The organism is Embleya sp. NPDC055664, assembly GCF_053618075.1.
This window is the reverse complement of the sequence record NZ_JBSHGZ010000028.1, coordinates 1-54,572: the sequence shown is the minus strand read 5'-3', so window position 1 is coordinate 54,572 and position 54,572 is coordinate 1. Positions and strand designations below refer to the sequence as shown.

58 protein-coding genes (1 of these 58 running past the window's edge) are annotated in these 54,572 nt (G+C 72.1%); 22 read left to right on the top strand and 36 right to left on the bottom strand.

Translation table 11 applies throughout. The features are described 5' to 3' along the window. From ACWGR4_RS34005 to ACWGR4_RS33965, 9 genes are all read right to left on the bottom strand, one after another. Positions 1-180: the 5' portion of a S26 family signal peptidase gene (locus tag ACWGR4_RS34005; RefSeq protein WP_452132297.1), read on the bottom strand. 492 nt of this gene lie to the left of the window's left edge; only the first 180 of its 672 coding nucleotides appear in the window; it begins with the start codon at positions 178-180; the stop codon falls past the left edge of the window. Then, positions 177-1,997 (bottom strand): ABC transporter ATP-binding protein, encoded by a 1,821-nt coding sequence (locus ACWGR4_RS34000; RefSeq protein WP_452132296.1) that lies wholly within the window; start codon positions 1,995-1,997, stop codon positions 177-179. Before ACWGR4_RS34000 ends, ACWGR4_RS34005 begins: the two co-directional genes overlap by 4 nt. Continuing rightward, positions 1,994-2,518: a peroxiredoxin family protein gene (locus ACWGR4_RS33995; RefSeq protein WP_452132295.1), complete on the bottom strand. Its 525-nt coding sequence runs from the start codon at positions 2,516-2,518 to the stop codon at positions 1,994-1,996. Before ACWGR4_RS33995 ends, ACWGR4_RS34000 begins: the two co-directional genes overlap by 4 nt. Continuing rightward, positions 2,518-3,036, bottom strand: a complete 519-nt coding sequence (locus ACWGR4_RS33990) for a MauE/DoxX family redox-associated membrane protein (RefSeq protein WP_452132294.1) — start codon at positions 3,034-3,036, stop codon at positions 2,518-2,520. The genes ACWGR4_RS33995 and ACWGR4_RS33990 overlap by 1 nt, the downstream gene beginning before the upstream one ends. A gap of 308 nt (positions 3,037-3,344) precedes the next feature. Then, positions 3,345-3,506 (bottom strand): hypothetical protein, encoded by a 162-nt coding sequence (locus ACWGR4_RS33985; protein ID WP_380003951.1) that lies wholly within the window; start codon positions 3,504-3,506, stop codon positions 3,345-3,347. Positions 3,507-3,708: 202 nt separating this feature from the next. Then, positions 3,709-4,446, bottom strand: coding sequence for a class F sortase (locus ACWGR4_RS33980; protein ID WP_452134291.1), 738 nt, complete (start codon positions 4,444-4,446; stop codon positions 3,709-3,711). A 3-nt stretch (positions 4,447-4,449) separates the two neighbouring features. Next, the gene (locus ACWGR4_RS33975) at positions 4,450-4,920 is read right to left on the bottom strand and encodes a hypothetical protein (protein WP_452131834.1); all 471 of its coding nucleotides are present in this window, start codon (positions 4,918-4,920) and stop codon (positions 4,450-4,452) included. Positions 4,921-5,081: 161 nt separating this feature from the next. Further along, complete coding sequence (locus ACWGR4_RS33970; protein WP_452131833.1) at positions 5,082-6,848, bottom strand: SpoIIE family protein phosphatase; 1,767 nt, start codon at positions 6,846-6,848, stop codon at positions 5,082-5,084. Between the two features lie 43 nt (positions 6,849-6,891). Continuing rightward, entirely contained in the window at positions 6,892-7,911 is a 1,020-nt protein-coding gene (locus ACWGR4_RS33965; RefSeq protein WP_452131832.1) for an ACP S-malonyltransferase, read from the bottom strand. A gap of 428 nt (positions 7,912-8,339) precedes the next feature. On the opposite strand from ACWGR4_RS33965, the gene ACWGR4_RS33960 reads away from it, so the two are divergent. Together ACWGR4_RS33960 and ACWGR4_RS33955 are read left to right on the top strand one after the other, a co-directional pair. Beyond that, the gene (locus tag ACWGR4_RS33960) at positions 8,340-8,486 is read left to right on the top strand and encodes a hypothetical protein (protein WP_452131831.1); all 147 of its coding nucleotides are present in this window, start codon (positions 8,340-8,342) and stop codon (positions 8,484-8,486) included. A 43-nt stretch (positions 8,487-8,529) separates the two neighbouring features. After that, positions 8,530-9,438 carry a Gfo/Idh/MocA family protein gene (locus ACWGR4_RS33955; RefSeq protein WP_452131830.1) on the top strand — a complete coding sequence of 303 codons (909 nt, stop codon included), beginning with the start codon at positions 8,530-8,532 and terminating at the stop codon, positions 9,436-9,438. A gap of 18 nt (positions 9,439-9,456) precedes the next feature. Here ACWGR4_RS33955 and ACWGR4_RS33950 read toward each other — a convergent pair whose 3' ends face one another. Both ACWGR4_RS33950 and ACWGR4_RS33945 read right to left on the bottom strand, forming a co-directional pair. Continuing rightward, the gene (locus ACWGR4_RS33950; RefSeq protein ID WP_452131829.1) at positions 9,457-9,891 is read right to left on the bottom strand and encodes an ankyrin repeat domain-containing protein; all 435 of its coding nucleotides are present in this window, start codon (positions 9,889-9,891) and stop codon (positions 9,457-9,459) included. Between the two features lie 64 nt (positions 9,892-9,955). Continuing rightward, a complete protein-coding gene (locus tag ACWGR4_RS33945) occupies positions 9,956-10,387 on the bottom strand; it encodes a hypothetical protein (protein WP_452131828.1) in 432 nt (143 codons plus the stop codon). A gap of 210 nt (positions 10,388-10,597) precedes the next feature. Here ACWGR4_RS33945 and ACWGR4_RS33940 point away from each other — a divergent pair, with 210 nt between their 5' ends. Then, on the top strand, positions 10,598-11,488 hold the full coding sequence (locus ACWGR4_RS33940) for a SecDF P1 head subdomain-containing protein (RefSeq protein ID WP_452131827.1): 891 nt from the start codon (positions 10,598-10,600) through the stop codon (positions 11,486-11,488). Here the strand turns inward: ACWGR4_RS33940 and ACWGR4_RS33935 are convergent. Beyond that, positions 11,457-12,029, bottom strand: a complete 573-nt coding sequence (locus ACWGR4_RS33935; protein ID WP_452131826.1) for a MarR family winged helix-turn-helix transcriptional regulator — start codon at positions 12,027-12,029, stop codon at positions 11,457-11,459. The genes ACWGR4_RS33940 and ACWGR4_RS33935 overlap by 32 nt on opposite strands. Positions 12,030-12,102: 73 nt before the next feature. Here ACWGR4_RS33935 and pip point away from each other — a divergent pair, with 73 nt between their 5' ends. Continuing rightward, on the top strand, positions 12,103-13,059 hold the full coding sequence (pip, locus tag ACWGR4_RS33930; RefSeq protein WP_452131825.1) for a prolyl aminopeptidase: 957 nt from the start codon (positions 12,103-12,105) through the stop codon (positions 13,057-13,059). 67 nt (positions 13,060-13,126) lie between these two features. Further along, a complete protein-coding gene (locus ACWGR4_RS33925; RefSeq protein ID WP_452131824.1) occupies positions 13,127-13,615 on the top strand; it encodes an N-acetyltransferase family protein in 489 nt (162 codons plus the stop codon). Here the strand turns inward: ACWGR4_RS33925 and ACWGR4_RS33920 are convergent. Further along, positions 13,596-14,600, bottom strand: a complete 1,005-nt coding sequence (locus ACWGR4_RS33920; protein WP_452131823.1) for an acetylxylan esterase — start codon at positions 14,598-14,600, stop codon at positions 13,596-13,598. The genes ACWGR4_RS33925 and ACWGR4_RS33920 overlap by 20 nt on opposite strands. Before the next feature lie 319 nt (positions 14,601-14,919). On the opposite strand from ACWGR4_RS33920, the gene ACWGR4_RS33915 reads away from it, so the two are divergent. From ACWGR4_RS33915 to ACWGR4_RS33905, 3 genes are all read left to right on the top strand, one after another. Next, the gene (locus ACWGR4_RS33915) at positions 14,920-15,726 is read left to right on the top strand and encodes a hypothetical protein (RefSeq protein ID WP_452131822.1); all 807 of its coding nucleotides are present in this window, start codon (positions 14,920-14,922) and stop codon (positions 15,724-15,726) included. 28 nt (positions 15,727-15,754) lie between these two features. Then, the gene (locus tag ACWGR4_RS33910) at positions 15,755-16,510 is read left to right on the top strand and encodes a class I SAM-dependent methyltransferase (RefSeq protein ID WP_452131821.1); all 756 of its coding nucleotides are present in this window, start codon (positions 15,755-15,757) and stop codon (positions 16,508-16,510) included. Positions 16,511-16,621: 111 nt separating this feature from the next. Continuing rightward, positions 16,622-17,170: a GNAT family N-acetyltransferase gene (locus ACWGR4_RS33905; protein ID WP_452131820.1), complete on the top strand. Its 549-nt coding sequence runs from the start codon at positions 16,622-16,624 to the stop codon at positions 17,168-17,170. Here ACWGR4_RS33905 and ACWGR4_RS33900 read toward each other — a convergent pair. The 3 genes from ACWGR4_RS33900 to ACWGR4_RS33890 all read right to left on the bottom strand — a co-directional run bounded on the left by ACWGR4_RS33900 (position 17,157) and on the right by ACWGR4_RS33890 (position 24,082). Continuing rightward, positions 17,157-18,182: a helix-turn-helix domain-containing protein gene (locus ACWGR4_RS33900; RefSeq protein WP_452131819.1), complete on the bottom strand. Its 1,026-nt coding sequence runs from the start codon at positions 18,180-18,182 to the stop codon at positions 17,157-17,159. The genes ACWGR4_RS33905 and ACWGR4_RS33900 overlap by 14 nt on opposite strands. 206 nt (positions 18,183-18,388) lie before the next feature. Beyond that, the gene (locus tag ACWGR4_RS33895; RefSeq protein ID WP_452131818.1) at positions 18,389-18,898 is read right to left on the bottom strand and encodes a DinB family protein; all 510 of its coding nucleotides are present in this window, start codon (positions 18,896-18,898) and stop codon (positions 18,389-18,391) included. Positions 18,899-18,946: 48 nt separating this feature from the next. Then, positions 18,947-24,082, bottom strand: a complete 5,136-nt coding sequence (locus ACWGR4_RS33890; protein WP_452131817.1) for a caspase, EACC1-associated type — start codon at positions 24,080-24,082, stop codon at positions 18,947-18,949. A 195-nt stretch (positions 24,083-24,277) separates the two neighbouring features. Here ACWGR4_RS33890 and ACWGR4_RS33885 point away from each other — a divergent pair, with 195 nt between their 5' ends. From ACWGR4_RS33885 to ACWGR4_RS33875, 3 genes are all read left to right on the top strand, one after another. Beyond that, on the top strand, positions 24,278-24,595 hold the full coding sequence (locus ACWGR4_RS33885; protein WP_452131816.1) for a hypothetical protein: 318 nt from the start codon (positions 24,278-24,280) through the stop codon (positions 24,593-24,595). Positions 24,596-24,887: 292 nt separating this feature from the next. Beyond that, positions 24,888-25,493: an HIT family protein gene (locus ACWGR4_RS33880; protein WP_452131815.1), complete on the top strand. Its 606-nt coding sequence runs from the start codon at positions 24,888-24,890 to the stop codon at positions 25,491-25,493. A gap of 126 nt (positions 25,494-25,619) precedes the next feature. Beyond that, positions 25,620-26,639: an aminoglycoside phosphotransferase family protein gene (locus tag ACWGR4_RS33875; protein WP_452131814.1), complete on the top strand. Its 1,020-nt coding sequence runs from the start codon at positions 25,620-25,622 to the stop codon at positions 26,637-26,639. Positions 26,640-26,731: 92 nt separating this feature from the next. On the opposite strand, the gene ACWGR4_RS33870 is transcribed toward ACWGR4_RS33875, so the two are convergent. Further along, on the bottom strand, positions 26,732-27,049 hold the full coding sequence (locus ACWGR4_RS33870) for a hypothetical protein (protein ID WP_452131813.1): 318 nt from the start codon (positions 27,047-27,049) through the stop codon (positions 26,732-26,734). Positions 27,050-27,292: 243 nt separating this feature from the next. Between ACWGR4_RS33870 and ACWGR4_RS33865 the strand changes: the two genes are divergently transcribed. Then, a complete protein-coding gene (locus ACWGR4_RS33865) occupies positions 27,293-27,967 on the top strand; it encodes a TetR/AcrR family transcriptional regulator (protein WP_380003927.1) in 675 nt (224 codons plus the stop codon). A 122-nt stretch (positions 27,968-28,089) separates the two neighbouring features. After that, positions 28,090-28,950, top strand: coding sequence for an alpha/beta fold hydrolase (locus ACWGR4_RS33860; protein WP_380003926.1), 861 nt, complete (start codon positions 28,090-28,092; stop codon positions 28,948-28,950). 28 nt (positions 28,951-28,978) lie between these two features. Here the strand turns inward: ACWGR4_RS33860 and ACWGR4_RS33855 are convergent, their stop codons facing one another. Further along, complete coding sequence (locus tag ACWGR4_RS33855) at positions 28,979-29,989, bottom strand: helix-turn-helix domain-containing protein (protein ID WP_452131835.1); 1,011 nt, start codon at positions 29,987-29,989, stop codon at positions 28,979-28,981. Between the two features lie 117 nt (positions 29,990-30,106). Between ACWGR4_RS33855 and ACWGR4_RS33850 the strand changes: the two genes are divergently transcribed. After that, positions 30,107-31,027: an NADP-dependent oxidoreductase gene (locus tag ACWGR4_RS33850; protein ID WP_380003924.1), complete on the top strand. Its 921-nt coding sequence runs from the start codon at positions 30,107-30,109 to the stop codon at positions 31,025-31,027. A gap of 205 nt (positions 31,028-31,232) precedes the next feature. Here the strand turns inward: ACWGR4_RS33850 and ACWGR4_RS33845 are convergent, their stop codons facing one another. Next, entirely contained in the window at positions 31,233-31,922 is a 690-nt protein-coding gene (locus ACWGR4_RS33845; RefSeq protein ID WP_452131812.1) for a hypothetical protein, read from the bottom strand. A gap of 124 nt (positions 31,923-32,046) precedes the next feature. On the opposite strand from ACWGR4_RS33845, the gene ACWGR4_RS33840 reads away from it, so the two are divergent. Together ACWGR4_RS33840 and ACWGR4_RS33835 are read left to right on the top strand one after the other, a co-directional pair. After that, a complete protein-coding gene (locus ACWGR4_RS33840) occupies positions 32,047-32,622 on the top strand; it encodes a TetR/AcrR family transcriptional regulator (protein ID WP_380003922.1) in 576 nt (191 codons plus the stop codon). Between the two features lie 182 nt (positions 32,623-32,804). Beyond that, positions 32,805-33,245 carry an NUDIX domain-containing protein gene (locus ACWGR4_RS33835; RefSeq protein WP_380003921.1) on the top strand — a complete coding sequence of 147 codons (441 nt, stop codon included), beginning with the start codon at positions 32,805-32,807 and terminating at the stop codon, positions 33,243-33,245. A 21-nt stretch (positions 33,246-33,266) separates the two neighbouring features. Here the strand turns inward: ACWGR4_RS33835 and ACWGR4_RS33830 are convergent, their stop codons facing one another. After that, positions 33,267-33,965, bottom strand: coding sequence for a response regulator (locus ACWGR4_RS33830; RefSeq protein WP_380003920.1), 699 nt, complete (start codon positions 33,963-33,965; stop codon positions 33,267-33,269). Beyond that, on the bottom strand, positions 33,962-35,116 hold the full coding sequence (locus ACWGR4_RS33825) for a sensor histidine kinase (protein ID WP_452131811.1): 1,155 nt from the start codon (positions 35,114-35,116) through the stop codon (positions 33,962-33,964). The genes ACWGR4_RS33830 and ACWGR4_RS33825 overlap by 4 nt, the downstream gene beginning before the upstream one ends. Before the next feature lie 209 nt (positions 35,117-35,325). On the opposite strand from ACWGR4_RS33825, the gene ACWGR4_RS33820 reads away from it, so the two are divergent. Further along, positions 35,326-37,872, top strand: coding sequence for an ABC transporter permease (locus ACWGR4_RS33820; RefSeq protein WP_452134290.1), 2,547 nt, complete (start codon positions 35,326-35,328; stop codon positions 37,870-37,872). Here the strand turns inward: ACWGR4_RS33820 and ACWGR4_RS33815 are convergent. Further along, positions 37,869-38,549 (bottom strand): response regulator, encoded by a 681-nt coding sequence (locus ACWGR4_RS33815; protein WP_452133482.1) that lies wholly within the window; start codon positions 38,547-38,549, stop codon positions 37,869-37,871. The two genes, ACWGR4_RS33820 and ACWGR4_RS33815, sit on opposite strands and share 4 nt — an antisense overlap. Next, positions 38,546-39,778 (bottom strand): sensor histidine kinase, encoded by a 1,233-nt coding sequence (locus tag ACWGR4_RS33810; RefSeq protein ID WP_452133481.1) that lies wholly within the window; start codon positions 39,776-39,778, stop codon positions 38,546-38,548. Before ACWGR4_RS33810 ends, ACWGR4_RS33815 begins: the two co-directional genes overlap by 4 nt. Positions 39,779-39,976: 198 nt before the next feature. On the opposite strand from ACWGR4_RS33810, the gene ACWGR4_RS33805 reads away from it, so the two are divergent. Together ACWGR4_RS33805 and ACWGR4_RS33800 are read left to right on the top strand one after the other, a co-directional pair. Continuing rightward, positions 39,977-40,906, top strand: a complete 930-nt coding sequence (locus ACWGR4_RS33805; protein WP_452133480.1) for an ABC transporter ATP-binding protein — start codon at positions 39,977-39,979, stop codon at positions 40,904-40,906. Further along, positions 40,903-41,685 carry an ABC transporter permease subunit gene (locus tag ACWGR4_RS33800; protein WP_380003913.1) on the top strand — a complete coding sequence of 261 codons (783 nt, stop codon included), beginning with the start codon at positions 40,903-40,905 and terminating at the stop codon, positions 41,683-41,685. Before ACWGR4_RS33805 ends, ACWGR4_RS33800 begins: the two co-directional genes overlap by 4 nt. Positions 41,686-42,025: 340 nt before the next feature. Here ACWGR4_RS33800 and ACWGR4_RS33795 read toward each other — a convergent pair whose 3' ends face one another. The 12 genes from ACWGR4_RS33795 to ACWGR4_RS33740 form a co-directional block, all read right to left on the bottom strand. Beyond that, the gene (locus ACWGR4_RS33795; RefSeq protein WP_452133479.1) at positions 42,026-42,811 is read right to left on the bottom strand and encodes an ABC transporter permease; all 786 of its coding nucleotides are present in this window, start codon (positions 42,809-42,811) and stop codon (positions 42,026-42,028) included. Next, the gene (locus ACWGR4_RS33790) at positions 42,808-43,806 is read right to left on the bottom strand and encodes an ATP-binding cassette domain-containing protein (protein WP_452133478.1); all 999 of its coding nucleotides are present in this window, start codon (positions 43,804-43,806) and stop codon (positions 42,808-42,810) included. The genes ACWGR4_RS33795 and ACWGR4_RS33790 overlap by 4 nt, the downstream gene beginning before the upstream one ends. A 34-nt stretch (positions 43,807-43,840) precedes the next feature. Continuing rightward, a complete protein-coding gene (locus ACWGR4_RS33785) occupies positions 43,841-44,677 on the bottom strand; it encodes a DUF4097 family beta strand repeat-containing protein (protein ID WP_452133477.1) in 837 nt (278 codons plus the stop codon). Positions 44,678-44,767: 90 nt separating this feature from the next. After that, complete coding sequence (locus ACWGR4_RS33780; RefSeq protein ID WP_452133476.1) at positions 44,768-45,319, bottom strand: hypothetical protein; 552 nt, start codon at positions 45,317-45,319, stop codon at positions 44,768-44,770. Positions 45,320-45,487: 168 nt separating this feature from the next. Beyond that, entirely contained in the window at positions 45,488-45,700 is a 213-nt protein-coding gene (locus ACWGR4_RS33775) for a ferredoxin (RefSeq protein WP_452133475.1), read from the bottom strand. Further along, on the bottom strand, positions 45,679-46,629 hold the full coding sequence (locus ACWGR4_RS33770; protein WP_452133474.1) for a pyridoxamine 5'-phosphate oxidase family protein: 951 nt from the start codon (positions 46,627-46,629) through the stop codon (positions 45,679-45,681). Before ACWGR4_RS33770 ends, ACWGR4_RS33775 begins: the two co-directional genes overlap by 22 nt. A gap of 70 nt (positions 46,630-46,699) precedes the next feature. Next, positions 46,700-47,155, bottom strand: a complete 456-nt coding sequence (locus ACWGR4_RS33765; RefSeq protein ID WP_452133473.1) for a VOC family protein — start codon at positions 47,153-47,155, stop codon at positions 46,700-46,702. A gap of 171 nt (positions 47,156-47,326) precedes the next feature. Further along, on the bottom strand, positions 47,327-48,022 hold the full coding sequence (locus tag ACWGR4_RS33760) for a hypothetical protein (RefSeq protein WP_452133472.1): 696 nt from the start codon (positions 48,020-48,022) through the stop codon (positions 47,327-47,329). 86 nt (positions 48,023-48,108) lie between these two features. Next, a complete protein-coding gene (locus ACWGR4_RS33755) occupies positions 48,109-48,885 on the bottom strand; it encodes a hypothetical protein (protein ID WP_380003904.1) in 777 nt (258 codons plus the stop codon). A 207-nt stretch (positions 48,886-49,092) separates the two neighbouring features. After that, positions 49,093-49,611, bottom strand: coding sequence for a GNAT family N-acetyltransferase (locus ACWGR4_RS33750; protein WP_380003903.1), 519 nt, complete (start codon positions 49,609-49,611; stop codon positions 49,093-49,095). A 12-nt stretch (positions 49,612-49,623) separates the two neighbouring features. Continuing rightward, positions 49,624-50,229, bottom strand: coding sequence for a helix-turn-helix domain-containing protein (locus tag ACWGR4_RS33745; RefSeq protein WP_452133471.1), 606 nt, complete (start codon positions 50,227-50,229; stop codon positions 49,624-49,626). Positions 50,230-50,309: 80 nt separating this feature from the next. Next, on the bottom strand, positions 50,310-51,821 hold the full coding sequence (locus tag ACWGR4_RS33740; RefSeq protein WP_452133470.1) for a YibE/F family protein: 1,512 nt from the start codon (positions 51,819-51,821) through the stop codon (positions 50,310-50,312). Between the two features lie 262 nt (positions 51,822-52,083). Here ACWGR4_RS33740 and ACWGR4_RS33735 point away from each other — a divergent pair, with 262 nt between their 5' ends. The 3 genes from ACWGR4_RS33735 (at position 52,084) to ACWGR4_RS33725 (ending at position 53,696) form a co-directional block, all read left to right on the top strand. Further along, positions 52,084-52,524: an Lrp/AsnC family transcriptional regulator gene (locus ACWGR4_RS33735; protein ID WP_126636947.1), complete on the top strand. Its 441-nt coding sequence runs from the start codon at positions 52,084-52,086 to the stop codon at positions 52,522-52,524. A 60-nt stretch (positions 52,525-52,584) separates the two neighbouring features. Next, positions 52,585-52,938, top strand: a complete 354-nt coding sequence (locus tag ACWGR4_RS33730; protein ID WP_452133469.1) for a DUF6204 family protein — start codon at positions 52,585-52,587, stop codon at positions 52,936-52,938. Positions 52,939-53,168: 230 nt separating this feature from the next. Beyond that, a complete protein-coding gene (locus ACWGR4_RS33725; RefSeq protein WP_452133468.1) occupies positions 53,169-53,696 on the top strand; it encodes a DUF1062 domain-containing protein in 528 nt (175 codons plus the stop codon). A gap of 236 nt (positions 53,697-53,932) precedes the next feature. On the opposite strand, the gene ACWGR4_RS33720 is transcribed toward ACWGR4_RS33725, so the two are convergent. Then, positions 53,933-54,490, bottom strand: coding sequence for a 2'-5' RNA ligase family protein (locus ACWGR4_RS33720; protein ID WP_380003543.1), 558 nt, complete (start codon positions 54,488-54,490; stop codon positions 53,933-53,935). Positions 54,491-54,572: the final 82 nt, after the last annotated feature.

Here is a 54,572-nt window from a genome sequence, read left to right as displayed (position 1 = left end):
GACCCGGACACCACGACGCACCAGGAGCCGATCGCCCGGGGCGAGCGTGGGCTCCATGCTGGGCCCCTCGACCGTGGCCACCAGATAGTGCCGCCGCACCCACAACAGCGCCGCCCCGCCCAGCGCCCCGATCGCCGTCCCGGCCGCCACGACCGTACGTCCGTGCACCCGTGCGCTCACTTCGCCTCCTGATATCCCGCGGCCTGGAGCCGGAAGAGTTTCGCGTAGTACCCCTCGCGGTCGAGCAACTCCTCGTGCGAGCCCTGTTCGGCGATCCGGCCGGCCGCCAGCACCACGATCACGTCGGCGTCGCGCACCGCGCCGAGCCGGTGCGAGATGAGCAGGCTGGTGCGACCCTCGCGGTACTCGCGCATCCGGGTGTGCACCTCGTGCTCGGCCTGCGGATCCAGCCCCGAACTGGGCTCGTCCAGGATCATCAGATCCCGCCCGACGCGCACGAACGCCCGGGCCAGGGCCAGCCGTTGCCACTGACCACCGGAGAGCACCACACCGGTGTCCGGGTTCTCCTTGTCCGCCTCGCTGAAGAACATCCGGGTCAGCAGCGTGTCGTAGCCACGCGGCAGGGCGGCCAACTTCTCGTGGATGCCCGCCCGTTGCGCGGCGGCCACGATCCGGTCCCGGTCCTCCGAGTGCGCCGGGTCGCCGAGCGCGATGTTCTCCGCCGCGCTCATGTCGTAGTTCATGTGGTCCTGGAACACCGCGCTGATCCGCTCGCGCAGCGCGGCGGGCGGGATCTCGCGCAGGTCCACGCCGTCCCAGGTGATTCGGCCCCGGGTCGGGTCGTACATCCGGCACATCAGCTTGACCAGCGTGCTCTTGCCCGCGCCGTTGAGCCCGACCAGGGCCACCGCGCGGCCGTGCGAAAGGCTCAGGTCGACCCCGTTCAGCACCCAGGGGTGGTCCTCGCTGTAGCGGAACCAGACGTCGTGGAACTCGATGCCCGTCCCGGGCGCGGGTACCACCGTCGGTGCGGCGGTCGCCGAGACCAGGTCGGGTTCGGCCCGGGACACCGCGACGTAGTGGGTCAGGCCGAGCAGTTGCCCGTAGGTGGCGGCGATCGAGGCGACCAGGGTGTTCAGCGCGTTTTGGATACCGGTCAGCGCGGCGACGAACATCACCACGTCGCCGACGGTGAGCCTGCCGTCGTGGGCCGCCGTCACCGCCCACCACAGGCCGCCGCCGGCCACCGCGGCGCCGAGTGCGCCCAGCGCCGCCTGGGTGACGAACTCGCGCAGATCCATGCGCCGTTCGGCCTCGTTGGCGCGCCGCCGTTCGCCCATCATCCGGGCCCGCAGCATCGGCCCGATCCCGAACAGCCGGATCTCGGTGGCCGCCTGAACACCCGTCAACAGCCCGCCGTAGAAGAACTCCCGGCGGTGCACCTGCTCGTTGTCCCACACCATCGCGGCCCGCATGCGGGACAACCGCAGCTCGGCGATCAGCACCGGCACAGCCGCGACCAGCACCAGGGCGGTCATGGTGGGGCTGAGGATCAACAACGAGCCGATGAAGCCGACCAGGGTCAGCGTGCCCTGCAGGGTGCTGCCCGCGCCGTCGACGAGGCCGCCGACGTTGGTGGTGCCCTGCTTGGCCAGCCGCAGCCGGTCCAGGAACGCCGGGTCCTCGAACCGGCGCAGCCCCACCTGGCGTTCGGCCGCGCCGAAGAGTCGATCGGTGGCCAGCACACCGGTGGCCCGGCCGACTTGGGCGTGCAGATAGCGGCCGAGGCCGGGCAGTACGGTCGCGGCGAGCCCGATGAACGCGAGCGCGAGCGCGGGCGTGGTGATCGAATCGTGCGGGTCGGCCAGCCGGTCGAGCACCAGCTTGGTCGACCACGCGGTGGCGATCGGCAGACCCGCCAGGCCGATCGTGACCGCCAGCGACCCGATCGCCTGACCGGGCGCGGCACGCAGGATCAGCGCCAGCCCCACCCGCGCGGCGCCGGCCGCCTCGCGGGTGGATATCCGTCCGCTCACGCGGGGGCTTCGCTGAACAGGTCCGCCATTCGCCCGCCACTGGCCACCACGCGCCGATCCCGCCCGAGCAGGTACACCGAGGGTGTCCAACTGTTGTGGAAGGCCGCCTGCACGGCGCCGTCGTAGTCCTCCCGGATCACCCGAGCCACCGGGGCGAGGATCGCCGCCAACTCCGGGTCGTCGCCCGCGATCACCGCGATCACCCGCTCCCGCCCCATGACCCGGGCCTGTTCGGCGAACCGCGGCGCGAGGGTGTGGCAGGGTTCGCACTGCGCGGAGAAGAACCCGACCATGCCGTAGACATCGGAGTCGGAGACCTGCTCACCCTCGGTGGTGGTCGCGGTGAACACCTCCGGCTGCGCGCCGAGCGGCAGCCCGTGCTCGGGTGGGTCCGAAGGCGCGTGGCCGCCGTGCGCCGGACGCGAGGGTTCGCGCAGGCGCCGGATCACGCCCAGGGTGAGCAGCAGATTGGCCGCGGTGATCAGGGCGAGCAGGACCACGGCGGCGACCAGGTAGGGCATCAGGCAGTCCTCGCGAACAGGTCGACGATGTCGTCGAGGGTGATGATCAGGAGTGCGCCGACCAGGCCCGCCACGCCCGCGATCAGGCCGCCGGCGAGCGGCGGGGAGTCGGCGGCGCCCAGCATGGCGGCTGCGGCGCCGGCGCAGGCGGCGGCGAGCAGGACCGCGTTGCGGGCCAGGTGACGCGCGCCCAGCGGGGCGTCGGAGGCGCCGAAGCAGCGGCACGAGGAGCGCCGGCCGCGCCGCAGCGCGCCGGCGATCGCGACGGTGAAGGCGAGCAGCAGCACCGCCGCGACCGTGAACCCGAGTGCGCCCAGGGGCGGGACCGCGACCAGGATCGGCACCGCCGTCTCGGCGGCCACCACGAGGACCGCGATCGGCCGGGCCCGCCCGATCGGCATCGGCACCAATCGCGGCACCGACGCGACGAAGCCGGCGAAATCCCGGAACTTCGAGACCGCCGAGACGACGAATACCAGGCCGACCAGACACGCGCAGCCCACATATACGTACCCCATGGGCACCCCCTTTTATGGCGCACGGAAACAGCGCGCGCGAAATCATCGCGGCCCGCCGTCGAGTCGGGTGGGCTCGTTCGTCCTTCCGTGCCGGAAGCGGTGGTCGAGAGATCCGCGGGACGTCGACCTCGTGGGTCGGGTGTCCCGAAATTGACGGCAGTAATCCCGCTGTACGTTATTGCGGGACGAAGTAATTGCGCCGGGGAAAGCTGTTGTCGTGAGAGCGATGGAGAGCGATTTCGTGGGGTCGCCGCGGGCGGGGAGGGTTGGGGGCCTGCCCCGCCCGCGACGGGGTCATCGGTGGATCGTCAGCATCCCTTGGCGATCAGCGTGGTCTGGCAGCCCTCGTTGAGGCAGCAGACGCGCAGGTAGTAGTACCCGTTCTGGCAGTAGTAGCGGGTCGAACAACCGGCTTCCACGGTGACCTTTTGGGTCATGCGGTTGAGCAGGCGGTCGGCGAGACGCATCATGACGTCTCCTCTCCCGGCCGGGTAGGGCCGTTTGGATTGGGTGATCGGATTATTTCCAGTTCCCCTTTTTATTGGCAAGACCCAAAATTGCGCCGGCCGATGATCGACATCGCCCGGTGTGGCCGTCGGCCAATTCCCGCCAGGTAATGGCAGGTTCGTTTACCCGCACACGGACATATGGATACGACTGGATACGACGCTCTTACGGGACGAGGTGGGCGAAAGCGACGACATTGCCGGAGTAGTGATTCTTCTTGCTGTACGCACCACCACAGGTGATCAGCCGCAATTCCGGCCGGGCCGCGTCGCCGAACACCCGCGCGGTGGGGAACGCGTCCTTGGCGAACGCCTCGACCCCGTCCACCTCGAACGCCGCGACGCTGCCGTCCTCACGATCGATCTCGATCCGGGACCCGCGCGGGAGCGCGCCGAGCGGATAGAAGACCGCCGGGCCGGCCGCGGTGTCCACGTGGCCGGCGATCGACGCGGTGCCCTTCTGCCCGGGCGTGACGCCGCCCTGGTACCAGCCGGCCAGGTTGCGCTCGCCCTGCGCGGGTACGTCGATGCCGCCGTCCTTGTCCAGACCGACCCGGGCCAGCGGCGCCGAGATGCCCAGCGCCGGGATCCGGATCCGGGTCGGCAACGACGCGCGCATCGGCGCCGCCTCCGGCGCGGGCGCGGGCACCTCGGCGCCGCCCACCGGCCCCGCGCTCGCGCCCACCGGCCCCGGAGCCGACCCGGGGATCGGCCCGGGGACCGGCACGGCCGCCGCGGCGGGCGGGCGCGGCGGCGGCCGGTCGGCGTCGAACCCGGCGTACAACAGACCGGAGCCGCAGATCGCCAGCGCGCCGGTGGCCGCCGCCCAGACCAGGCGACGGCCACTGCGTCGGTGCTGCCGATCCGCGGCGCCCTCGGGTGCCTCGGGTACGGAACGAGCCATCGGTCAGGCGGGGTTCGCGGCCCGACGGCGCAGCGCGACGAAGCCGGTGCCGGCCGCGCCCGCGAGCACCAGACCACCCACCGCCAGCAGCGCCGGGTCCGCGCCCTGGGTGCCGCCGAAGCCGGCCGTGGACGGCGCGGTCGGCGCGCCGCCCATCACGTGCAGGCTGCCGATCAGCTCCTGACCCTCACCGCAGACCACCTTGACCTCGTAGTCGCCGGTGGCCACGTCCTTGATGGTCGCCTGACCCTTGACCTCGTCGCCGGAACGGGTGAGAGTGACCGAGGACGTGAACGCCTCCGAGGTCGCGGTCGCGGTGTTCGCGGTGCAGTGCTTGTCGTCCGACAACAACACGGTGTCGCCGGGGCGACCGGAATCGGCCTGCATCGGCGTGGCGGCGAATGCCGCGCCTGCGGAACCGCATACGGTGAGACCGACGATCGTGCCGACGACGGCGAGACGGGCACAGCGCATTTCGTCCTCCAATGGGCAGCCGGAACCCGAACCCGACAGACCGGGCTCAAGGGGGAGTTCCGCTACAAGGAACGTAAAAAGCCGCCGAATCGCCCGCCACCGCTCGCCGCCGAACGGTGGACCACGCGGAGCGTGGGGGTGGAACGCGCCCGGCGGGGGGTTTACCGCTCCCGCACCGAGCCGCCCTCCGACAACCGGGCCGCCACCACCGCGATGTCGTCCTCCACGGGCGGCACCACCAGCCGGTCCAGGAGCGTGTCCACCAGCGACTCCAACGGCGCGTCCGACGCCAGCCGCACCGAGGCCAGGCGGGCCAGCGACGCGTCGATGTCCTCGTCCCGACGCTCCACCAGGCCGTCGGTGTACAGGATCAGCACCCCACCGGCCACGTCCGGCCGGATGTACGACGCATAACCCCCGCACCCGGTGCCCAGCGGCGGACCGGTCGGCAGGCGCAACAACCGGCTCGCCCCGTCCGGCGCGATCAACAGCGGCGGCAGATGTCCGGCGTTGGCGAACGTGGAGATGCCCGCGTGCGGGTCGATCAGGACCAGCAGACACGTGGCCACCCGATCCAACTCCACCTCCTGGCTCATCCGATCGGCCTGGGCCAGGATCTCCTCCGGCGCCAAGCCGCCGGCCGCCAACACCCGCAGCAGCGCCCGATAGTGGCTCATGTCCACCGCCGCCTGCACGCCGTGCCCCATCACGTCGCCGACCGCGAGCAGCGTGCGCCCGTGCGGCAGCGCGATCGCGTCGAACCAGTCCCCGCCCACCTCCGCGCTGCGCCCGGCGGGCAGATACCGGGTGGCCAGTTCCACGTCCGGGTGCGGCACCTTGGGCCGGGACAACAACGCGCGCTGCAGGGCCAGCGCGACACCGTGCTCGCGCGAGTAGCGCCGCGCGTTGTCCACACACGTCGCCGCCCGGTACGCGAGGTCGCGGGCCATCTCCACGTCGTCCTCGGTGAACGGCGGCGAGGAGCCGGCCCGGATCAGGCTGAGGGAGCCGATGATCTCGCCGCGTGCGATCAACGGCACGATCAGCGCCGAGTGCAGGCCCGCCTCGCGGTACACCGCCACCCGCGACGCGTCCGGCGCGGTGGTCCGCAACCGGTCGTCGGGCGGCCGGTTGTCCACCACGGTGGCGCCGGTGCGCACCACGCGCGCCACGTCGGCGCCCGGCTGATAGTCGATGTGCTCGCCGGGCCGGCCCAGTACGGCGCCGAGCCGGCGCAGCTCAGGGATCGACGTCCACGCGGCCCGGCGCAGCCGCACGGTGTCCGGCGCCGGGCGCGAGCGACCGCTGTCCTGGTCCGGGTCGGCGGGCTCCAAAAGTTCCACACCCACCACGTCCGCGAGCACCGGCACCAGCAGCTCGGCCAGTTCGCGGCACGTGGTGTCGGTGTCCAGGGTGGTGCCGATCTCCAGCGCGGCCCGATCGAGCAGCGCGAGCCGCCGGTGCGCCTGATCCAGCGCCAGTTGGGTGCGCCGCGACCGGGTGGTCTCCATCAGGATCCCGACCACGCCGAACACCCCGCCCTCGTCGTCGAGGCGGTGATACGCGGCATGCCACCAGCGCTTTTGCGGCAGGCCGCGCACCGTGGTGATGCCGCTGATCGTGGTCTCGCGCGCGACCCCGTCGGCCAGTACCGCGCGCAGCAGGTCCTCGGGCACCTCCAGGCCGGGAAACCCCTCGGCGATGGAGCGCCCCACCTGCTCGCTCGCGGGCCGACCGTCGATCGCGGACATCGCCGGATTGACGTACACGTGCCGCAACCGCGGGTCCAGGATGCCGATCGGCGCCTTGGTCTCGGCCAGGACCCGGTGGAACAGCCGCAGCCGGGCGCGCACCGACAACCGCGAGTCGGCGCCGAGCAGTCCGCCCACGTCGAACTCGTCGTCCGCCGGGTCGACATCCCTGTGCAAGCCGCTCCCTCCTCGCCACCGCCACCGCCGCCGTCACCCGCGCTCAGCCCGCGGACACCCCCGACGGACCCGCGAGCGCGGCCGGGTCGAGAGGCGACAACCCGTACGCGCGCAGCGTGCCCGCGACGGCGGCGAAATCGGCGCCGGCCGCCACCGGCACCGCGGTACGCACCCGCGGATCGGCGGCCCGCGCGAACGCCCCCAGCACGTCCCGGGCCCCGGTCTCCACGAACAGCTCGATCCCCCGCTCCCGCAACGTGGTCACCGCGTTGCGATAGCGCACCGGGTGCCGCAACTGTCCGACCACGCCGTCGCGCAACTCCCGCTCGTCGGCGTAGTCGCGCCCCAGCAGCGGCGACAACACCGGATAGCGCGGAGGGTGGAACTCGACATCGGTACCGAGGCGACGCCACTCGGTCGCCGCCGACTCGCGCAACCGGTTGTGGAACAGGGTGCGCACGGTCAGCGGCTTCGAGGCCACCGCCCGCCGCTCGGCCAGCGCGGCGAACGTCGCCAACGACTCGTCCGGCCCGGAGACGACCGTGTGCTTCGCCGAGTTGTCACAGGCCAGATCGAGCCCCGGCAACTGCGCCGAACACAGCAGCTCCAGGGTGTGCCCCGGGGCCAGCCGCAGGGTGAGCAGCCCACCCGGATCACAGGTGTACAGCGTGCACGCCGCGGCCCGCGCCAGGTACAACCGCGCTCCGTCGCCCGCGGTGAACACCCCGGCCGCGGCCAGCGCCGCCATCTCGCCCAGGCTGTGCCCGAGCAGCACGTCGGGATGCACCCCGAAGTCGCCCTCCAACAACCGGAACGCGGCCAGTGCCCCCGCGTAGATGGCCAGATGCAGGGCCAGCTCGTGCCGATCCATCAACTCGTGCGCGTCCGGCGCGTGCGGATCGACGAGCAGGCGCGACGCCGGCAGGGTGGCCCGGTCGCCCACCGCGTCGTCGACCTCGTCCAGGGTGTCGCGGACGGCGGGGCGATCCTGGAGCCGGCGCAACGCGCCCGGCACATAGGAGCCAACACCGGGCATGACGATCGCGGTACGTGGCACGCTCACGGAGACTCTCCCTTGGCTCGGTGGTCTCTGGCACCAGGAGACGACTCGCGGGACTCGCGGCGACGGCTGCGCCGCGCGGCTCGCGGATCGCCCCCGCTCATGGCGGAAGCCCGGGCGCGCGGGTCGGGCGCGGTCCGGGTCGGGCGGGTGGGGACGGGGCCGTGGGCGGCGGGTCGGGAATGGAAGACGGCCCAGGGTTCCAGGAGAGTCGAGCCGGCCCATGCCCGCAACCGCGCCCCACGCCGCGACCACCCCCGGGCCGGGCCGCACACACGCCGGCCGACCGGGCCCGAGCCGGCCTCGGGCGGCCGGCGTCGGCCGTTCGGCCGTATGCCATCCGGGTGGACCCGACCGTGAGCCGGTCGCCGATTCGGGTGGAGAGCGCCGCCCGCCCGTCGCCCACGCGCACCCGGATCGTTGGGCCGAACGTGAACACCCCCAGCCGGGCACTCGCCGCCGGCCTCGTCGCCGCCGCCGAATCGTCGGGCCTGCGCGCGGAACGCGAGCCGGAGCCGGCGAGCGTGGATCCGGGAGCCGTGCGCGGCGAGGGCACCCCTATGCTGACCACGCCATGACCCGGGCATCCGGCCCGGCGGCGCACTTACGCTAGGGGTTCGGATGAGGGTCGGCGTCATCGGTTTGGGCGACATCGCGGAAAAGGCCTACCTGCCCGTCCTGTCGACGCTGCCGGACCTCGATCTGCGGCTGCACACCCGTACGCCCGAGACGCTGCGCCGGATCGCCGCCGCGTACCGCGTGCCCGCCGAGCACTGCCACGCCGACCTCGACGGGCTGCTCGCCGAGGGGCTGGACGCGGCCTTCGTCCACGCCGCCACCTCCGCGCACCCGGCGCTGGTGACCCGGTTGCTGGAGGCGGGCGTGCCCACGTTCGTCGACAAGCCGCTGGCGTACACCCTGGCCGACAGCGCACGCCTGCTGGAGTTGTCCCGCGAGCGCGGCGTCGGCCTGATGGTCGGCTTCAACCGTCGCCATGTGCCGGCCTACGCGGCGAGCCGGGACTTGCCGCGCGATCTGATCGTGGTGCGGCGCAACCGGGTCGACACCGCGCGCGAGGTGCGCACGGTCGTCTTCGACGACCTGATCCACGTGGTCGACACGCTGCGCTTTCTCGCGCCGGGCACGATCGAGCACGTCGACGTGCGGGCGCGGGTGGTGGACGGGCTGGCGCAACACTTCGTCCTGCACCTGTCCGGCGCGGGGTTCAGCGCGATCGGCACGCTCAACCTCCGCAGCGGATCGAACGAGGAGATCCTGGAGGTCTCCGGCCGGGACACGATGCGCGAGGTGTACAACCTGGCCGACGTCATCGACCACGACCGCGGCCTGCCGACGGCCCGGCGGCGCGGCGACTGGACGCCGATCGCCCGGCAACGCGGCATCGAGCAGCTCGTGCTGTCCTTCACGGAGGCGGTCCGCACCGGCGTCTTCCCCGACCTCGACGATGTGCTGCGCACCCACGAGATGTGCGAACTGGTGGTCACCGAGGTGGAGAAGCACAACGCCTGAGCCCGCCGTCCTCGCCCATCACCCCGTCGCGCTGTGATCCGCTCGGGCGATCGCCGCCCGCAACACGGCCGCCGTGTCCGTGTGGGAGCCGATCTCGGCCCAATGCAGCGGGGTGTGTCCGGTGCCGTGGTCCTCGCGCAGGCGGGGGTCCGCGCCGTGGGCGAGGAGTTCGCGGACGGTCTCGGTGTGCCCCCAACAGGCCGCCGCGCACAACGGGGTGCCCTCGGTGCCGTGTCCGCTCTCGGTATCGGGCGCGGCGCCGGCCCGGAGCAGGAGCGCCACCACGTCCGCGGCGCCGTGCACCGAGGCGGCGTACAGGGGTGTGGTGCCGTGCCGGTCGGCCCGTCCCGGATCGGCGCCCGCCCGCAACGCGGCGGCGGTTGCCGCGAGCCGGCCCAGTCCGGCGGCGGCCACCAGCAGTGTCGACAGTCGTTTGCGCTCGCGATTGTTCACGCCGGCGAGGGTAGCGGGGCAACCACTACCGAGGGCGACCATTTCCGGGTCGCCGGGGTCGGTGCTAGGCGCGGTGTCGGGCGGCGGCCCTGGTGCTCTCTTCCACCCACGCGACCTCGTAGTCGCGATCGAGGCGGTTCTGCTCGTGCTCGGAGAGGTGGTCCAGGGCGGGGCGCAGGTCGCGTTGTTCGTGCAGGAGGAGGCCGTCCATCGCGGACGCCGCGTCCTGCGCCTCGTCGTGGAAACCCGGGCCCTCCGGGCCGATTCGCGCGGCCGAGTCGAGGAACGCCTCGATCCGGCGACCCTGCGCGATCGCGGCGTCGATGTACCCGGCGCGTTGCTCGTCGGCGTTGCGGACCGCCGGGTACAACACCCGCTCCTTGGTCGCGAGGGTCGCCCGGATCGCGGCGTCGGCCTCGGCGAAGAGCGCGACGGTGCTCTGCGGGGTGGCCCGCCACCGGCGGATCAGCTCACGGAGGTTGCGGTTGTCCAGCACGGTTGTCTCCTCGCACGTCGACTCGGCCGCACCCGTCCGCCCCGGGCGGACCGGGCGGACCGGGCGGACCGGCGGGCATCACATCCGGGACAGGTGCCCTTTTCGGTCGGGATCATCCCTGGATCGGCCGGCCGCGGGGTCTCCCGGGCGCGGGTCCGTGGCCGGCGGGGGCGTTTCCGACCGGCTCGGCGAGCCGGCATGGTGTGGTGGGTGACTCAGCCAACGCGTAATCGCCGTGCTGCCCGGTCCCTCGTCGCCACCGTCGCCGTCGCCGCCGTGCTGGGGGTGGCCGGGTGCTCGTCGGACGACCCGGTGAAGTTCAAGGACGGCGACCACACCAAGCCGGTGGACGAGGCATCCGGCCGGGACTTTGCCGAGGCCCGGCTGGTTCCGGAACGTGCCCTGGACGAGCGGCAATTGGCCGCGTCGGCGGAGACCGTCCGCAAACGGGCGAGCGCGGGGCGGCTGCCGGTGAAGTCGGTGACCGTGCGGGACGGTGCGCTGGTGGTGCGGGTCGTGGTGAAGCCGTCCGGGGACGACACCCGGCAGCGACTCGCGGCGATCGTGCACACCGGACAGTTGAGCGTGCGCGCCGTGACGGACGTGACGCCGTACCCGACCGCGAGCGGCGGGCCGGGCGGTACGGCGGCGCCCTCGGGCGGGCCGGAGTGCGGCGATCCGGCGGTGCCGCGCGTGGACGATCCCGCCGCGCCGCTCGTGGCGTGCGACGACAAGGCGACGGAGAAGTTCACGTTGGCGCCCGCCGTGATCACCGGGACCGATGTGGCGAAGGCGGAGGCCAAGGCGTCGCTCCAGGGCTCGGGCGGTTGGGAGATACAGCTCGACTGGACGCAGAAGGGCCAGGCCGCCTTCACCACGCTCACCGCCGATGCGGCCGGGCGCGACGTGCCCGCCAATCGGGTCGCGATCGTGTGGGACGGTCGGGTGCTGGTCGCGCCGACGGTGCGATCCGCGATCCCGGGGGCCGCGGTGATCTCCGGCACCTACACCGAGGCGGATGCCCGGCAACTGGCCGGGACCATCGGCTCGGGCATGTTGCCGGCGGGGTTCAGGGTCGAGTCGTTCGAGCCGGGGCGCTGAGGGGTCCGGTTTCCCGGGCGAGTGGACGTGGCTGCTCCTCGCGCGCGGCCATGGCGTCGGCGATCCGGTCCCGCATCGGGTGGCGGTCCAGGGCGGTCAGTGCCTCGTCGATCAACCGGCTGAGGGGGTAAGGGAGTTCCGCCTCCAGAGCGCGGGCCGCGGCGGTGGTGGCGGTCCATTCGGCGTCCAGGACGGGCAGCAGGCGTTCGGCCTCGGGGGTGGCGGTGACGATGCGTTGGCGGGCGTCGGCGCCGGGGGAGAGGGTGACCAGACCGGCCTTGGCCATGTGCGCCACGGTCTGGCTCGCGGCCGAGTGGGTGACGCCGATTGCGGCGGCCAGGTCGCGGATCGAGGCGGGCCCGTGCGCGGTCAGGACCCGGACGACGGGCGTGTAGCGCGGGCGGAATCCGGCCAGGCCGAGGTCGGCGTAGGCCGCGCCGACACCCGCGTCGAGGACGTCGAGCAGGTGCCGCAGCCTGGTCCCGAGCAGTTCCGGGCCGGGGGTCGATCCGACGGGCGGCGTCGGGGGTGGCGGGGTCATGGCGGTAAATATAACAGCGCTGTTGTATTAGGGTCGGCCTCTACCCGCCTGCCTCTTCGACCGAGGGAACACCGTGACCGTTCGATATCCGCCGATCGAGCCCTACGAGCACGGGATGCTCGATGTCGGGGACGGCAACCGCGTCTACTGGGAGAGCTGCGGCGACCCCGCCGGGAAGCCCGCGCTCGTCGTGCACGGCGGTCCGGGGTCGGGCTGTTCGACGGGGGTACGGCAACTGTTCGACCCGAGTCGCTACCGCGTCGTGCTCTTCGACCAGCGCGGGTGCGGGCGCAGCACGCCGCACGCGAGCGATCCGGACACCGACATGCGGCACAACACCACCGAGCATCTGCTCGCCGACATCGAGCGGCTGCGCGAACACCTGGGCGTGGAACGCTGGTTGTTGTACGGCGGCTCGTGGGGGTCGACGCTGATCCTGGCGTACGCGCAGCGCCATCCCGAGCGGGTGTCCGAGATCGTCATCCCGGCCGTCACCACCACCCGTCGGGTCGAGATCGACTGGCTGTATCGCGGGGTCGGGCGTTTCCTGCCCGCCGAGTGGGAGCGTTTTCGGGACGTGGTGCCCGAGGCCGAGCGCGACGACCCGGTCGCGGCCTATGCCCGCCTTGTGGAGAACCCGGATCCGGCGGTGCGCGAGCACGCGGTGCGGCAGTGGTGCGCGTGGGAGGACGCGGTGGTCGGGGGCGAACCGAACGGCCGGCCCGGCGCGTACGGCGGCCGGCCGCCGGCGGCCCGCACGGCGCTGGTCCGGATCGCCGCGCACTACTTCTCGCACGGCGCGTGGTTGCCCGAAGGTGTCCTGATCCGCGAGGCCGGCCGCCTCGCCGGCATCCCGGGCGTACTGATTCACGGCCGCCTCGACCTGAGCAGCCCGCTCGACACCGCCTGGCACCTGTCCCGAGCCTGGCCGGATGCCACGCTGGAGGTCATCGACGACGCCGGCCACCTGGGCAGCGACACAATGCGCGCCACGATCCTGTCCGCCCTCGACCGCTTCGCCACGACCTGACCTCCGCGCGAGCCGGCCACCGCGAAAGGCGGTGGCGGGTCCGCGGTGGGATCGGCATGCTGGGCGAATGTTGATCAGGGAAGCGGGAAGCGACGACTGGGCGGCGATCTGGCCGTTCTTCCATGAGATCGTCGCGGCCGGGGAGACGTTCACCTATCCGCTCGATTTGGGGATGGACGAAGGCCGCGAGTGGTGGCTGCCGGCCCCGCCGTCGCGCGCGGTGGTCGCGGTGGACGAGGCCGGAGTGGTGCTCGGCACCGCGAAGATGAATCGCAACCACATGGGCAACGGGTCGCACATCGCGAGTGCGAGCTACATGGTCGACCCCGCACACTCGGGGCGGGGGGTCGGCCGGGCGTTGTGCGAGTACAGCATCGAGTGGGCCCGGGCGCAGGGCTACCGGGCGATGCAGTTCAACGCGGTCGTGGCGACGAACGAGCACGCGGTGCGGCTGTACCGCAGCCTCGGCTTCGAGGTGATCGGCAGCCTGCCGGAGGGGTTCGACCACCCGAAACACGGCTACGTCGGGCTGCACATCATGCACTTGGCGCTCTGACTTCGAGTCGGTCGATTCCGAAGGCGCCGCGCAGGTAGGTCAGGTTCAGGCCGTCCTGGTAGGCGCCGCCGCCCTCGTGGCCGTTGAACGTATGCACCTCCATGCGCTTGTCCGCCGCATAGTGGTGGTAGGCGGCGAACACCGTGGAGGGCGGGCACGTGGTGTCCATCAGCGCCACGCTGAACCGCGCCGGGGCGCTCGCGCGGGCGCCGTGGTTGACCGCGTCGAAGTAGTCGAGGGTGCGGAACACCCGGTCGCCGCGGTCCCGGTGTACGGCGAGGTAGCGGGCCAGTTCGCCGTAGGGACCCGTCGCGGCGATCTCCGCGCCGCGGCGGAAGTGGCACAGGAACGGTACGTCGGCCACCACCGCGGTCAGATCGGGCACCAGGCCGGCGACCGTGAGGGCCAGGCCGCCGCCCTGGCTCGCGCCGAGCGCGGCGATCCGGGTCGGATCGACGGCCGGATGGCTGCGGGCGACGGCGATCGCCCGGACCGCGTCGACGGTGACGCGGCGGTAGTAGTACCGATCCGGGTCGGTGACGCCCCGGGTCAAAAAGCCCGGGTGGGTGGAGCCGTCCCCCGCGGGCGCGTCGTCCCCGGTGGCGCCGGCGCGCCAACTGCCGCCCTGGCCGCGTACATCGATCACGAGATGGGCGAACCCGGCCACGGCGTACAGCAGTTGCTCGTGCGGCAGGCCCCGGCCGCCGCCGTATCCGGGGAACTCCACCACACACGGCAGGGGTTTGTCCCGATGCACGGGCAGTACCAGCCAACCGTGCACCCGTTGGCCGCCGTACCCCGCGAACGAGACGTCGTACACCTCGACTCCGGTCAGCGGACCGACCTCTGGCGTGAACGTCGGGTCGAGGGGGTGGACGTCGGCCTCGTCGAGCGTACGTGCCCAGAAGGCGTCGAAGTCGGCCGGTTCGCACCGTTCCGGGTGAAACTGCTGCAACTCCGGCAGTGACAGGTCGCTCAGGGGCATGGCGGGTTCCTCTCCGAGGGGCGGCTCTGATCGGCATTGTCGAGGCCGGCGGATCGTGGTGATCATGCGGGGCGGGGCGCCGACCGAACGGGTGCCCGATCCAAGGGTGTTCCCTGAGGAGTAGGGGGCCGTGGACGTAGGTTCCGGGCAGTACTTTTGTCGTCCCCACTGCGTCGCCGGGAGTAGTACCCCTAGGGGAGAGTCCTCCCCAAGCAGTAACAGCAGTACCTACACACGACTGATTCACCGGTGCTTCCGGACCTCTAGATTTGTCGAGTAGAAGACGACGACCGGTCGACAAAGAGGAACCAGGGGACTCATGAGTGCCGCAGGGAAGTCGGGGACCGTGGCCGCGTTCGTGCGCTTCGTCGTCTGCGGCGGTGGCACCGGACTCGCGTCGAGCGCCGCGCTCGTGGCCCTCACCGGGCACCTCTCCATAGCCGTCGCCAACGCCCTGGTGACCGTGGTCTTCACGCTCCTGGCGACCGAGTTGCACAGCCGGTTCACCTTCGGCGCGGGTCGGGCGCGGGGCCGACTGCACGTCCAGGCCGCGCTGTCCGCGCTGGTGTGCTACCTGTTCACCACCGGCGCGATGCTCGCGCTGCACGCGATGCAGTCTTCGCCCGGCGTGATCAAGGAGCAGGCGGTCTATCTGACGGCTTCCGGGATCGCCGGGATCGCTCGGTTCCTCTTCCTGCGCTTCGTTGTTCGGGTTCGGGCGCGGTCGAACGCGGCGGAGGTGGAGACGGGGATCGGGGCCGGAGCGGAGACGGCGACGGCGGTGGAGGTGCGGGTCGGCGGCGCGGCGGCGGAGGCCGGTGTGCCTGTGGGTACCGGTGCCGCCGCGGGCGAGTCCGCGACCGGGCTCGCCGCCGCGCCGGTGGCCGCGCCCGTGTTCGGGCCCCTGCAGTCGGTGTTCGTGCCTGCCCCCGCGTCCGCGTCGGCCTCCCGCTCCGCGTCGGATGTGGTGTCCGCTCTGCTGTCCGCTCCCGCCTTCGTGCCCACGGCGTCCGCGCCGGAGTCGGCCGGTTGGGGTTCGGGACGGGCGTTCGAGTCGCTTCTGATTCTTCCTGCGTGCGATGGCTGGGTCGCGCCCACGCGCGCGGCCATGGTCGCGACGGCGTAGGCGTCACACCTTCGACAGGAGTCCGTGGATGACCCGCGCCGCCGCCGAACACTACGAGCGAATCCTGGCCGCCAACTACACCTGGACGCTGGGTGGGGACCTGGCACCGATCGCCGCCGGGCAGGGCGAGTTGCTGACCGGACTGGGCGTCGCCCCGACGGCGACGTCCGCATTGGCCGTGGATCTGGGCTGTGGGCCCGGCAATCAGAGCCTGGCTCTGGCCGGTCTCGGCTTCCGTCGGGTCCTGGCGGTCGACACCAGCCGCATCCTGCTGGCCGAACTGGCCGAACACGCGGCCGATTTGCCCGCGATCGAGCCGGTGTACGGGGACATCCGCAAGGTGTTGCCCGAGTTGACCGCGCCCGGCGAGGTCGCGGCCGTGGTGTGCATGGGCGACACGCTCACCCACCTGTCGACGAAGGACGATGTGAGCGCGCTGCTCGCCGAGATCGCCCAGGCCCTCGCCGCCGGGGGTCGCCTCGTCGTCACGTACCGCGACCTGACCGAAACCCTGCATGGAATCGACCGGTTCATCCCGATACGGAGCACGGACGATCGGGTGTTCACCTGCTTTCTCGAATACCCGGACGACGACACGGTTCTGGTCCACGATCTGCTGCACGTCCACGACGGCACCGGCTGGACCCAGCACGTCGGCAGTTACCCGAAGTTGCGGATCGCCCCGACCTGGCTCGCCGAGCGCTGCCGGGACGTCGGGCTGACGGTCGAGCACAACCGCACGGGCGCGCGGGGCCTACAGGTCCTGGCGGCGCGCAAGGACTGACGCGGGGGCGGGGGCGGAGTCGGTGGGCGTGCGTCGGTGGGTGTTCTCGCAGGTCGGCGCGGGTGGAAATCGGATGCGGGGCGGCCTTCGGCCGTGATACTCCAGGCTCCCATGGGAGATCTCGAAACCGCACGACTCGTACTGCACCCGTTGACCGTCGCCGAGACGGAGCGGGTGGTGGCGGGTGAGCCGGCCGCCGACGACCGATGGGAGGTCGGCTATCCGACGGCCGGGGACGTGGCCGGGGGTGGCCGGTTTCTGCGAACCTGCGCGACCGTCGGGGATCCGGGGGCCTTCGGCAACTACGAGATCCGCCGTCGGGAGGACGGCATGGCGGTCGGTGGTATCGGCTTCCACGGCGCGCCGGACGGAAGCGGCACGGTCACGATCGGCTACGGCCTGATCGAGGCGGTCCGGGGGCGCGGCTATGCCACCGAGGCCCTGCGTGAACTGCTGCGCTTCGCCCGAGCCGCGGGCGTGACCCGGGTCATCGGGGACACCGCGCACGACAACGTCGCATCGCAGCGCGTGATGGCGGCGGTGGGGATGCGGCTGGTCAAGGAGGGGGCCGGGCTCAAGCACTACGCGATCGAGTGGTCGCCGGGCGCCGACGGGGCGGAGCCGGCGGCCGATGCCCCGGCGCGGGTCAGGCGCCCGTGACGGCGGTTCTCCGGTAGGCGTCGGGGGTCTGGCCGGTCCAGCGTTGGAAGGCGCGGCGCAGGGCGCGGGCGTCGGTGTAGCCCAGCCGCCCGGCTATCGACTGGACCGGTAGCTCCGTATCGCGCAGCAGCGTTGCGGCGTGCTCGTGCCGTACCGATTCGATCTCGTCCCGCCAGGTGGTCTCCAGCTCGCTCAGCCGGCGCTGGAGGGTGCGCGGGCTCATCGCCATCCGGTGGGCGACCATCTCCAGGCTGAGTTCCTCGCCGCCGAGGGAGCCGGCCAATACCGATCGGAACCTGCCGTGCCACCCGGCCGCCGGGCGGGCGTTTTCCAGCAGGTTGTCCGCGTATCGGCGCAGGATCAGCCCGAGTTCGTCGTCGCCGGGACCGGTCGGGCGGGGGCGTTCGGCGTCCATGTCGAGGAACGTCATCGAGTTCGTTCGGGCACCGAAGTCGATGGCGCGGGTGCCGAATGCCTCGATCAGATGCCGGTGGTTCTTCGGGGCCTCGTGCGCGAGGGCGACGTGTACGGGTACCACGCCCGGGCCCCGGGCGTCGCGCGCCCGCTTGAGCATGATCGCCATCGCGAATTCGTCGATCGCGGTGACCGCCGCCGGCGAGTAGTTGGCGATGCCGTAGGTGACGGTGAGGCGTCGATCGTCCTCGACCACGGTCATCTCGACCACCGGGTCGGACATCGTCGACACGTAGCGCGCGGCGTCGCGGCAGCCGTCGGCGAACGAGCCGGCGGAGGTGAACAGGTAGTCCCACACGTGCAGCCGACCCTGCGTGGCGCTCTCCGCGGCCCGGATGGCGACGTCGGGCGGGCCGGTGGCGACGGCCAGCTCCCAGGTCCGGACCACGCTGGCGGTGGGCACCCGCAACAACGGGTTCGCCAGCGTCTCCGGTTCGAAGCCCGGCAGATGCGCGAGTTCGCTCAGCGCCACCCCGGCCTCCAGGGCAGCGTCTCGCACCATGCGTGCCGCGTGCGAGGAAAGCGTGTACTCGATCACTGCCGGAGCATATCCGGACGGTCGGCCGCAATGGGGATTCGGGATCTGTCGTCCTCGGTCCCCATGTCGACGTGAAGTGTCCCCCGACGGCAGGGGGTGGGACCCACAGGTGCGAAAAGCGCGACCGCCGTCTCGAATTTCGGGACGGCGGTCGCGGTGAGGAGGGGGTGGGACGGGGACGGGGGCGGGGGCGGGGTGGGAGCGGGTCAGGCGCCGACGGTGCCGTCGATGCCCTCGCGGAGAAAGTCGGCGTGGCCGTTGTGGCGGGCGTACTCGTGCATCAGGTGCAGCATGACCAGGCGCAGCGACACGTCCTGGTCCCACCTGGCGTTGTGGCCGATGACGTCCAGGGACTCCGCCTCGGCCTCGATCCGCCGCGAGTGGGCCACCTCGGCTTCCCACGCGGCGAACGCCTCCGAGCGGGTCGACGCGCTCGCGTCGTAGGCCACCTGGAAGTCGCCTTCGTCGGACCACACGAGCGGGATGTCCTCCGCGTTGATCACCCGCCGGAACCAGGTGCGCTCCACCTCGGCCATGTGCCGGACCAGTCCGAGGAGGGAGAGCGTCGACGGCGGCATCGACTGCCGGCGTAGCTCCTCGTCGGAGAGTCCTTCGCACTTCATCGCGAGCGTGGCCCGGTGGAAGTCGAGGAAGGCCCGCATCATCTCGCGCTCGTTGCCGGTCACGGGTGGGGTGGGGCGCTGGTCGGTGGCCATGGGTGTGCTCTCTTTCGCTCCGCGTGGGCGATCGGGTGGACCTGCTTTCTAGCAGGCCGGCAGCTCGTACCCCTGACCGAAGTCGCGAAGGACGCGGGCGACGGCCCGGCGGGCGTAGGAGGTCGAGACCGTGAGGTCGCCGGCGGGGAGGGCGCGGAGGATCGCGGCGGCTTCGGGGCGGAAGCGTGGGCTGAGCATGCCCAGGGCGGCCGCGGCTCGGCGGGTGGCGACCGGGGGTGTGGCGGGGGCGGCCGGGATGCGGCGCAGGTGTTCGGCCGCTTCGTCGAGGAAGCGGGGGCTGAGGCTGCCGAGCAGGCGGGCTGCGCGGGTGCGGGTGTAGGGGGTGGTGTCGGGAGCGGCGAGGACGGCGCGGAGGGTGGCGGCGACGTCGGGGAGGGATTGGCGGCTCAGTGTGAACAACGGTCGTGCGACGGATACGCGATCGTGCGCGCCGGTATCCGTGGAGGTGAGCAGGAGTTCGAGGGCGAAGACCCCTTCGGCCACGAAACCCTGCCCGAGACGGGCGAGTTTCGCCGCCGCCTTGGCCCGTGCGGACGGGGGGAGATCGGGCGCGGCGAGGATGGCCCGGAGGTGGTCGGCGCCTTCGTGGACGTAGCCGCGGCCGAGCCGGCCGAGCGTGTGGGCGGCGAGGGTTCGGGCGAGGGGGGCGGTGGAGGGGTCGGTGAGGATGGCGCGGAGGGTCTGGGCCAGTTCCTGCGTGCGGGCAGTGCCGACGTCGAAGAGCGCCTGGGCTCCCTTGCATCGTTCGGTCGCCTCGATCGCGGGTGTGGTGACGATTTCCCAGAGCGCGTCGGAGGCTTCGTCGAGGTAGCCGGCACCTAGTCCGCCGAGGCTGTGCGCGGCGACCCGGCGGACAGTGGGCTCGGATGCGGGGTCTCGGAGGATGGCCCGCGTCAGCGAGATCGCCTCGGAGAGGCAGGCCGGCCCGATGCCGGCACAGACGTCGGCGACGGAGATACGAGACGCGGCAGACATGCCGGGGGTGGCCAGGAGGGCTCGACCGATACTCGTGGCCTCCCCGACGTAGCCCTGTCCTAGGGATTTGAGGAGTTGCGCCGCACGTGCCCGGTCGACCGGTCGTGTCGTCGGGCAAGCGGCGATTTCGCGCAAGGTGTCCGCCGCCACGGCGTGGTTGTCCGGGCCTCGATCGGACAGATCGTTGGCGGCCCACGCACGAGACTCCACGTCGGCGTCGGGAGCCGAAAGCAGATCCCGAAGCGCGGTCGTGGCTTCCGCCATGTACTGCGCCCTTCGATATCCCAGGATCTGCGCGGCCTTACGGCGATCCCCGGCGACCGTATCCGGCGCGTACAGCACGGCGCGGACGATGTCCCCCACCTCGGTGACGCCGCCCCCGACGTTATCCAGCGTTCGTGCCGTTTCGGCTCGATGCCGGATGGCGAAATCCGGATCGTCAAGCATCCTTCGGAGGCTGATGTCCAGGTCTTCGCGGCGGTCGGGCGCGAGCGGAATCAGCGTCAAAGCGATGTGGTTGCGGAGGGTGGTGGTGAGGTTCGGATCATCGAACAGGTGGGTGAGTGTGTCGACTGCCTCGGCTACGTGCATCGCGCCCAGGCTCGACAGGTACCGAGCTGCCTCCACCCGTGCCCAGACGTCGGCATCGGGCGCCGCCAGGACCTCACGCAACCCCCGAATCGCCCGGGGTACGAATCTGGGTCCGAGTCCGGCCAGACTTGCCGCTGCGCTTTGGCGTTGGTCCGATGTCGTATCGGCGGCGGCGAGCACTGTTTCGAGGAGCTCCGCCGCCTCCGCCACATGATCGGGGCCCAACTGCCCCAACGTGTGGGCGGCGTCGATACGCCGGACCGCGTTGGATGTCGGAACGGCGAGCACGGCGCGGATGACGTCGGCGGCCTCGGTGAGTCGACTCGGGTCCAATTGCGCCAGCGATTGCGCGATGGTGCAGCGAAGGGACGTGGTCGTAGTGGGTGCCGCGAGGAGTCGAAGAAGGGCGTCGATGCTCTCGTTCGAGTGGGCGGGAGCGAGTTTCGCCAGCGCCTTGGCAATCTCGATCGTGATGGAGTCGTCGGTGTCCCCTGCCGCGAGGCGGGCGCGCAGTAGTTGCACCGCCTCTGTGATGTGGCTGGGGCCGAGGCCGGCCAGAGCGAGAATGGCGTCCGTGTGCGTATGCGCCGTGGCATCGAGCATGGTCGGGAAGGCGCGGAGCAGGTCTGCGGCTTCCGCCGTGTACGCGGGTCCGAGTCCGGCCAGTCGCTTCGCGGCGATGATGCGCTGGAAGGGCGAACCGTCCGGAGCGTGCTGGATCGCACGCAACGCGTGCGCGGCTTTCGACGCGTGTGCCGGCTCGATCTCGGCCAGTGCGCGTGCCGCCTGAATACGGTCGTGGACGTCTGCGGTGGGGGCGGTGAGGGCTGTCAGCAGCGCGGTGACGGCCGCATCCTTGTGTTCCGGACCGAGCGTGGCGAGCCCTGTGGCGGCTTCGATCATCGAGTAGGGGGTTGCGTCATCCGAGCCGAGAGCGCTCCGCAATGCCTCGACGGCCTCGGCGACGTGTTCGGGGCCGCATCCGGCCAGGGCCTGCATGGCGGAGATGTGTGTATTCAGGTGGATGCGCTCGCGGCCGAGTACACCGCGCAGGATGTCGACGGCGAGGCCGGTGTCGTGAGTGGCCAGGGACTTGGCCAGCTCGATGTGGATGTCGTCCCGCCGGTAGCAACTGCCCAGGTAGTCCGACAACGTTCGACGGACCGCGGGCTCCCCGACCAACGCGGCGGCGTCCGAGGCCGCGCGCTGTAGTTGTTCACCCGAGGACCCGGACGTCAACGTCAACATCAGATTCGCCGCGAACGACTCGGTGTGCCTGCTCGCCGCCGGGACACCCCGGGCCAGGAGTTCGCCGGCGAGCGCCGCGAAGTCGCCGGTGCCGCGGCCCAGCCAGTCCAGGATCGCGTCGCCTGTGCCGTAGCGGTGGGCGTGGTGGGCCAGGATCGCGTGGGCGAACAGGTCGCCGTGGACGGCTCGGTGCACCACGTGGGTCCAGTCCGGGGCCGCCGGGTCGAAGTGGGGCGGCAGTCGGTCGGCTCGGACGTCGGCGGCCAGGTGTTCGGCGAAGCTGTAGTGGGTGAAGCGCAGGAAGTCGTGGTGGTGGGTGAAGACGCCGACCGTGCCGAGTACGGAGGCGACCAGCCTGGGCCATTCCGGGACGCCTCGGCGGGTGGCCCGACAGTCGTGTTCGTCGAGCCAGTCCAGGGCCAGGTCGAGGAGGGGGCGGGTGCCGGCCGTCGGGTCGGTGACCACCGTGACGGCCAGGTGTTCGACGAGTTCGGGGCGGTGGTCGAACAGGAATGCCACGCCGGCTCGGTGTACGGCGGGGCGCAGTGTCCAGCGCTGCAGCACGGTTTGTTGTTGCTCGTGCATCTCCTCCAGATGCGCGTCGGTCAGGAGGGTGAAGTAGTCGCAGTAGAGGGTGAATCGGTTGCTCGGCAGCGGTGTTGTCGGGTGCTTGCGGTAGACGAGCGCCGCCACCGTCGCCAGCAGTGGTACGCGGACCAGGTCGCGGACACCGGCGGCCTCGGTTTGCCGCAGGAAGCCGGCCGCCAGGGTCGGTCCGTCGGGGTGGTCGCGGAACCAGCGGTGGGCGAACTCGCGCAACTGCTCGCGGTCGAACGGCTCCAGCGTGTAGGTCCCGGTCGCCGCGTGTTGGAGCGGGGCCAGTTCGTCGTTGGGCAGCGGCCTGGTGGTGATCAGCAGTCGGAAACGGCCGTCTGGGTTGCGGACCCGGCCGGCCAACTCGGCGACCAGGCCGCGCCGTCGCTCCGGGTCGGTGATCTCGTCCAGGCCGTCGACGATCAGCAGGCACGTGGTGTTCTCGGGCAGGTGGTCGAGCAGGTCGTCCGGGAGGGCGTAGTCGAGGTGTGGCGCCAGTTCGGCGGAGAGGATCCGGACCAGGCGTGGGATCAGCGCGCTGCGCCCGGCGGCCAGGCGGCCGGCCGTGACGCGCAGGGGCAACAGTCGTTCACCGTCCGGGCCTTGGGCCTCGCCCGATTCGTAGGCCAGGGCCAGGGACGCGGCCAGTTGCAGGCTCAGGGTGGACTTGCCCTGGCCCGCGCCGCCGGTGATCAGGACGTGGCGGTGCAGTCCGAGCGTGTCCTCGGCGGCTCGGGCGGGGGCGATCGCGGGTCCGCTCGGGTCGGTCGATACGAAATGCCTTTGGTGGTGCTCCTCTTCGCGCGGGTTCCGGCGGGGGTCCCGCATGCGGTCGAAGGGTTGCCGGGTGGGTGCGGTCGGGGCGCTGCGGGCCTGTTGCCGGACGTAGACGGTGGCGAGTCCGTCGAGTGGCGCGTCGTAGAGGCGGTAGGTGAAGTTGCGCGCGGCGATGGTCTGCGCGTGCAGCAAGTCCCGCAGATGGGGCGGCAGTCGGGGCGCGGCGTCGGCGGCCGATGGGTGGCGGTTCCAACCCAGTACGATCCGGGCGCCCTGGTCCTCGTTGCGCTGTCGGGGCCGGGGGAAGCCCAGTTCGGGCAGGATCCGGTGCAGGTGGGCGTGCACCGTGGCCAGGTCGAGGGTCTTCGGGCCACCCGGGATGCCGTGTTCGAGGACGTCGATCAACTGCCCGGTGAAGGCCGTGTATTGCCCGCCCACCGGGGCGATCGCCTGCCGGGTCGCGGCGGCGGCGGCCAGGACGTAACTGCCCTCCACCCGGGACAGCTCCGTCAGCCGCGCGTCGTCCGGCCCCATCGCCCCCGCCAGGGCCCGGCCGGCGAAGCAGCAGTCCAGGAGTACCGCCTTGGCGGGGACCCGGCGGGCCGAGCGCAGCACGTCCCGGATTTCCTGGAACGGCAGTGCCGTGTAGGGACGTTCGGGGCGGCAGCGAGGAAGGGACAGCAGCAGGTCCTCGCTGTCCGGGGAGACCAGGCCGTGGCCCGCGTAGTACAGCAGGACCAGGTCGGTCGCGGCGGCCGTGGCGTCGGTGAGCGCGTCCAGGACCAGGTCGCGGTGGTCCGGCTGCTCGATCACGACACAGTTCTCGGCGGGCAGGCCCCACACTGCCGGGTCGGTCAGCAACTCCCGTAGTCGGGACAGATTTCGGGCCACGGCCGGCAGCGGGGTCAGGTGTTCGAAGGTGTGTGCGCCGACCAGGACCACCCGGGATCCCCGGGGGTCGTGCGGTGCGGTGCTCATGTCCGAACGGGCCCGGGACGGCGGGTCGTGGCTCGGCACGTGCATCCATCCCCCTCGTCCGGCCGGGTGGTTCAGCCTAATGGGTGGACTCGACGGGTGGGGCGCAATGGTGGGGCCGGGCGCGCGCGGACCTGCGGGCGGTCGGAGCGGGGTGGAATCGGCGGTAGCCTGCCGAGCGCATTGTCGAGGTTCGACGTGGAGGTTTGCGCAGTGGGCAAGGCGGCGGCGGAGCAGGGGACAGCGGTGGAGGCGGAAACCGGTGCGGCGGAGCGGGCCCGGGTGGCGCTGCTCGACGCGGTGGCCCGGATGGCCGGCCAGGTGGGCAAGGAGGCGGTGAGCGTCAAGGAGCTGGAACAGCTCGCGCGCACCTACGCGATCGTGGTGGGACCGGGTTCGGGAGCGGGAGCGGTGTCGCCCGCCGAGGCCGCGGGCGGTGCGGACGCGGAGATGGCGGAGACCCTGCAGATCGTGCCGGTGGCGCAGCGCGGTGAGGACGGGCGGGAACTGTCGTAGCACACGGTGTCGGCGGGGCGGTCGGCTCGACCGGCGGCTCCGCCGGACCACTCGGGCGGGTCAGTGGGTTGTCGCGGGTGGGTGACGGTTTTGTCGCCCGGGTGGGTGAGACCTCGGGCGTGTGGGGTTGCGCCTGTCGCGGATCCGTCCCGAGTGCGCTGCGGGTCGGTCACAGGCCGGGGCGGGGGCGTGACATCGTTTCGACGCTTTTCGTTGACTCAACCGAACGTTTGCAGCAGTAAACGGGCTCTCGCCCCCGTTCGTGTTGGAGGCCGTCGTGTGTGGTTCCCAGGTGCCCGGACCCCGCCCACTCGAAGCGCCCACCTGGCCCGAACGCTACGCGGAGCCACACCCGGACGCGCCCTGCGCGATGTGCGAAAAGGACTTCACCGCGCCCGACATCGGCTGGGGCCTGCTGCTCAAGCGAGGTGTCTACGGCAATGCCTACCTGTGGCGTTCGGGGCGGGTACGCGGGTACATCGTCGTGGTGTGGACCGGCGGCCACGTCGCGCGCCTGACCGACCTGACCGCACGTCAGCTCGCCGGGTTCATGACCGAGGTGACTGCGGCGGGGCGGGCGATCGAGGCGCACTATCGACCGATGCCCGGGCTGAACGTGTCCCTCCTCGAGAACGACATCCCACACCTGCACGCACATCTGATTCCCCGCCACCCCACCGCCCCGAGCCCCGGCCGCCCACCCGCCTTCGCCCATCTCGACCGGGGTCGGCAGAACGAGGCCCACATCCAGGCGGACGCGGCGGCGTTGCGAGCCCTGCTGGCCTACACGGGGGCGACGGAGGCGGTGGTGGGGGACCCGCTCCCGTCGTCGGGCGGGGGCGGTTCGCGGGACGTGGGTGCGGTGGGGGAGGAGGGCTCGGAGGAGGTCGGTTTGTGAGGCGATCGCCGGGGTGGGCGCGCGGGTTCGTCGCCGGCCGCGCCGGCCTCGCGGTTGTCCGTCGGGGGAGTGGCGGGGGTGGGATAACCCGTTGGTGGTCCCTGTCCCGGCTGGGATGATCGGTGGATGTCCGCAGCTTCCTCCGCGTCCGCGCCGCCGCCGTCCACGACGTCCGGGACACCCACGACATCCGGGACGCCCGAGACGCCCGTGCCGACGGAGCGGGTGGTGCGGTGCCTGGTCGACGCGGTGTTGGGTCGGGACGCGGGGCGGGTCGTGCGGCCGATCGACGAGGGTGGGGAGCACTCCTCGTGGTGGGTCGGGGCGGATCACGTTCTGCGGTTGGCCCGGGACGCCGATACGTCCGCCCGGCAGCGTCGCGAGATCGCGCTGCGCGACCTGCTGCGTCCCGTGGTCGGCGTCGCGCTGCCCGCGAGCGTGGCCGCCGGCGAGTGGGCGGACGGGCTCGCCTATTCCCTCGACACCCGCATCCCCGGCACCTCCGCCGAACTGCGTCGGGTCTCGCGGCGGGGCGAGGTCGCCCTGGCGCGGATGTTGGCCGGCCTGGCCCGGGTCACCGAGGCGGACGCGGTCGGCGTCGGCCTGCCCGTGGTCGCGCCCCGGTCGATGGCCGAGCTGCGCGAACCGGCCGAGGCGGCGGCGCAACGGCTCAGCGCCGACGGCGAGTTCGACGGGGCGCGGCTGCGCGGTCCGAGCGCGGAACCCGTGTCGCGAGTCGTGGTGCACGGCGATCTCAAGGGCGAGCACCTGATGGTCGGCAGCGGCGGTCGGGTGCGCGGGGTGCTGGACTGGACGGACGCGGTGGTCGGCGATCCCGCCGAGGACATCGCCGGCCTGGCCATCGCGGTGGGCGCCGCGGCCGCCGTCCGGGTGGCCGCGGGAGCCGGATACGCCCCCTGGTCGTGGGCCAGGGGGCTCGCCCTCGCCCGCCACGACACGCTGATCCGCCTCGCGGACCGCCTGTACGGCACGGACGACAGCCCCATCCCCCTGCTGCGCGCGCAACGGGACCGCGCCTGGCAACCCACCGCCCTCGACCGCATCCCCGAGCCGCCGAGCCCGGACGCGGGCCGGGCGGCGGACCGGTGGCCATGGCCGGCGGTCGCCCATCGGCCCCGCCGCTGACGTCCGTGGAGCGCCGGGTCGGGCACGCGGCTCGGCGGCTCGGATCCACCCGTCGTCGAGGCGGATCGACCAGGTGTCGCCCACCCCTCGGTTCAGCACCACCAGGGCCGCGACGTCCGCGATGACCGACGGCGTGTCGCCGGCCGCAGCGGGGAGTCCGGGACGGCGTGCCGGGTGTAGGTCGACGACTCGTCGAAGGAGTCGAAGGTGTGCAGCGGTGCGTGAACGCCGCCGAACCAGGCCGGGCGGTTCTCCTCGACCCAGCGGGTTGCGGCGTCGATGCGGTCGACATACGCCGAGACGAACTCGGAAGCCGGACCACGGCTGAACTGCACGGGCAGGCCCTCCGCGTCGACAGCCCACCAGTCCCATGTGAAGCCGGGCCGAGGGTGTCGCAGGATCGTCGTCATCCCGTCACCGTATGCCGGGCCACACGGCAGGCGGGTGCGGTCGCGCCCGGCGGTCGACGTCGGGTCGGGAGTGTGTGGGACGGCGGGCAGCGGGCCGGCCGTTGCCGGGGGCGGCGCTAATCTCGACCGGTGCACGCATCGCGCCCGGGCGTCGATCGTGCGCCGCGTACCGCCTGCCGCGCCGTGCGTCCGATGCCCACTTCGGGTGCGGACAGCGGATATTCGACCATGGGAGTTGCCGACGTGAACCCCTCCGCACCTGAGCCGGTCGATCCGGTCGAGTCTGTCGAGCAGGTCGGGCCCGCCGCCGAGGCATCCTCCACCGGCGGCTATCGGCGATCCGTCGGGTCGCCGCGGGGGGAGGCTCGGCGGCGGGAGTTGCTCGATCGGGTCACCGCGGATCTGGCGGCCAATGGGCTCGTGGACTTTTCGCTGCGTCGGGCCGCGCGCGCGGCCGATACCACCCACAAGGTGCTGCTCTATCACTTCGACGGGGCGGACGACCTGCTTCGGCAGGCCATCCTGCAACTGCGCGATCGGCGGATCGATCGTTCCGTCGCCGCCGGGCGGCCCGGTTCCGAGCGGTTGCCACTGGCCGAGTGGGTGCGGGTGGTGTGGCCGATTCTGGTCGGTGACGAGGCGCGGGTGCTCGACCAGGCGATCGGGCTGGCGATGTACGACCCCGACCGCTACGCCGAACTCGGCCGGGGGGCGTCCCGGCAGTATCTGCCCACGCTGCTGGCCATCTGTCCCGAACACTGGTCCGAGCAGCGCAAGTTCGAGGTCGCCGAGATGATCCTCGCGGTGCTTCGGGGGTTTTTGGTGGATGCGCGGACCAGTGGCGACACGGCGGGGGTCGCCGCCGGATTCGAGGCGCTGATGCGGGCGCTGGAGCGGGAGGAGGCCGCCGAGGAGTGACGGCACGCCGGCGTCTCGGGACTTCCCGTGGCCTCCCGTGGACAGTTTGCGAACCACGTGGTTCACTTTTTTGAGGGTGAACGGCGAACGGTGCACGCTGTGTGATGCCGGAGGGGAAGACCATGGCCCACAAGGAAGTTCGGCTGTCGGTAGGCACGATCGGGTACGAGGACACCGGTGGCGACGGCCCCACGGTCGTGCTGCTGCACGGCTTCCTGATGGATTCGTCGTTGTGGGACGAGGTGATCGCCGCGCTGTCCGTCGACCACCGCTGCGTGGCGCCCACCCTGCCGCTCGGCGCGCACCGGCATGCGATGTCCGCCGACGCCGACCTGTCGTTGCCCGGAGTGGCCGCGCTGGTGGGCGAGTTCCTGGACACGCTCGACCTGAGCGAGGTCACCCTGGTCGGCGTCGACACCGGCGGCGCGCTCGTGCAACTGCTGATCGCCGGCGGAAACACGGCCCGGGTGGGGCGGGTCGTGCTCGCCTCGTGTGATGCCTTCGACAACTTTCCGCCCGGGCTCACCGGCCGGACGCTCGTGCGCGCCGGTAAACTCCCGCCGCGTCTGTTCGGGCTCTTCATGCAGCAGATGCGGCTGCGCCCGATACGCCGACTCCCGCTCGCCTTCGGGTGGTTGACCAAGCGGGGCGACGCCGCCACCGCCCGCTGGGCGGCGCCGATCCTGTCCCGGCCCGAGATCCGCCGCGACGCGGTGCGCATGTTGCGCGCGGCCGGCGCGGACACCGACCTCCTGCTCGCGGCGGCGCAGCGCCTGCCCGACTTCGACCGCCCGGCCCTCGTGGTCTGGGCGAGCGCCGACCGGGTCATGCCCCCGGAGCACGGCCACCGCCTCGCCGAACTCCTGCCCGGGGGACGGCTGGTCGAGATCGACGACAGCTACACCCTCATCCCCCTCGACCGCCCTGCGGAACTGGCCCGAGTCGTCCGGGAGTTCACCCGCGCGACCGATCCGGCCCGGTAGCCGGAGCCGGATCCGGAACCGGTCCGCGCTACCGGCGGCCCGCCGCCGAATCCCCGTCGGCCCGCCGTCGATGGAAGGTCCGGCGATACGCGTCGGGCGGTACGCCCACCGTGCGGTTGAAGTGGCGGCGCAGGGTGGCCGCGGTGCCCATGCCGGTGGCCTCGGCGACGGCGTCCACGCTGTCGTCCGTGGTCTCCAGCAACTCCTGGGCCCGGTGGATGCGTTGGATCAGCAGCCACTGCAACGGGGTGGTGCCCGTCACCGACCGGAAGTGCCGGCCCAGGTGACGCGAGCTCATGTTGGCCCGGCGGGCCAGGTCCTCCACCGTCAAGGGTTGGTCCAGCCGGCCGGCCGCCCAGCCGAGCAGTTCGCCGAGCGGGTGGTCGGGCTGTTCGGGTACCGGGGTGGCGACGAACTGGGCCTGGCCGCCCGGTCGGTGGGGTGCCACCACCAGCCGGCGGGCGATCGCGTTGGCGACCGTCGAGCCGTGGTCGAGGCGGATCATGTGCAGGCTCAGATCCATCGCGGCGGCCTTGCCGGCCGAGGTGAGCACGCTGCCGTTGTCGACGTACAGCACGTCCGGGTCCACCTCGACCTCGGGATAGCGTTCGGCCAGGGCCTCGGTGTGGGCCCAGTGGGTGGTGGCGCGCCGCCCGTCGAGCAGCCCCGCGGCGGCCAGGACGAAGGCGCCCGTGCAGAGCGAGGCCACCCGCGCGCCGGCCTCGTGGGCCGCGCGCACCGCGTCGACGAGGTCTGCCGGCGGGTCGGTGTCCACATCGGCCCAGCCGGGGACGATCACCGTGTCGGCGCCGGCGAGCCGGTCGAGGCCGCCGTCCGGTTCGAGCAGGAAACGCCCGTCGACCCGCACCGGACCGGCCCCGCAGACGACGACGTCGTACCAGTGCTCGACGCGGGCTGCGGGCGCGGCCGGTGCCGGTGCCGGTGACCCGAAGATCTCGTGGGCCAGGGCCAGTTCGAAATGCAGGATGCCGTCGGCGACGGCTATCGCGACTGTGCTCACGTCCGGAAGTGTACGCATCATGTCGTTCCGGACGCTCGCCCGGCCGGTCGGGTACTCGACACGATGTCCGGGTCGATCAGGCGGACCGGGGCGACCGGCGCGATCGGACGGCCCCGCTATCGAGAGAGAAGTGACATGCGCGCCATCAGTCAGGACGTTCTGGGTGATCCGGCGGTATTGCGGGAGGTGGAGCTGGAGCGGCCGGTGCCCGGCCCGAGCGAGGTGCTGGTCCGCGTGTGCGCGGCGGGGGTGAATCCGACCGACTGGATCCACCGGGCCACCGGCCTGATCCTGGGCCGGCCGCCGTTCGTACTCGGCTGGGAGGTGTCGGGCGTGGTCGAGGCGGTCGGCCTGGGCGTAGCCATTCACCGACCGGGCGACGAGGTGTTCGGCATGCTGAGGTACCCGTACGGGAACGGGGCGCACGCCGAATACGCGGTCGCCGCTGCCCGCCACTTGGTGCGCAAGCCCGCGAATCTCGATCACGTCCGCGCCGCCGCACTGCCGCTGGGTGCGACCACCGCGTGGCAGGCCCTGGTCGATGTCGGGGAACTGCGGGCCGGGCAGCGGGTGTTGATCCATGCCGCCGCCGGCGGGGTCGGTCACCTGGCGGTACAGATCGCCAAGGCGCGCGGCGCGTACGTCATCGGTACGGCGAGCGGGCCCAAGCACGACTTCGTCCGGGCGCTCGGCGCCGACGAGGTGATCGACTACACCACGACCGACTTCGCCGAGGTGGTGCGGGACGTGGACGTGGTCCTGGACGGCGTCGGCGGCGAGTACGGGCCGCGCTCGTTGCCGACGCTGCGCCCGGGCGGCATCCTGGTCGCGATCGTCAACCACGTGCGGGACCTGGACGTCGGGCGATACCGGGTCCGGGCCGCGGAGATGCTGGTCGAGGCCGATCACGCGGCCATGCGGGAGATCGCGGCGCTGGTCGAGGCGGGTCGCCTTCGCCCCGAACTGGACTCGGTGTTCCCCCTGTCGGCCGCCGCCGAGGCGCACGCGCGCGGCGAATCGGGCCGGGTCGCCGGGAAGATCGTGCTGACCCTCTGAGGGGGGATCGAAGACACGCCAGGGCGTGTCTTCGATCTCCCGTCGGGCTCCGCGGCGTGAGCGCAGCGAGGAGCCCGAAGGGCGGATGCCGTGTATCGGCGTGCCGGAGAAGCAGGTGCACAGTGGTTCTATTCGCCTGTTTCTCCGGGGCGGCCAGGTGCGGTGCCGGGCGTCGTGGAGCTCGGCGGGAGATTGAAGACACGCCCTAGGGTCGCGGCTCGCTGTACCAGCGCCACGAGGTGCGGCGGGGGTGGCCGGGCAGGTCGCCTCGGCCGGTGGCCCACAGGAGGGTGGGCCAGGGGTCGGTGTCCTGCGGGACGTCCGGGAAGATCCGGGCGATCACTCGTGCGCACAGGTCGGCGGGCGGGGTCCAGGGCAGGCCCAGGCCGTCGGCCAGGTCGTACGTGTGCACCACGGTCTCCACGATGCCCATCGCCGCGCTGCCCTCGGGGTCCGCGTCGCCGAAGGTGTGGTGGGCGCGCACGCTCGGCGGCGTGGTCCGCACCATGGACGCCAGCAGGGCGCCGGTCACCTCCAGGACCTGCAACAGCCCGCCGGGGCCGGCCGCGCGGTCCGCGTGGATCGCGTTCGCCGGGCCGCCCGGGCGGCGGCTCTCCCAGACGAAGGGCACGTTGGCGGTCAACGGCGGGGTGCGCAGGCCCAGTTGGGCGGCATACGCGAAGAGGTCGTCGTTCAGGTGCTCGACCGTCTCCCAGCGGGTCCACTCCAGCGAACCGGCCCGGTCGTCCCAGGCGGTCGCCGGCGCCTCGCGGAGCGCGGCCACCGCGAGCCGGACGGCCAGGTCCAGGTCGTCCGCGGTCACGGGCCCGGGCGAGGCGGGCGCCGCCGGTTCGGGCGTGGGGTCGGAGGCGGCGGCTCGCGGCGAATCATGCATGGCAGGACCGTACCGCCACCGCCCACCGCCCACCGCCCACCGCCCACCGCCCACGCTCCCCACCGCGGATATGTCCGGCGCTGTAGTCTCCATGCACGTGTAGTACTACAGGTGGAGTGGTTTTATGGTGCGCAGGAATGACGAGCGGAGGGCGGCGCTGGTCGATGCCGCCATCGAGGTGCTCGCCAAGGAGGGGGCTCGGGGGCTCACCTTTCGGGCGGTCGATGTCGAGGCGCGGGTACCGACCGGTACCGCCTCCAACTACTTCACGAGCCGCGACGACCTGCTCACCCAGGCCGGTGCCCGGGTCTACGAGCGACTACAGCCCGGCGAGGAGATCATCGCGCGACACCGCGCGAGCACGCCGGACCGGGAGACGTACACCGTGTTGATGCGCGAGGTCGTCGACCGCGTCAGCGCCTTTCGCACCGGCTACCTGGCCCTGCTCGAACTGCGCCTGGAGGCCACCCGGCGGCCGGAGTTGCGCACGGTGCTGACCGAGCGGGTCCGGGCCGACGTGGCGGCCAACGTGAGCTACCACGAGCAATCCGGCCTGCCCGGCGACGCCACCGCGGTCCGCCTCCTGTACCTGGCGTTCAACTGGCTCATCGTCGAACAGCTCACGCTGCCGGACGTGTTCTCCCCGGCCGAACGCGACGGCCTCGTCGCGGCGGCGGTCGAACGCATCGTGGGAGCGTGATGGCGCCGGCGGTGGTTCGGGCGTGACGTCCGTCCCGCACCGGTCGTTGGTCCGGGCACAGGTGTGTGTCGGAGCGCGGGTCGCCCCCGCCGGTCCGCCGCGCGCCGGCGCCGTCGCGCGCCCAGGGCGATCGCCCGCAGGCGCCCCGGAAGCACCCGGATCGACCATGGGGAGACCGACACGTGAGCGACCACCGCCACAACGCCATCGCCTACGCCGCCATCATCCTCGAACGCGCGGACGGGGCGGTGTTGTTCATGGAGCGCAAGGACACCGGCTTCGCCGACGGCCTGCTCGCGCTCCCGGGCGGCCTGGTCGACCCCGGTGAACTCCTCATCGAGGCGTGCGCCCGCGAGACCAGGGAGGAGATCGCCACCGACGTGGCCACGGCCGACCTGCGCACGGCCTACGTTTCGCAGGTGCTCGGCGACACCGGCGCACCGGTGATCGGCTGGTACTTCCACACCGCGGCCTGGACCGGCGACCCCACCAACGCCGAACCCGACCAGTGCGCCCGCCTGGCCTGGCTCGACCCCACCGACCTCCCGCCGGACGTGGAACCCACCGACGCCACGGCGGTGACCGCCTGGCACACCAAGGGCCACCCGACCGCCTGGTCCTGAGCGCCGCCGCCTCCCGCGTGTCTACCGCTCGGCCGCGCGGGCGGACGCACCGGGACCGACCAGGCCGGACTCGTAGGCGGCGATCACCAGTTGCGCCCGGTCGCGGGCGCCCAGTTTCATCAGCAGGCGACCCACGTGGGTCTTCACCGTGGACGCGCTCACGTGCAGGTATTCGGTGATCTCCGGGTTGGACAGCCCGCGACCGATCAGGGTCAGCACCTCGCGCTCGCGGTCGGTCAGGCCCGCGTCCCGGCCGGAGTTCGGTCGCTGTCGCGGCTCGGGGCGGGCGGCGAACTCGGCGATCAGGCGGCGGGTGATGCCCGGTGCGATCAGCGCGTCGCCCGCCGCGACGATCCGGATGGCGGTGAGGAGTTCGGCCGGCGGCGTCTCCTTCAGCAGGAAGCCGCTCGCGCCCGCGCGCAGCGCCGCGTACACGTACTCGTCGAGGTCGAACGTGGTCAGGATGAGCACGCGGGTATCGCACGTGTCGGGCGAGGCGGTGATCCGCCGGGTGGCCTCCAGGCCGTCCATGCCGGGCATCCGAATGTCCATCAGGACCACGTCCGGGCGGGCGGCGCGGACCAGTTCGAGGGCATGGGCGCCGTCGGCGGCCTCGCCGACCGCGGCCAGATCCGGCGCGGCGTCGATCAACAGGTGCAACGCCCCCCGCAGCAGCGCCTGATCGTCGGCGACCAGCACCCGGATCGGCTCCCCCGTCACCGCGCACCCTCCTCGATCGGCAACCGGGCGCCGACCCGGAACCCGGCCCCGTCCGCCCGCGGCCCCGCGTCGAACTCGCCGCCGTAGGCCGCCACCCGCTCACGCATCCCGATCAGCCCGTGCCCCGGCACCGCCGCCGGACCGCCGCGTCCCGAGTCGACCACGTCGAGCGCGATCTCCCGTTCGGTGTAGCGCAGTTCGACCGAACAGCGGTCCACCCCCGCATGCCTGATCACGTTGGTCAATGCCTCCTGGACGATCCGGTACGCGGCCAGTTCGATGCCCGCCGGCAGATCCCGGCGCTCACCGAGCACCGTGAAATCGACGCCCAGCCCGGCCGCCGCCGCGTCCCGGACGAGCGTATCGAGCGCGGCCAACGTCGGCGCGGGCGCCAACTCCGGGTCCTGCGGCGTGCCGTCCGCGTCACGCAACATGCCGAGCAGCCGGCGCATGTCGCGCAGCGCGGTCCGCCCGGTCGCCTCGATCGAGCCCAGCGCCCGGATCGCCTCCTCCGGCCGCTCGGCGCCCACGTAGTGCGCCACGCCCGCCTGCACGGTGATCAGGCTCATGCTGTGCGCGACCACGTCGTGCAGTTCGCGGGCGATCCGCAACCGCTCCTCGGCCGCCTGCTCCCCGGCCCGCCGTTCCGCCTCCTCCCGCCCCTGCCGCTCGGCCTGCCGGCGCAGCGCCCGCGCGTACTCGCGCCGCGAGCGGGCGCTGGTCCCCAGCGTCCAGGCCAGGATCGACGGATACAGCGGGATCGGCGCCGCCACGAACCCCACCGCGACCGCGACCGTACCCAGACACCACACGGCCGGCCGGTTCCGGGCGGTGAGCGCCGCCATGTACAGGGTGAGCGCGGTCGCGAAGCCGACCGCCGCCTTCAGCCCGAGCCCGCGCAGACATGCCTCCGCCACCAGCGCCGCGGTGAGCGCGGTGATCGGGTACACCCGGCGCACCGCGACGGCGCCGGCGATGACCAGCACCAGCAGCGCGATCGCGATCCAGGTCGCCGAGCCGAGCCGGCCCTCGGCGTCCGGCCGCAGCGTGACGAGCGAACTCGCCAACGCCAACGCGACGAGCACGTCGATGACCAGCCAGTGCATGGGGCGCAGCCGCTGGGTGAGCGGCGGGCGCGGTTCGTCGACCACGTTCGGACCCTAGCCACGTGACGGGCGCGCCCGCATCGGCCCACGGGGTCGGCCCGGCGATCCCCCCACGGGTGGATCACGACCGGTCGACCGCGGCCCGGGCCGACCCCGGTACCGCGCCGGAAAACGCCTCCCGGCCCGACGACCGGCGGGGCCCGCGCGCGAGAACTTGGGCGACGTCCGCCGCTCCGCGTCGAAAGGCAGCCCCCGTGTTGAAGGCTTCGTTGCGTGGATTCCTCGCGCACAAGGGTCGAATGGTGTTGTCCGCGGTGGCGATCACCCTCTCGGTCGCATTCGTCACCGGCACGCTGATGTTCGTCGACACGGTCTCCGCTGTGTTCGCCGACCTGGCCCGGTCGACCTCGGCCGATGTGACCGTCACGCCCCGGACCGAGGTCAAGGCGATCCGGCTGGTCCGCGCGGGGCGCACGCCGACCGTGCCGGCGGCGCTGGTGGAGCGGGTTCGCGGCGTCGAGGGCGTGGCCGCCGTGCACGGCGACGTGGTGGCCCGGGACGTGCCCGTCGTCGACGGGGACGGGGATCAGGTCGGGGTGGTCTCGGATCCGGAGACGGCGGTCGCCGGGTGGTGTGCGTGTGCCCACGCGCCGGTACGACTGACCTCGGGTCACGAACCGCACGGCCCGAACGAGGCGGTCCTGGACGCCGAGTCGGCGCGGGTGAGCCGGATCCGGCTGGGTGACCGGCTGCGGCTGAGCCCGTCGACCGGCACGTTCGAGGTCACCGTGGTCGGCATCGCCGGCTATCGGGTGCGGGCCACCGGCGACACCCTCGTCTTCGTCGACCCGGAGACCGCCGCCGCCCGACTCCTCGGCAGGCCGGACGTGGTCACGGCGGTCTCCGTCACGGCGGTGCCGGGCGTACCGGACACCGTGCTGCGCGATCGTGTCACCGCCGCGCTCGACCCCGAGGGCGCCGGTTCGCCGGCGCTCGACATCCGCACCCGCGCCCAAACCGGCGCCGCCGCCGTCGGGGAACTCGGCCGCGCGTTGGACGTGGTCCGCTACGGCCTGCTCGGCTTCGCGCTGCTGACCATGGCGATCGGGATGTTCCTGATCTTCAACACCTTCTCCATGCTCGTCGCCCAACGCACCCGCGAAATCGGCCTGTTGCGCGCGCTCGGCGCCTCCCGCGCGGACGTGCACCGGTCGGTGCTCACCGAGGCGGCGGTGCTCGGCCTGCTCGGCTCGACCCTCGGCCTGGGCACCGGCTACGCGTTGGCCACCGGACTGACCGCACTGCTCGGCGCGGTCGGTGTGCAGACCTCGGGCATCGACCTGGCTTTCGCACCGACCACCCCCGTGGTCGGCTACACCGTCGGCACCCTCGCCACGGTCCTCGCCGCATACCGCCCCGCACGCCGCGCGAGTCGAGTGGCGCCGATGGCCGCCCTGCGCGCCGTGGACGCGCCGCAGGAACCGCCGCGTCGGCGCGCCCTCCGCGGTGGCGTCGTCCTCGCCCTCGGAGCCGCCGCGGTGGCCGGCGGCAACCTTGCCCTGCTCGCGCTCGGCGGCGCGCTGACCCTGCTCGGGGTCGTCCTGCTCGGCCCGATCCTCGCCCGCCGATTGATCCCGGCGCTCTGCGCCCCGTACACCCGACCGTTCGGTGCCGTGGGCCGGCTCGGCCGGGACAACGCGCTGCGCAACCCGCGCCGGACCGGGGCCACCGCCGGCGCACTGATGATCGGTGTCGCACTGGTCGCCGCGGTCGGCGTGGCCGTGTCCTCGATGACCGCGTCGTTCGACGCGACCTTCGACCGCACGTTCCGCGCCGACCTGATGCTCTCCGGCAAGCCGGCGCTGTCCGCGCGCACCGCGAGCGACGCGCGGGCCGTACCGGGTGTGGCGAGCACGGTGCGCACCCGTAGGGTGGACGTGCGGATCACCGCCCACGAGCACACCGAGCAGCTCGAACTCGACGGCGCCGACCCGGGGGTCGGCGGCCTGCTCGGCCACACCTACGGCCGCGGCACCGAGGCGGCCGGATTGGCGCCCGGCGCCATCGTGCTCGACGCCCGCTACGCCCGACGCCGCGGTCTGGCGGTCGGCGACCCGGTCGTGGTGCGGGCCGTGGCCGGCGAGACCCGCACGCTGCGGGTCGGCGGGCTGCGCACGGATCGGCCGGCGGGCACGGGCGGCGACGTGAACCCGATGGTCGGCCTGGACACCCTGGCCGAGCTGGCGCCGGACGTGCGGGACGAGACGGTCTACCTGGCCGCGACACCCGGTACCGATACGGCGGTGCTGCGCGCGGCGGTGAAGGCGGCGACCTCGGCCGAGCAGGGCGTGGCGGTGCGTACCCGGGCCGACTACCGGGAGAGCCGCAAGGGCGCTCTGGGCACGATGGTGGCCCTGGCGTACGGACTGCTGTCGCTGACCATCGTGATCGCGGTCCTGGGTGTGGTGAACACCCTCGTGTTGTCCGTGGTCGAACGCACCCGGGAGATTGCGATGTTGCGCGCCCTGGGCCTGACCCGCAGGCAGGTGCGCCGGATGATCCGCCTCGAATCGGTGACCATCGCGATGTACGGCGCGACCCTGGGCCTGGCGCTCGGTCTCGGCTGGGGCCTCGGCGTGACCCGTTGGATGGCCCACGACGGCAGCGTGACGGTGGTCGCCGTGCCGTGGCCGACGATCGCCGCGGTGATCGTCGGCGCGACCCTCGCGGGCCTGGCCGCGGCGACGCTCCCGGCCCGGCGCGCGGCCCGCCTGGACATCCCTGCGGCGATCGCGGATTAGCTCGGGCCCAGGCCCGCGCGGAAGGCGGTGATCACCAGTTGTACGCGGTCGCGGGCGCCGAGTTTGGTGAGCAGGTGGCCCACGTGGGTCTTGGTGGTGCCCTCGGTGATGTGCAGGCGGCGAGCGATCTCGGGGTTGGTGTGGCCCTCGGCGATCAGGACCAGGACCTCGTGTTCGCGCGCGGTGATCCCGGGCAGCGTCGTGGGCCGGGCCGGCTCGCCGCTCCCGCTCGGGTCCGGGCGACCGGCGAACTCGGCGATCAGGCGCCGGGTCACACTCGGCGCGAGCAGCGCCTCGCCGGCGGCGACCACCCGGATCGCGGCCAACAGGTCCTCCGGCGCGGTGTCCTTGAGCAGGAACCCGCTCGCGCCGCCGCGCAGCGCCTCGTAGATGTGCTCGTCGAGGTCGAACATGGTCAGGATGAGCACCCGCACGCCCGGCACGCCCGCCGGACCGCCCGCGCCGGTGATCAGCCGGGTGGCCTCCAGGCCGTCCATGCCCGGCATCCGGATGTCCATCAGCACCACGTCCGGCCGCTCCCGCCGGGCGAGTTCGACCGCGGCCGTCCCGGTGCCCGCCTCGCCGACCACGGTGAAGCCCGGCGCCACCTCGACGATCCCGCGAAACCCCGCGCGCACCAGTGCCTGATCGTCGGCGACCAGCACCCGGACGCTCATGCGACACGCTCGCGCAGCGGCAACACCGCGGTCACCCGGAAGCCGCGCCCCGGCAGCGGACCGGCGGTGAACTCCCCGTCGTACAGTCCGACCCGCTCGCGCATCCCGGCCAGGCCGTGTCCGTAGGGGAGTTCGTCCGGCCATCCGTGCCCCGGCCCGACGCCGTCGTCGGTGACCTCGATCGCCAGCGCGTCCCCGCGATAGTCCACGGTGACCGTCGCGTTCGCGGTGCGCGCGTGCCGGGCGATGTTGGTCAGCGCCTCCTGGACGATCCGGTACGCGGACAACTCCACACCGGGCGGCAACTCGCGCGGTTCGCCGAGCACGGCCGATTCCACCCGCAGACCCGCCTCCGCGCTGCGGTCGAGCAGCGCGGGCAGATCGGCCAACCCCGGCGCGGGAAGCCGGTCGGCCGGGCCGTCCGCGCGCAACACCCCGAGCAGGCCGCGCATTTCGCGGATCGTCTCGCCGCTGATGCGCCGGATCGCCGCCAACGCCTCCCGGGCCTCCTCCGGCCGTCGGTCGAGCACGAAACCACCGTATCCGGCCTGCACGTTGACCACTCCCAGGCTGTGCGCGATCACGTCGTGCAACTCCCGCGCCAGCCGCAGCCGTTCCTCCGCGAACTCGGACCGGGCCAGTTCCGCGTGATGCTCGCGCAGCGCTGCGGCGTACGCGCGCTGCCGGCCGACCGCGTAGCCCACCGCGCCCGCGATGCCGACGAACAGCGGCGTCAACCACGCGTTGCGCCGCAGGTCGTCGGAACCGAACAACCACGGCACCGCGCCCAACAGGCCGAGCCCGAGCACGCCGATCGCCGCGCGCGGCGGGTACGTCACCGCCGCGCTGTAGACCACCGCCATCGAGACCAGCACCACGAACGGCCCGCCCACGTACAGCGCGATCGTGGTCTCGCCGGCCACGGCCACCACGACCGCCCAGCTCGCGACCACCACCGCCGTCGCGAGCGCGGGCCGGAACCGGCGCAGCACCAGCGCGCCGGCCAATACGCCGACGCCGACCAGGGCGACGCACAGTTGAACCCGGTCCGGCTCCGGGTAGCCGCGTCCGTGCGGGTCGTGGTGGTGGTAGGCGTCCAGCACGCGCAGCACCGCGATCGACGCCCCGACCAGGGCCACGAGCACGTCGAGCGCAACCCGGTGCTCGGCGCGCAGCCGCTTGGTGAATGGACGCGACGGCTCCGATCCCATGCCTGTGATGCCTGTCATGCCGTCGAGGGTGGCACGCCGGCCGCCGCCGCCCATCGCCCGGCGGACCTATGACCACGGTCGTAGTCGAACCCCGATCCCGGCCGCGCGCTCCGGCCACGGTCCGATGACCGCCCACCGGCGACCCGACACGGTGGAGGACGTATCGCCGGCGGCACCGGGACGGGCCGGCCGGCCGACGCGGATCCGGGAGACGAGATGATCGAAGTGCGCGGGCTCACCAAGAGATACGGCGCACGCGTGGCCGTGGACGATGTCACCTTCACCGTCGAACCGGGACGGGTGACCGGCTTCCTCGGCCCGAACGGGGCGGGCAAGTCCACCATCATGCGGATGATCCTGGGCCTGGCCGCGCCCACCGCGGGTCATGCCCTGGTGGACGGGCGGCCCTACCGTGCGTTCGACCGGCCGCTGCGCCGGGTCGGGGCGTTGCTGGACGCGGATGCGGTGCCGGCCGGGCGCAGCGCGTACCACCACCTGGCGAGCATCGCCGCGAGCAACGACATCGCGCGCGGCCGGGTACACGAGGTATTGGACCTGGTCGGGCTGCGTGCCGCGGCCCGGCGTCGGGCGGGCGGATTCTCGCTGGGCATGCGGCAGCGGCTGGGCATCGCGATGGCGCTCCTCGGCGACCCGCCGGTGTTGTTGCTGGACGAGCCGGTGAACGGGCTCGACCCGGACGGGATCCGGTGGATCCGCACGCTGATGCGGGAGTTGGCGGCCGAGGGGCGCACGGTGTTCGTGGCCGGCCACCTGATGAGCGAGATGGCGCTGACCGCCGACCACGTGATCGTGCTGGGTCGGGGGCGGGTGATCGTGGACACCGAGATGGCCGAGTTCGTGCGCGACGGGGCGCGGGGGGATGTACTGGTCCGGTCCCCACACGGGCCGCGGTTGGCGGCGTTGCTCACCGCGCGGGGCGCGACGGTGACGGTCGAGCCGGACGGGGCGCTCGCGGTCGAGGGGTTGGCGTACTCGCGGATCGGCGAACTGGCCGCGGCGGAGGGCCTGGTGATTCACGAACTGGCGGCCCGGCAGGGGTCGTTGGAGGAGGCGTATCTGCGGATCACCGAGCCGGAAGCGGTGCACCGGGCGGCCGACGGGGTGCGGAACGGGGCGGGCGCGTGAGCCGGGTGCCGATTCCGCGCGGGGTGTTGGCAGCCGAGTGGATCAAGCTGCGCACGCTGCGGTCGACGTATCTCACCGTGCTGGTGTCCGCCGTCGCGGCGCTCGGACTCGGCGCGTTCGACCTGGGCAACCTGGTCGCGGACTGGGACGGGATGTCGGCGGAGCGGCGGGCCGCGTTCGACCCGGTCCGGTTCGGATTCAGCGGCGGCTACTACGTGGTGGTGCTCGCGGTGGGCACGCTCGGGGTGTTGACGGCGAGTTCGGAGTACGGGTCGGGGCTGATCCGGACCACGTTCACCGCGGTACCGAGGCGGCGGCGGGTGTTCGCGGCCAAGGTGGTGGTCGTCGGCGCGGCCACGCTCGTCCTGGGGGAGGTGATCGCCTTCGCCACCTACTTCGTGGGGCAGGCGATCCTGGCGGACAAGGACCTGGAGGTGGGGCTCGGCGCGCCGCACGTGCTGCGGGCGGTGCTCGCGACGGGTGCGTTCGTGACGGTGTTGGCGCTGATCGGGCTGGCGCTCGGGGTGGTCGTCCGGCATACGGCGGGGGCGATCGCGGCGCTGTTCGGGCTGTTCTTCGTGGCGCCGATGGTTACCGGGGCGGCGGGGGACCGGGTGCGGAACGGCACCCTGCAACAGGCGTTCCAGGCGTTGAGCAGTACGACCGGGGCGGATGCCGCCGGGCGGCCGTCCACGGTGACGGCGGTGGTGGTGTGCCTGGTGTGGGTCGGCGTCGCGGTGGCGGTCGCGGCGTGGGTGATCGAGCGGCGGGACGTGTGAGGGTGGGTTCGTCGGCCTGGGCGGGCTCGATGGCCGCGTCGGTCGCGTCGACCTCGGTGGCCTCGGGGTGACATGCGCGTGGCCGTCCGACCGGGGGTTCCGGGTCGGACGGCCAGGTGCGGCGGGTGGGGCTGTGGCTGCCGGGGAGCGGGCGTTGTGCGCTGGGGTTACCGTGCAGTTTGCCGCGTGCGCTGCCATGCAGCTTGCCATGCGGATCGCCGTGCGATGTACCGTGCAGGCTTCCATGCAATTCACCATGCAGTTAGCCATGCAGCTCGCCATGCAGCTCGCCATGCAAGTACCAGGTCAGAGGCACTTTTGATGCTCGGGAGCAAGGCTTTCAGCGAGCCTTGTTGAACACCCTGCGCGCCCACACATAACCGACCAGGGTGGCGCCGAGGCACCAGGCGAGGGCGATGATCGCGTTGTTGCCGATCTCGGTGCCGAGGAGCAGGCCCCGGAGGGTTTCGATGATCGGGGTGAACGGCTGGTACTCGGCGAACCAGCGCAATCCGGTGGGCATCGAATCCGTCGGGACGATCGCGCTGCCGAGGAACGGCAGGAACGTCATCGGCATCGGGATGTTGCTCGCGGTCTCCACGTTCTTGGCGACCAGACCGATACCGGCCGAGATCCAGGTCAGGGCCAGCGTCAACAGCGTGAGCAGGCCCATCGCGGCGAGCCATTCGAGTGCCGTGGCGTTCGGCCGGAAGCCGACGGCGAGTGCGGTGGCGATCACCAGGGCCAGGCTGACCAGGGTCTGGATCACGCTGCCGACGACGTGTCCGGTCAGGAACGCCGCCCGGGAGACGGACATCGTGCGGAACCGGTTGACGATGCCCTCGGTCATGTCGACGCAGACCGAGATCGCCGTGGCCAGGGCCCCGGAGGTGGCCGCCATCAGGATGATGCCGGGGGCCACGTAGTCGATGTACTTCGTCTTGCCGGTGGGGGAGTCGGCGATCCCGGCGCCGATGGCGTTGCCGAAGGCGTAGTTGAACAGCAGCAGCATGACGATCGGCATCGCGACCACGGAGACGGTCACCGAGGGATAGCGCAGGGCGTGTCGCAGGTTGCGGCGCAACATGGTCGCCGAGTCGGTGACCGCGTAGGACAGGGTGCTCATCGCGGGTTTTCCTTCCGGGAGTCCGGAACGCGGTCGCCCTGCGGCCGGCCGGTGAGGGTGAGGAAGACGTCGTCCAGGTCGGGGGTGTGCACGGTCAGTTCCTCGGCGGGGATCGACGCCGAGTCGAGCGTGTCGAGAATGGTGCGCAGGGTGGGGATGCCGGGGTCGCACGGGATGTTCAGGGTGAGCGTGTCGTCGTTGCGGCTGGTGGCCCGGAAGAGGTCGGCGGCGGCGTCGAGCCGGTGCGCGTCGGCGAAGCGGAGGCGGATGTGCGCGCCGGGGATGCGCCGCTTGAGTTCGTCGGCGGTGCCCTCGGCGATCAACGTGCCGTGGTCCAGGACCGCGATCCGGTCGGCGAGTTCGTCGGCCTCGTCCAGGTACTGCGTGGTGAGCAGGATGGTGACGCCGCGGTCGGTGACCAGGTCGCGGATGATCCCCCACATGATCCGTCGGCTGCGCGGATCGAGGCCGGTGGTCGGCTCGTCGAGGAAGATCACCCGGGGGTTGCCGACCAGGGTCATCGCCAGGTCGAGCTTGCGTCGCATGCCGCCGGAGAAGGTGGCCACCGGGGTGTGCGCGTCCTCGGTGAGGTCGAAGCGGGCGAGCAGGTCGTCGGCCCGGCGGCGGCCCTCGCGCCGGCCGAGGTGCTGCAGGTCCGCCATCAGGATCAGGTTCTCCCGGGCGGTGAGGAGGTTGTCCACCGCGGCGAACTGGCCGGTGACGCCGATGGATCGGCGTACTCCGTCGGCCGCGCCGGTCAGGTCGTGTCCGGCGATCTCGGCCCGGCCGGCGTCCGCGGTGATCAGGGTGGACAGGATTTGTACGGTCGTGGTCTTGCCCGCGCCGTTGGGTCCGAGCAGGGCGAAGACGGTGCCCTCGGGGATGTGCAGGTCGATGCCGTCCAGCACCTTCTTGTCGCCGTAGGACTTGGTCAGGCCGGTGGCGCTGATCGCGAGGGTGCGGTTGCGGGTGGCGGTGGTCGTGGTCGTGGTCATGGCGATCGTGTCCCTTGGGTCGTGGCTCGTCGATTCAGGCGCGGCGGATCACGATGTGGCCCATCGAGGTGCGGGCGTGCACCTCGACGGTCTGCTCGGTGGCGACGGGCCCCTGGGCGGCGTCGAGGGAGTTGCGCACGCTGCCCATCCGGGTCCGTACGTCGAGCCAGGCCGCGGTGGACTCGCGGATGCCGACCTCCAGGTCACCGGAGCCGGACTGGAGGTGTACCCGGCCGCGGGCGACCTCGTCGAGGCGGATCGTGCCGTTGGCGCACTTGGCGTCGACGTCGGAGTGCGCGATGCCCACGGTGATCCGGCCGTTGGCCGAGCCGACCTGCAGGCGACCGGCGACCTCGCGGATCGTGGTGTCGCCGTTGGCGTTCCTGAGCGTCGCGGTGCCGCCGACGGTACCGATCTCGATCCGGCCGGCGGCGCTCACCTCGGCGTCGCCGACGACGTGGTCCGCGTGGATGGCGCCGTGGTCGGTGTGGGCGTCCAGGGTCGCGGCGGAGTCGATCCGGAGGGTGCCGACCGAGGTCCTGAGCCGGCAGTCGCCGAGCGGCCCGGTGCAGGTGAAGTCGGCCAGCGGCGTGGTGCCGTGCAGGTCGGAGCCGGCCGGCAACTCGACGACGATGTCCACCGAGCCGGACTTGCCGAACGGCGAGCGCTTCCTGGGCCCCTTCACCAGCAGCCTGCCGTCGGTGCAGGTGACGGTGGTCTGTTCCGCCGTGTGTACGTCGAGCTCGTCCCGGTCGTTGACGGGCCGGACCTCGACGAGCGTGTCGGTGCGCTTGCTCGCGGTGATCCGGACCACGCCGATGTCGAACTCGAGGGTGGCGGTGATGGGTTCGGGCGTGGCGAAAGCAGGCATGGCGGTGCCGTCCTCATGGCTCGATGTGAGGTGGTGCGAGTGGGGGTGACTCGGTGGTGTGGTGTCGCCCGGCGCCGGCGCCGGCCCCGGTTAGCGGGCCCAGCCCGTGTAGCCCTGGCGGCCGCGGTGGCGGTGCGGGCCGGGGGCGGGGGCGGGGGAGCGCGGGATGTCGGGCTCCGTGGCACCGGCGACCGCGCGGACCAGCCAGGCGTTGACCGACAGGCCCGCGAGTCCGGCGGTCTCCTCGACCCTGGCCTTGAGGTGGGCGGGGAGGCGGAAGTTGATCCGGGCCATCCCGCCCTCGTCCCCGTCCGGCGCCGTGAGTGGCGCCATCGGTGCGGCCTTCGGCGCCGGCTCGTCCGCTTCCGGCGCCGCGTACGCCTCGTACGCCTCCTGTGGCGGTGGCGTCGTCACCACGAACTCGGGGTCGAGGCCGCGCAGGCGGATGTCCACGGAGCCCGGCGCCAGCTCGCTGGTGACCTCGGCCATGGCTGCGGACAGGGCGTTCATGAGGGTGAGCCGGACGGCCGACTCCAGCGGAGCGGTCAGCCGTTCGGCCACGTCCAGAGCCTCGGGACCGCCTGCGGCAGCGGCGATGGCGAGTTCCCGACGAAGGTTGTCGACGTACGGTGTGAGGTTCATGACGTCATCATGGCACATTCATGGCGTCATGGCGAGCCAATGGCGCCATGAATGCGCCAGGAGCACGTCATTGCTGGCGCCCTCCAGCCCTGACCAGCCCAAACACGTCCGCCCGGAGCCGATGGCTCCGGGCGGGGTCGTGCGATGTGGCGGGGCGAATGGGGGTGGTCAGGATGTGGCGTTCGGCTCGCCCTCGTCGATGATCGAGATGGCGCGGGCCGGGCACATGCTCACGGCGCTGCGGACGTGCGCTCGGAGTGCGTCCGCCGGGCGGCCCTCGTAGACGAGGAAATCGTCGTCGTCGAAGGAGAACACGTCGGGTGCGGCGAACACGCACTGGCCGTGGCTCTCGCACAGGTTCATGTCGACGGTGATGCGCATGGTTCGACTCCCTGGACGGGCGGGTTGAAGCGGGAGGCTTGTGGGGCGCTCCAGCGCAGCGGGACGGCGTCGGGGATCTCCACCACGTCCGTGACGGTGAACTCGACAAGACGCTGCGCGCCGGGGATTCGGGCGATCTCGTCGTGGTCCCAGAGGGTGCGGGTCGTACCGGACAGGTGCAGGGACGTACCGCTGTCCCAGCCGGGGATCAACAGCTCGGCCACCGGCCGCAGTTCGAGATTGCCCAGGGTCAGGAACATGGCGTTGCCGACGTAGTCCGGCCAGCGCAACACGGTCGGGGACAACACCTCCACGAAGCCCGGGTTGCCGCCTCGGTGCGAGGCGTCGGTGTTGCCGAATTCGTCGGCGGTGGCCACGAAGAACGTGTCGGCGGCACGCAGGGTCTGTTGCTGGGCCGGGGTGAGTGCGGTGCCCCGGGTGACCGCGCGATTGGCTTGCGGCTGTCCGGAGTTGGGGTCTCGGAGGATGCGATAGTCGCGTTTTTGGATGTACTTCGGGCAGTTGGCGATGACCTGGTCGGGTACTACGCGCAGGCCGCCGGGCACCGGCGTGGAGCGGCCGTTGATCCGCATCCTGCGTCGGGACGCCGGCTCGATGGCGATCATCCCCACCTGGGCCGGCTCGCCGAGGAGGTCCGCGAGCGGGTCCTCGGCGAGCGGCAGTGCGTCGATGGTGAGCGTGTGCGGGTCGGGGGTGGACAGGAAGCCGGGCTCGCCGGTCAGTTGTGAGCACCAGATCCGGCCGGCCGCGTCCGCGCCGCCGACGATGATCATGGGTTGTGCGGCGAGGAATGCCGCGGCGACCGGCGGGATGGCGTCCCCGATTCCGCCGAGCGAGTGCGAGGCCTGGCGGGTGAGGTGGGCGCGATCCTGTACCGCGCGTTCCCCGCGGTGGTAGTCGGTTGCCACGACATTGCCTCCGGATCTGCGGTGTGCGGTGTTGGGGCGTGGTGCGCTTGGTGGGGGTGCTGCGCGGGGTCTAGAAGAAGCCGCAGGTCGGTGCGCCGGTGGTGGGGGCGTCGGCCGGGTCGGCGCCGGACGGGGCGTAGATCTCCAGGCGGATGCCGTCCGGGTCGGTGAAGAAGATCCCGCCGGAGGTGCCGTGCTCGCCGTGCGGGACGACGCCTTCGTAGTCGAAGTGCGCGTCGAGGCCGCGCAGGACCTGTTCGGCGGCCTTCACCTCGTCGATGGTCTCCACCTGGAAGGACAGGTGGTGCAACCCGGGACGCCGGGTCGGGAACGTGCCCTCGCTCTGCTGCCACAGCGTGATCAGGAGCTTGCCGTCCCGCCCGAGGAAGGCGAAGCGGCGACCCTCCTCGTTGCCCTCGGCCACTACCTCGACCTCCAGGACCGCCCGGTAGAAGGCCACGGAACGGTCGAGGTCGGTGACGTTCAGTCCGACGTGGCCGGTCTGAAGTGTCTTGAGGTTGCCCATCGTTGCTCCTTGTTTCGGCTCGACGCGACGCGACGTGACGCAGCGCCGGATGCTCGGCACTCGGGGCGAGCACCGTCTATCTAATGATTACACACTTTCTTATCCATTAGAAAGTGAGAACAGACCAATCCCACGGTCTGTGGACCGTGGGATTGGTTGCGGGTCTGCGGATCAGTCCATCGGAGGCTGGGGCTCACGACCGCCGTCGGGGTGGTTGAGCGCGGCGAACTGCACCCGACGCCCCAACGCCGTGAAGCCGTAAGTCAGTTGCTCGTAGTGCTCGTGCTGTTCCTCGAGTTGCCTGGTCACCTGCACGGTGCCCGGTCGCCACGCCGCCCCGAGATCGGGCGTCGAGCCGGGCGCGGCGCCGGACGCGGATTCCGCTGTCGAGGCCGCCTCCGGGAAGACCATCGCGGTGTACGTGGTTCCGGGTACCCGGGGGTCCGAGGCGCGCGGGTAGACGATGAAGTCCCAGGACTCGGCGCCTCCGGTCGCCACCCCCGGATCACGCAACAGCAGGGCGTACGCCGGTGGTCGCCGCCAGACCTGGAGCGGGGCCAGCACCGCGAGGTCGTGGCTCACCGCGCGCCATCGCGCCGCCGGGCGCCCGACATGGTGCAGGTCGGAGAACAGTTCCCGGCGCAGCTTGGCGTAGGGCGGTGCGATCGCGGCCAGGCCCTCGGCCGCATCCGCCACATCCATCCGGCTGTCGCAGTGGTCGATGCTGTTCTTCCGAGCGCCGAGTTCGCTCCGTATCGATGCGTGCAGCACGGCGTCGAGTGCACCTAGGGGGTAGGCGTCCTCGGCGGACTCCGCGGTGAACAGTCCGGCCTCGTACAACCCCCGATAGCGCGCACCCAGATCCATGTCGACGCTCTCCCCACACTCGGTCGCGGTTGTCCGGTCAGGATAGGACGATCGTCCCGACGGGATGCGATGCGGTCGGGCGTGGGTCAGCGACCGAGTTGGGTGTACGTCTTGAACGTGTACAACCCGTCCAGGGTGACCGAGTTGGTGCCGCCGGGCGACGGCAGGCCGTTGCGCTGATTCAGCACCGTGCCGAGCGGGCCGCAACCGCCGGCGGCGGGGATGGCGACCGTGTTGTCCCACAGGGTGCCCTTGAGGATGGGCGGGTCCTTGGAGATCCACTCGTTGGGGCCCTTGCGCATCATGGTCAGCCGGATCGGCTGCTCGGCGGTGCCGATCGAGCAGTCCTTCGGCAGCAGCGGGCCGCTCAGGGCCAGGGTCACGTCCAGGCCGCCGGCCGAGGTGCCGTGCGAGAGGAAGTCGAACCAACCGCCGTATTTCGTCTCGACGTTCATCCCGAGCAGTGGCGCACGCTCGGGGAGGCCGGGGACGCCGAGCAGGCCGCCGGTGGTCGGGCTCGGGGTCGCGTGCAGCGCGCCGAAGACCTGACCCGTGGTGCCGTCGGGCAGCGGGCCCTCGGCGTGCGTGATGGTCATCGGGCGAATCGGGACGACGATCCCGCCCAGCCGCATCTCCCCGGTGGCGACGTGTACTTCGCAGCGCCACTTGTCGGGATCCGCACCGGCGGGCAGCGTCGGACAGTCGCCGAAGTCGAAGGTGGGGAGTGCGGCGGCGGACGGGGTCGCGCGGTCCTTCGTCGGGGCCTCGGCGAGTGCCGGCGCGGTGGTCAACGCCACTGCGCCGAGGGCCAGTCCGGCACAGGCGGCAAGCCTGGTGAAGGTGCGGTTTCTCCTGCGGTCCATGGTGGTCGTTCCCCCTGGGGTGTTGCGAACGTTTCCGTTCGGCAATGGCCGAACCCCCACGAAGGTAGGGAAGTTCGACCCCCACCCGGAATCCGGCGACCCCCAGGCCGGGCACTGGGGGCAGCCCCAACACCGGGGCGGGGGTTACCGGCCCGGGGCGGCGATCGGCGTTTGGCGGTGGACTCGCCGGGCACGAACCGTTCGGGCTCAGGCGATGCGCTTGTAGTAGAAGGTGCAGTCCCGCAACTTCCCGGTCGGGTCGGTCGCATAGTCCGGGACCACGCCGTATCGGGTCCAGCCGGCCGTTCGGTACAGGTGGTCGGCGGTGCTCTCGGTTTCGGTGTCGAGCAGGAGCAGGCGGCTTCCGGCGTCGGCGGCGCCCTGTTCGGCGGTGCGCAGCAGGGCCCGGCCGAGTCCGTGGCCCCGGGCGTCGCCGTGGACCATGAGCTTGACCACCTCGGCCCGGTGCCGGCTGTTCGGTTTCTGCTCCAGGACGAGACTCACCGTGCCGGCCACGCCGTTGGGCCCCCGGGCGACCCACACCCGGCGGCTGCCGTCGGCCACGGCGGAGTCCAGGGACCGCCACCAGGCCGCCGCCGCGGCGTGGTCGAACGGGGCGACGAAGCCGACGGAGAAGCCGCCGGCGACCACGTCGACGAGGAGGTCGGCCAGGTTCGCGATGCCGGTGCGGAAGTCGTCTACGGTCAGTCGGGTGATGGTGTGCAAGGCGGCTCTCCGTCAGGGCAGTACGATCAGCAGGGCGTAGCGGACCGGTTCGGATCCCGGGTTGCGAAAGCGTGTACGGTCCCACGACCGGTAGCGCAGGCAGTCGCCGGCACCCACCTCGTGTGCCCGACCGCCCGAGGTGACTTCCAGGACGCCGTCCAGCACCCAGATGTGGTGTTCGAGGCCGGGCAGGGACGGGCCGTCGTAGGCGATGTCCGCGCCCGGGCGCAGGGTGCCCTCGACGACCTCGCCGCGCAGGCTCGGATGCGGCGGGGACACCGATCGACGGGTGAAGCCCGAGGCCCGGTCCTGCCACACCTCCTGCCGGTCGGCGCGCACCAGTTGCGGCGGCTCCGACTCGACCTCGGCCAGCAACTGCGACATGGTCCGTTCGTACGCCGTGCACAACCGGCCGAGCAGCGCCGCCGTCGGGCTGATCTCGCCCCGCTCCAGCCGGGACAGGGTGGACCGGCTCACCTCCGTCCGCCGCCCCAACTCGTCCAGCGACCAGCCGCGTTCCAACCGGAGTTCGGCGAGCCGACCGGCCAGCCGTGCCTCGACCTGTGCGGCGGCGGCGCTGTTCGGCGGTGCCGCGTCCCCGTCTGCGGTGTCTCTCATATTCGAGACAGTATCCCGAATATGAGAGAGAATCCATGGTGGGGTCCGTCACGCCGACCGGCGCGGGGCCCCACGCGCGCTCAGCGGCCCCGGTGGCGACCCCGGGACGCGGGCGCCGGCACGGTGACGGCCGGCGCGGCGGCACCCTTCGCCGGCGGCCCGGGCCGCCCGTGATCGGCCGCGGCGAGCAGCGCGGCCAGTGCGGTGGTGACCGGGACCGAGGCGACCAGGCCGATGCTGCCGACCAGCGTGCGGGCGATCTCCTCCGCGACGATCTCGCTGGTGGCCACGTCCAGTACGTCCCGGCGCGCGATCGAGAACAGCAGCATCAGCGGCAACGCGGCGCCCGCGTAGGCCAGTACCAGCGTGTTGACCGTCGACGCGATGTGGTCACGGCCGATCCGGATGCCCGCCCGGTACAGCCGACGGGCCGTCATGGTCGGGTCGGCCTGCTTGAGTTCCCACACCGCCGAGGTCTGAGTGACCGTCACATCGTCGAGTACGCCCAGCGAACCGATGATGAAGCCGGCCAACAGCAGGCCGTGCAACTCGATGTGCGGATACAGCGCGTGTACGAGACCGGTCTCGTCGGAGGTGTTGCCGGTCAGGTGCGCCCACCCGATGAACAGCTTCCCCAACACGCCGATCAGGGCCACCGACACCAGCGTGCCGACCACCGCGACCGACGTGCGCGCGGATATGCCGTGACACAGGTACAGGGCCGTGAACATGATCGCGCTGCCGCCGACGACCGCAACCAGCAGCGGATCCGACCCGTGCAGGATGGCCGGGAGGATGAAGAAGGACAACACCGCGAAGCTGATCGCGAGCGCGATCAGGGCGGTCAGCCCACGCATCCGCCCGACCACGATCACCGCGACCGCGAACAGGCCCGCGAGCAGCAACATCGGTGGGCCGCGGTGGACGTCGATCACCGAATAGCGCAGGTCCTCCGGCGCGCTCGGGGCGTACGCGAGCACCACCCCCTGCCCGACCGAGAACCGGCGCAGTTGGTCCGGCCGGACCACCTCGGTGACCCGGCGGCCCTTGTCGGCGCCGGAGGTGATCTCGATGGTGGCGCGGCGGCAGTCGGCGGGCGGGGGCGCCGAGCCGGGCGCGTTGGTGGGTGGGGGCCAGGGGACGCCGCCGGGGGTGGCGTCCGACGGAGGAGCGGCGGCGCCGGTGGAGCCGGCCGGGTCGCCCGGGTGGCCATTGCCGGCGGCGAAGGCGTCGGCGTCCGCCTGGGCGCAGGGCAACTCCTCGACCTTGGTGACGCGCCCGTCCCGGGTCTCCTGGTCGAAGCCCACGCCCGTACGCGGATGCGTGGGCGTACCGCTGGGCCACAACACCACGAGGCCGACCACCACGGCGGCGGCGAACGGGATGAGTACGGCGGCCACCAGACGCCGCAGCCGGGTCGAGACGGGGGAGGCGGGGCCGTGCGCGTGACCGTGACCGTGGCCGTGGTTCGCCTGCGGTGGCGGATCGGGCGCGTGCCGGTCGCTCCCGTGGCTGCGCCGGCCGCGACCCGGTGGGTGGGTCGGGCCGCCGACGTCCTCGGGATCCTGGTGATCCGCTCGTGTCCTGTGCATGATGGCGAAGCCCTCCCGCCGATCCGGTCGACGCATCGACGTCCCCGGGGTCTCGGGTACCGGCGGGAAGCGTATCGGGCCGCGCGGCGGGATCCGGGAGCATCCGGCGGGATCACGGGGGGAGCAGTGGCGATGTGGGCCGTTCGGTCGTCGGCGCAAGCACCTTGCGGCGGATCGGGTACAGGCCGCAAGATTCTTGCCTGCCGATCGGACTCGGGTTCGATGCTTTGCGTGGGCAGCGCCGAGGACGGGAGCGTCGGGCATGGCCGAGATCGACAGCATCGACCACAACATCCTGCGCATGTTGCGGGAGGACGGGCGGCGCACCTTCTCCGAGATGGCCGGGCAGATCGGCCTGTCGGTCGCGGCGGTCAAGCGCCGGGTGGACCGGCTGCGCGAGGAGGGCGTGATCACCGGCTTCACCGTGCAGATCGACCACGCCAAGCTGGGCTGGGGTGTCGAGGCGTTCACCGAACTGCGCTACCCGGGCAGCATGCCGGTGAGCGAGATCGTGCGCACCGCCACGGACACCCCCGAGGTGCAGGCGGTGTACACGATCGCCGGCGACCCGGACGCGCTGATCCATGTCCGGGTCCGCGACATCACCCATCTGCAACAGGTGATCGACCACCTGCGCCGCAACGGAAACGTCACCGGCACCAAGACGCTGATGGTCCTGGGGTCGTGGACGAAGGAGCGCTGAGCCCCGGGGTCGCCGGGATTCCGGCCGAAATTCGGTTGAGGCGCCGCCTAGGGTTTGCCCATGAGCGAACGCACCTTCCGAATCACCGTCCGAGGCGCCTTCGACGCACTGGGCGAGGAGCAGCGGGCGGAACTGCTCGCCCGGGCCGCCGAGCACGACGTACTGCGGGCGGCCTTCACACCCGAGGGGCAGCTGACGTACGACCTGGCGGCGCGCCCGTTCTTCACCTTCCGCTTCGTCGACTCGGGCGAGGCGGAGGAGGACATCGTGCCGGCGACGGAGCGGGCGCTGGCCGCGGCGGAGCGGTGGCTGACCGACCGCGGCTACGGCCACAAGAACCTCCGGGCCCAAGCCGAAGACCTGTCCCAGGCCCCGCTGTCCAAGCGCCAACGCAGGGCCCGGGCAGCCGGCTAGACCGCTGTTGCCGACCCCGTCGAAAGGTCGTCGGAAAACCGGTGGATCGGCGGTGCCGTGCGCCGTTACCGTGCTGCCGACCTGTCCTCCAGGCAAGGAAGTGCCGTTGTACACCGTGTGAGATTCCCCGAGCGCTGTTGGTCGCGCGTCGCGCATCTGCGCCGCGCTGCTTCTTGCTGCGGTCTTCTCACTGGAACCGGTGTACACCTGTGCTCGAAACCTGGGTGGTCATGCCCACCCGCCTGCCCCTCGTGCTCCGCCGCTGCCACGGCTGCGCGGCCGAGCACCTGCGGGCGAACGGCAAATTCCGCGTCAACGCAAACCACAAGCTCATCGACGCCTGGCTCCTCGCGCTCTGTACCGCCTGCGGGGAAACGGCCAAGCTGACGGTCCTGGAGCGAGCGAACGTACGCTCCGTACGACCCGAGCTGCTCGATCGGCTACATGCCAACGACCTCGGCCTGGCGGCCGAACTGCTCCAGGATCCGCTCGTCCGGCACCGCAATCGCATCGCCCTCGACTGGACCGACGCCTGGCGCCTGGACACCGGCGGAACGGCTCACCCCGACCGCGAGGTGATCGAGGTCGCGGTCCGGTTCGCGGCACGGATACCCGTGCGGCCGGTACGTCTGATCGCCGAAGGTTGCGGCCTTCCCCGCGCCGAGGTCGAGCGACTGATCACGGACGGAAAGGTCGTCTCCGCGGTTCGACTGACCGGCAAACTCTCCGCCGACTTCACCTTCATGCTCAAACCCTGAACCCCTTGGGACGAGGGGCCGGTCCGGCAACTCCCGCCGGATGGGCCCCTAATAGGGCGTGTCTTCAATCTCCCGTCGGGCTCCGCGACGCCCGGCACCGCACCTGGCCGCCCCGGAGACAGGCAAATAGAACCACTGTGCACCTGCTTCTCCGGCACGCCGATGCACGGCATCCGCCCTTCGGGCTCCTCGCTGCGCTCACGCCGCGGAGCCCGACGGGAGATTGAAGACACGCCCTAGTCCTGGGGCGGGGTGGTCCGGGGGGCGAAGGGGAAGGACTCGCGTAGGGACCAGTTGCCGTCCTCGTCGCCGACCACCAGGTCGAGTCCGGCGACCCGGGCGGTGAGGGGCAGGCGGGTGGCGACCTCCGCGGCCAGGGCCCGCAGTTCCTCGGTGTCCTGGCCGAGGGCGACGGTCAGGTGCGGCCCGACGTCGTCCGGATCGTCGAGGTAGGCGCCGCCGTAGGGGAGGTAGTCCGGCCAGCGGTCGGTCACCGCCTCGATCAGGCGCAGCACCGGCTCCGCCGGATCGGGGGCCAGCCACAATCCGCGATGGAACTGCCCGATTCGCTCGAACACCAGCTCCATCGCCGGCTGCGCAGCGGCGATCGTGCCCAGTGCCTCCAGGTCCGCGGCGCCGATCTCCGTGGGCGGCAACCACGGGTACAACACGGTCACATGCGCCGGGATGCCCTCGGCGACGCGCGGGTCGTACCGCTCCCGCCAGGGCTCGACGACCTGTTCCACATCGGGAACCAGCAACACAAGCGCACTGACCACAAACCGCTCGCCCATCCCCGAAGTCTACGGTCCGACATCGGCCCCGTGGCCACAGGCACGCCCGGGTTCACGGCGCCGCGACCGCGGTGGACGCTTG

What these genes read in the sequence shown, in the direction of transcription:
- ACWGR4_RS33910 (WP_452131821.1), top strand. Translation starts at nt 15,755, where the DNA reads ATGACCCGCGCCGCCGCCGAACACTACGAGCGAATCCTGGCCGCCAAC.
- ACWGR4_RS33740 (WP_452133470.1), bottom strand. Translation starts at nt 51,821, where the DNA reads ATGCACAGGACACGAGCGGATCACCAGGATCCCGAGGACGTCGGCGGC.
- ACWGR4_RS33785 (WP_452133477.1), bottom strand. Translation starts at nt 44,677, where the DNA reads ATGCCTGCTTTCGCCACGCCCGAACCCATCACCGCCACCCTCGAGTTC.
- ACWGR4_RS33775 (WP_452133475.1), bottom strand. Translation starts at nt 45,700, where the DNA reads ATGCGCATCACCGTCGACATGAACCTGTGCGAGAGCCACGGCCAGTGC.
- ACWGR4_RS33875 (WP_452131814.1), top strand. Translation starts at nt 25,620, where the DNA reads ATGTCCGCAGCTTCCTCCGCGTCCGCGCCGCCGCCGTCCACGACGTCC.
- ACWGR4_RS33725 (WP_452133468.1), top strand. Translation starts at nt 53,169, where the DNA reads ATGCCCACCCGCCTGCCCCTCGTGCTCCGCCGCTGCCACGGCTGCGCG.
- ACWGR4_RS33990 (WP_452132294.1), bottom strand. Translation starts at nt 3,036, where the DNA reads ATGGGGTACGTATATGTGGGCTGCGCGTGTCTGGTCGGCCTGGTATTC.
- ACWGR4_RS33760 (WP_452133472.1), bottom strand. Translation starts at nt 48,022, where the DNA reads ATGGATCTGGGTGCGCGCTATCGGGGGTTGTACGAGGCCGGACTGTTC.
- ACWGR4_RS33815 (WP_452133482.1), bottom strand. Translation starts at nt 38,549, where the DNA reads ATGAGCGTCCGGGTGCTGGTCGCCGACGATCAGGCACTGGTGCGCGCG.
- ACWGR4_RS33995 (WP_452132295.1), bottom strand. Translation starts at nt 2,518, where the DNA reads ATGCCCTACCTGGTCGCCGCCGTGGTCCTGCTCGCCCTGATCACCGCG.
- ACWGR4_RS33870 (WP_452131813.1), bottom strand. Translation starts at nt 27,049, where the DNA reads ATGACGACGATCCTGCGACACCCTCGGCCCGGCTTCACATGGGACTGG.
- ACWGR4_RS33730 (WP_452133469.1), top strand. Translation starts at nt 52,585, where the DNA reads ATGAGCGAACGCACCTTCCGAATCACCGTCCGAGGCGCCTTCGACGCA.
- ACWGR4_RS33720 (WP_380003543.1), bottom strand. Translation starts at nt 54,490, where the DNA reads ATGGGCGAGCGGTTTGTGGTCAGTGCGCTTGTGTTGCTGGTTCCCGAT.
- ACWGR4_RS33735 (WP_126636947.1), top strand. Translation starts at nt 52,084, where the DNA reads ATGGCCGAGATCGACAGCATCGACCACAACATCCTGCGCATGTTGCGG.
- ACWGR4_RS33980 (WP_452134291.1), bottom strand. Translation starts at nt 4,446, where the DNA reads ATGGCTCGTTCCGTACCCGAGGCACCCGAGGGCGCCGCGGATCGGCAG.
- ACWGR4_RS33810 (WP_452133481.1), bottom strand. Translation starts at nt 39,778, where the DNA reads ATGACAGGCATCACAGGCATGGGATCGGAGCCGTCGCGTCCATTCACC.
- ACWGR4_RS33745 (WP_452133471.1), bottom strand. Translation starts at nt 50,229, where the DNA reads ATGAGAGACACCGCAGACGGGGACGCGGCACCGCCGAACAGCGCCGCC.
- ACWGR4_RS33860 (WP_380003926.1), top strand. Translation starts at nt 28,090, where the DNA reads ATGGCCCACAAGGAAGTTCGGCTGTCGGTAGGCACGATCGGGTACGAG.
- ACWGR4_RS33905 (WP_452131820.1), top strand. Translation starts at nt 16,622, where the DNA reads ATGGGAGATCTCGAAACCGCACGACTCGTACTGCACCCGTTGACCGTC.
- ACWGR4_RS33925 (WP_452131824.1), top strand. Translation starts at nt 13,127, where the DNA reads ATGTTGATCAGGGAAGCGGGAAGCGACGACTGGGCGGCGATCTGGCCG.
- ACWGR4_RS33765 (WP_452133473.1), bottom strand. Translation starts at nt 47,155, where the DNA reads ATGGGCAACCTCAAGACACTTCAGACCGGCCACGTCGGACTGAACGTC.
- ACWGR4_RS33975 (WP_452131834.1), bottom strand. Translation starts at nt 4,920, where the DNA reads ATGCGCTGTGCCCGTCTCGCCGTCGTCGGCACGATCGTCGGTCTCACC.
- ACWGR4_RS33890 (WP_452131817.1), bottom strand. Translation starts at nt 24,082, where the DNA reads ATGAGCACCGCACCGCACGACCCCCGGGGATCCCGGGTGGTCCTGGTC.
- ACWGR4_RS33845 (WP_452131812.1), bottom strand. Translation starts at nt 31,922, where the DNA reads ATGCATGATTCGCCGCGAGCCGCCGCCTCCGACCCCACGCCCGAACCG.
- ACWGR4_RS33850 (WP_380003924.1), top strand. Translation starts at nt 30,107, where the DNA reads ATGCGCGCCATCAGTCAGGACGTTCTGGGTGATCCGGCGGTATTGCGG.
- ACWGR4_RS33855 (WP_452131835.1), bottom strand. Translation starts at nt 29,989, where the DNA reads ATGCGTACACTTCCGGACGTGAGCACAGTCGCGATAGCCGTCGCCGAC.
- ACWGR4_RS33895 (WP_452131818.1), bottom strand. Translation starts at nt 18,898, where the DNA reads ATGGCCACCGACCAGCGCCCCACCCCACCCGTGACCGGCAACGAGCGC.
- ACWGR4_RS33790 (WP_452133478.1), bottom strand. Translation starts at nt 43,806, where the DNA reads ATGACCACGACCACGACCACCGCCACCCGCAACCGCACCCTCGCGATC.
- ACWGR4_RS33915 (WP_452131822.1), top strand. Translation starts at nt 14,920, where the DNA reads ATGAGTGCCGCAGGGAAGTCGGGGACCGTGGCCGCGTTCGTGCGCTTC.
- ACWGR4_RS33840 (WP_380003922.1), top strand. Translation starts at nt 32,047, where the DNA reads ATGGTGCGCAGGAATGACGAGCGGAGGGCGGCGCTGGTCGATGCCGCC.
- ACWGR4_RS33985 (WP_380003951.1), bottom strand. Translation starts at nt 3,506, where the DNA reads ATGATGCGTCTCGCCGACCGCCTGCTCAACCGCATGACCCAAAAGGTC.
- ACWGR4_RS33795 (WP_452133479.1), bottom strand. Translation starts at nt 42,811, where the DNA reads ATGAGCACCCTGTCCTACGCGGTCACCGACTCGGCGACCATGTTGCGC.
- ACWGR4_RS33935 (WP_452131826.1), bottom strand. Translation starts at nt 12,029, where the DNA reads ATGACCCCGCCACCCCCGACGCCGCCCGTCGGATCGACCCCCGGCCCG.
- ACWGR4_RS33755 (WP_380003904.1), bottom strand. Translation starts at nt 48,885, where the DNA reads ATGGACCGCAGGAGAAACCGCACCTTCACCAGGCTTGCCGCCTGTGCC.
- ACWGR4_RS33920 (WP_452131823.1), bottom strand. Translation starts at nt 14,600, where the DNA reads ATGCCCCTGAGCGACCTGTCACTGCCGGAGTTGCAGCAGTTTCACCCG.
- ACWGR4_RS33955 (WP_452131830.1), top strand. Translation starts at nt 8,530, where the DNA reads ATGAGGGTCGGCGTCATCGGTTTGGGCGACATCGCGGAAAAGGCCTAC.
- ACWGR4_RS33780 (WP_452133476.1), bottom strand. Translation starts at nt 45,319, where the DNA reads ATGAACCTCACACCGTACGTCGACAACCTTCGTCGGGAACTCGCCATC.
- ACWGR4_RS33805 (WP_452133480.1), top strand. Translation starts at nt 39,977, where the DNA reads ATGATCGAAGTGCGCGGGCTCACCAAGAGATACGGCGCACGCGTGGCC.